Here is a 54132-nt window from a genome sequence, read left to right on the forward strand (position 1 = left end):
CATATTACTGAAAAAGGTGTCCGTGAATTAGTGAAACCCGCATTCCGGACGTGATTATGATCTGAATGGTCGGCCATTTGTTTCGAATACGGATGGCTAGCATGATGCCGTCGATGCCGCCCGGCATGTCCACGTCGGTGAAGACGACCCGGATGTCGCGCCGTTCTTCCAAAGCCACGAGCGCAGCAGAGGCATCTGATGCTTCCAGCACTTCGAAGCCGGCTTCTTCAATCATGTCCGATGCAAAGAGACGGAGAAGTGGCTCATCTTCCACGACAAGCACGACTGGTTTGTTCATTCCACACACGTACTCCATCAAGCCTGGACCAACTGGCGCATAGAGGCATGCAGGTCCGCCGCGAGGCCTTCTGGATCGAAGCGAAGATCGACGCCACCAGTACCGACCAAACCAATGCTGATTAGCTTTGAGCCGAAGCCTTTACGCGTCGGCGGCACAACGGGAGGTCCGCCCCTCTCTCGCCACTCGATCTTCAGCAGATCGCCGTCCTGGCTGTCTTTGACGCCCCAAGACAGCGACACCTTCCCATAGTCATTCGTCAGAGCGCCGTATTTGCAGGCGTTCGTCAGAAGTTCGTGCACGATGAGGGAAAAGGACAGCGCCGCTCTTGGCCCTAGCGCCACGGGCAATCCGGTCATTCTAACCCGATCCGAAAATCCGATCGCGTCTATGACGGTCGCCGCAACAGCTTGGAGATCAGCCTGTGTCCAGCTTGTCTGGAGCAGGGCGTCGTGTGCTGCGCTCAACGCCATCAGCCGGCGCTCGAAGGCATAAACAGCATCGCGGTCGGTGACGGTTCGCAAGGTTTGGCTCGCGATAGCCTGAACCATGGTGAGCGTATTCTTCAGGCGATGCGCGATTTCACCATTTACGATGTGCTGGCGCTGCTCGGCACGATGCCGAGCGACCCCTGCTTCAAGTCGGTCTGCAGCGCTCCGCAAGAATGCAATCTCTTCGGCAGGCCATAGCCGGGGGGTGCCGCAATGCACAAAGAAAACGGCAATTGTCTTGCCCTGATCGCGCACTGGCATGTCGATCACTGCGCGAATACCAATACGCAACGCGCCATCGAGATTGTGCAGCGCGCGCTCGTCAGACAGGGCGTCCCTAACTATCAGAGGGTCGCCATCGACAAGTGGCTTGTGCAAACTCCCAAACTCGTCAAGCCGGTGTCGACCGGCGATGCTCATCACACCCGGTGCGGTCCAGTGTGTTTCAACGTTGATCGTCTCAACGTCATGGTCGACGGTTCCAAACCCGGCTCGGTCCGTGGCGAGGGTCCGACCAACGATGGCAGAGGTGCCAGACGTCATCTCCTCTGTGCCGCTACTGCTGCGGATTACCTCACCGATCTCAACAAGAGCGGTCTGGAGTTCAGTTAGGCGCTCGCTAGCCTTGGCGATTCGACGCAGTTCGAGATTCTCGCTGGCGAGACGGGCAAGCGCCTGGAGCATCGCCCTTTCCATCTCGCTCAGCCCTGCCGGCCGCGGAGCTGTATCGATAACACACAGCCGACCGACTACCGCCCCGGATCGAAGGACAAGCGGCGCGCCAGCATATGCCCTGAAGTGCTTTTCGCCGGTGACAAGTGGATTGCGTTTCGTTCGCGCATCGGCTGTCAAATCGACGATCTCTAGGAGGTCGCCTTTATCGATGTCGATCCGACAGACCGAATGTTCGATATCCGTCTCGCACACGTCGAGCCCGTACTTGGCCTTGAACCATTGTCGGTCTGTGTCGAGAAGCGTAATCAGAGCGATAGGAACGCCACAGGCCTTGGCCGCAACGAACACGAGATCGTCGAAGGACTGCTCGTCCGGTGTGTCGAGAACCATGAGTTCAGCAAGCGCCTTCGCTCGCTGAACCGCCCCCACGTCGGCCGCACTGGCGCTCAGGCTCAGCACGTCAATGTCCTTGCACGCGAGGCGGCCACTGCCGCGCCGATGTCCCAGCCTCACGCGTCACTGCAGCATCGCCACCTTCGACGATGAGGACAATCTTGCCTTGAATATGACCCGCCTCAGCACGCTCGTGGGCGGCAGCCGCTTCCGAGAGGGGGTACGTGCTATCGACCGCGACGCGAACGGTCCCGCTGTCCAGCAATCGGCCTAACTCGGCGAGTTGGGCTCCGTTGGATCGGACCTGTGTTGCAGAGACCGTAACGCCAAGGTTAGCGGCTTCATCGTGTCCCTCGAAGCCAAGCGGAAAGATTGGAAAAAGCGCGCCGCCGCGACGTATCGAACGCAAGAAGCGACTGGCTGTCGGGCCACCTACTGCATCGACGACGAGGTCCACCTCGCGCACCGAGTCTTCCGCCTTGATTTTCGTGTAGTCGATGAATTCGTCGGCGCCGAGATCGCGCAGAAATGTCTCGTGTCGGCTTGACGCGACAGCTATCACGCGCGCGCCCTTGTGTTTTGCTAACTGCAGTGCGAGGTGACCGACACCGCCGCCGGCGCCATTGATCATGACGCTTTTGCCTTCCAACGGGACCGGGTCGTGCCTCCCGGGCTGCAGGGGATTGGGTTCGCTATGACCCAGCTCTATCAGGTACTGCCACGCGGTCAGTCCCGACATCGGCGCTGCAGCGGCATGAACATGGTCGAGGCCGCGAGGTTTTAGCGCCAGATCTGATGCCGGTGCCGAAACGTACTCTGCATATCCCAGGCTTTCGCCAAAACTTGGGAATCGGATCATTCCAAAAACTTCGTCACCCGGCGAAAACGCTGTGACATCTGAGGCGACAGCCTCAACGATCCCAGACACGTCCGAGCCGGGTATGGCCGGCAACTCGATCGACGGTCTCCACTCGGGGGGCAGCGCCTTGTACCCTTCTCTGAGATACCAATCTGGAGGATTGAGGCCAGCCGCATGCACTCGGACGAGAACCTCGCCTGGCCTGACGGCGGGCTTTGGAGCATCCTCGTAGCGGAGTACGCCGGGAGCACCGAATTCGTGGAAGCGGATTGCCTTCATCAATATCCTCCGGTCAAACGCGTTCAAGAAGAGCAACGGTGCCCTGGCCGCCGTCAGCGCAGATGCTGACGATCCCTCGCGACCCAACCGGCAGGGCCCACAGTTCCTTCACCGCTTGGCTAAGATCGCGCGCGCCGGTCGCCCCGAAGGGATGTCCGATGGCTACCGAACCGCCATTGGGGTTGACTCGATTCCAATCGAACTCGCCCATGGCGGCCTCGACGCCGGCCTTTTCGCGTACCCAATCCGGATCGGCGATGGCCGCGACATTGGCCAACACCTGGGCAGCGAACGCTTCGTGGATCTCCCACAGAGCGATGTCGGAGAAGCCGAGGCGATGCCGCGCGAGCAAGCGCGGTATCCCGTAGGAAGGCGCCATCAGGAGCCCTTCCGAATGGAGGTCGACTGCCGACACTTCGTAGTCGACGAGCCGCGCGAAAGGCGTACCGGCAGGGAGTCTCCTCAGACCCGCGTCGTTGGCAACCCAGCAGCCGGCCGCTCCATCGGTGATGGGGGAACTGTTGCCGGCCGTCAGGCTGCCCTGTCCGCTCTCCCGATCAAAGGCTGGCTTTAGGGCGGCGAGGCGCTCGGCAGACGTATCTGCTCGCGGGTTCGCGTCGCGCGCCAACTCCGGCAGAGAGATGACAAGGTCGTCGAAGAAGCCGTTGTCCCAACCGGCGACGGCTCGCTGGTGGCTCTTCAGAGCCCAGTCGTCCTGAGCTTCGCGCGAGACACGCCAAGCTTTGGCGGTCTCTTCCATGTGATCGCCCATCGTCCGACCGGTGATACGGTTGGCCCACCCCTTGGTTGGGAGCACGAAGTCGCGCGGCGTCAGCGATTGCAGCGCCGAAAGTGCCGCGGCCGGATCCTGCCCGAACAGATCGGTCAATCGCTTGGATGCTTCAGCGGTTAAGGCGAGCGACGGCCTGCTCATGACCTCTGCGCCGCCGACCATTGTCAGGTCTGTCCCGCCACCAAGTAGTCCTGCCGCAGCGAAGGTTGCAGTCATGCTGGTCGAGCACGCTAGGACAACGGAGAACGCGGGGATGCTGGGGTTGAGCTTGGCGTCCAGCCAAACTTCCCGAGCGATGTTGCTCCATCCCAGGTTGGGTATGACGGTTCCCCAAACAGCCAGATCGGGCTCGGCTAAATTCGCCATCGCATGAACCACGGGCACGGATAACGAGACCGCGTCGTAGTTCGCCAACGCCCCGCTACCTCGACCGAAGGGTGTCCGCAGCCCAGCCGCGACGAAAACAGGTTCAGCAAAGCGACTCATACTGATCTCCTGGGAATCGGAAAAAGAAGGATGAGCGTGGGCGGTTCGCTGCGTTTAACCACCATAGCGCTCAGTCTTGATGATTGAGGGGTCGAGGCCTGCCGAGAGCGCACCGTCCGTTGCGATGTTGACGAAGCCGTTGGAGCCGCAGACGAACACCTGCGAAGGGTTTCGGCCGAGACGGGAGATTGTCTCCTTGACCATCAAGCCGTCGATGCGCCGATCAAAGTCCGACGCGCGCAAGGGCGCCTCGCGGGTGATCGCCAGCGCCAAGCTGAATGCTGGATCGTCCGTTTCAATTGAGTGCAGTTCCCTGGAGAACAGCACGTCTTGGGCGGTCCGCGCCGACAGGAGCAATGCAACTGGGACCGTCTGCGCTAGGGATCGGCGCTGGCGGATCATCGACATCAGCGGCACCACGCCGGAGCCCGCCCCAATCAGTAGGACTGGCTCGTCGGCAGGCTCCGGCCATAGGAAATGGCCACCGAGCGGCCCACGGAGTTCGATCTCGTCGCCGGTTGCTGCGATATCATGGAAGAACGGTGAGACCTCGCCATCGTGAAGGCGCTCGATGGCAAGTTCAAGGATCGGAGATGAAGTGGGCGACGAGGCGATCGAATAGCTTCGCATCGCGGTGTAGCCGTCGGGCGCGGTCAGACGGACATCGACGTGCTGGCCCGCGACATGAGCGAACGGGTTCCCCAACCGCAGGAAGAAGCTCTTGATACTCGGAGTCTGTTGGACGATTTCTTCGATGAAGCAGGACTGCCAAAACGCGGGTTGCGCGCCGATCTCAGTCATGGGTGTATCTCTGCTCGCGCCAAGGATCGCCGTAGATGTGGTATCCACGCAGCTCCCAGAAGCCGGCTTCATCACGCGTTGTGAATTGCAGCGCGTTCACCCATTTTGCGGACTTCCAGAAGTATAGGTGAGGAACGAGGAGGCGCGCCGGTCCTCCATGATCGCGTGGAAGTGGCTGGCCCTCGTAGTTCAGAGCGATCATCGCCTTCCCCGACAACATGTCGGCCAAAGGAACATTCGTCGAATACCCGTCGTAGCAATGCGCCAAGACGAAGTCGGTTGGCCGCTCAATCCCTGCTGCCGCAAGGATGTCCTCGATGAGCACGCCCTCCCATGCAGTATCGAGCTTGGACCAGGACGTCACACAGTGAATGTCTTTGGTCACCTTCGTTTTAGGCAGGGCGTTGAACTCGCCCCAATTCCAGACCTTAATGGGTCTCGGGCCGATCTTGACCGTGAACTTCCAGTCGGATGTCTCAATGCGCGGCGTCGGTCCCGCTGTCAGAACCGGAAAATTTTCAACGAGGTGCTGACCAGGCGGGATTCGGTTCGAGTGGTCGCCGCCTGAACCGCGGCCGGTAAAACCTCTGGTGACCATGTCGAACCCCCTTGCTTGTCACGACAGACCGGAGCCGGGTTCATTACAGACTATTAGGTACAACAACTTCGCGCAAGCAAAGGTCGAGCTTTCCGATAGGCTGAATCTTGGATCACCGGCGTGTTCTACGATACAACAATAGTTTCGCCCGCTATGAGCTGCGACGATTGCATAGATACTATAGCGGCATATCGCCAAGTTTGACCAATGCCTGTTCGCTATAGTTTCGATAGCTTTTTGCAAGAGTCGCAACTGCGTTCCCCTCGGCAAACTGCCAGGGTATGCTCCCTCGCGCACACGCTTCGCTGCGAGCGTGGATGCGCGCTGCGCGACAATGAAAGATCGAGATGACCATCCAGACCGAGATCATCGGTGCGCTCAACGTCTCCGTTTCATTCGACGCGCGACGTGAGACGGTAGGCCGGACCAGGTTTCTTAGCGACTACCTGGAGAGATCGGGTCTTCGCGCATTCATCCTGGGCATCAGTGGAGGTATCGACTCTCTCACTGCAGGTCTGCTTGCGCAGTCGGCTGTGAGGACACTGCGCGAGCGCGGTTACGACAGTGCATTCGTGGCAGTCCGATTGCCATACGGCACGCAGGCCGACGAAGCCGACGCGCAACTTGCCCTGCAAGCGATCAAGCCCGACCGAACAGTCACGATCGATGTGAAACCGGCGACGGACAATATCTGGCAAGAGGTGTTGAATGCTGGTCTCGCCCCCGCAGATTCGAGCGAACGCGATCTCGTTCTCGGGAACATCAAGGCGCGTCAGCGCATGGTGGCGCAATTCGCACTTGCAGGCAGCTTGCGGGGTTTGGTCATCGGGACGGACCATGCTGCGGAGGCGGTGATGGGATTCTTCACTAAGTTCGGCGATGGAGCAGCCGACCTCTTGCCGCTAGCGGGCCTGAACAAACGGCGCGTGCGCGCGATAGCATCGTACTTAGGCGCACCGGCAAAGCTGATCGGCAAGGTTCCTACCGCAGACTTGGATGATGGCGCGCCGTTGCGACCGGACGAGGATGTCTATGGCGTGACCTACGACCAAATCGACGATTTCCTCGAAGGTAAAGCCGTGAATGAGTCAGTTGCGGGGACGATCGCAAGCGCATACCGCGCGACGGCGCACAAGCGCGCGCTCCCTGTGGCGCACAGCTCGAGAAGTGGCCGTCAAGAGCGCTGAGGGAGAACCGCCCCACCAACGGGGTACGTGGTATGGAAACTATACCGAGCAGCTATTGGTATTGTGGATCGTAACAATTCATAGTTGCTGCTGCGGAAATCTTGGTTTCCTGAGGCAAGGATCGGACGAAAACTCGATCGAATCGATCAAGAGACCTCAAGCCAAAGAGCGCAGATCAGGACAGCAGTTCGCCTGCCGCCGCAATGCTCGGCCAGACATCGGGCTTCTGCATTGAGGTTGGAGAAAGCGGATGAGCGCTACCGGAGCACAAGCGCCCGAGCTTCGTGTGCAACATTGGATCGGCGGAGACGGACACCGCCTTGACGTGCCCCTCAAGCTCTCAGACATCGGTAGCGGACCGAAGATTCTGTTCGCGTTCCAGCACTGGTGCCGTGGTTGCCATTTGCATGGCTTTCCCACGCTTCAAAGATTGCATGGGGCGTTGGAATCCAGAGGCGTCGGGTTTGCGGTCGTCCAAACGGTTTTCGAAGGCGCGCAAGAGAACACATTCGAAAAACTGCGCGTCAATCAGCTCCAGTACGGCTTACCTGTCGCCTTTGGTCACGACGAGCCACCACCAGGTGCACCGTTCCCAACGCTCATGGGGGATTATCATACCCGGGGAACGCCTTGGTTTGTGGTGATCGATGCCGATGGCTACATTGTCTTCTCTGACTTCCATCTAGAAGCAGATCGTCTTGTGGCGGAACTGGAGCGGGCGTGACGCTATGCCGCGTTGGCTGATCCTCACCGGGACTCACATCCTCGTCATGTCCATAGGCTTCGCCGGTGGGATCTATCTGCTGCCGATCCTGACTGCGCCGCCTGCGCCCACTGAAGCCGCGCTCCAGAGTTCTGCTTCGAAAGCGGTCTACGTGGGGCGGTTTGCACGCGATCTTAAGGGCAGTGATCTACTGCACTGGGGTGACGGAGAGGTTCGTGTCGCGCCCGATCGGATCGTGCACCTTGGGCGTCTGTCTCCTGGTCCGGATTACAAAGTCTACCTCGCGCCCCGGTTTGTAGACACCAAACAGGACTTCCTTGAAGCCAAAGGCTCTTCAGTTCTGCTGGGAGATGTGAAGACCTTCGCTGGGTTCATCGTGGCGGTGCCAAGAGGCGTCGACGTTGACGATTACAGCGCAGTTGTCATCTGGTGCGAGGCGTTTGATCAATTCATCAGCGCTGCGGAGTATCGAGTTCCGCGACAGGCTCTGAAATGAGCCAGGCATTGGACAACGTGAAGGCTGCTTGCACGCGTGGTCTCGTCCTCGCGCCAGTAGCCGCCTTGCTGTTGAGCGTCGCCATCTTGCTGCTCGGCAACGGGCTGCTGGGCACGCTCTTGATCGTCAGAGCTGGTCAGGAGGGCTTCTCGGCCGCCGCGATCAGCGCGATGATGTCGTTCTACTTCGCAGGCTTCACGATTGGCGCGCTGGTTTTGCCTCGCATCATTGTGTCGGTGGGGCACGTACGGACCTTCGCCGGCTTTGCGGCGATCGCATCGATGACCGCCCTTCTCCATGTAGCGTTCGTAAATCCGGTAGCTTGGATGCCGCTTCGGCTCGTGACCGGCTTCGCATATGCGGGAATGATCCTCGCAACGGAAAGCTGGCTCAATGCCCACGCGGTTCAATCCACACGCGGTCAGCTTTTGTCGATTTTCGGCGTTGTCTCCATGGGTTCTTGGGCGACCGGACAGGCGCTCCTCAACATCGCTCCACCCGCCGATGTTACACTTTTCCTCATCGTCTCGCTGCTGATATCTGCCGCAGTGGTTCCGATCACTCTACTCCCCAGTCATTCGCCGGCCGACGTACGGCACGAGTCGGTTGCATTCAGGGATCTCTTTTCTGTTTCGCCCTTGGCGTCGATCGGCGTCTTCTTGGCCGGGCTGGCCATAGGCGGCTTCTGGGGCATGGGGCCTAATTTCGCGCAAAGGATTGGTCTCGACGTCGCCGGCATCTCCGCCTTCATGGCCGCGGTTCTCGGAGGAACGCTTGTGTTGCAATGGCCGCTCGGTTGGCTCTCCGACCGGGTGTCCAGGAACCTGGTCATCGCAGGAGCGGCGCTGGCATCCGCCGTGGCAGCCATCGGCGTGTCGGTGGCGGCAGACGCCCCTTTGCCCGTCCTTCTTGCGGCGGGAGCGCTCTTCGGCGGTTTTGGCATCCCGATCTACTCGCTGTGTCTCGCCGCCGCGAACGACGACCTTCCTCCAGGGCGGCTGCTCGGCACCGCGCGAGGGCTTCTGCTGCTCAACGGGATCGGAACGGCGGCCGGACCACTTGTCGGGGGCGTGGTGATGGATCGTGTCGGGCCTGGTGGGCTGTTCGTCTATGCTGCTGTCCTGCTGACCATGCTAGCGGTGTTAGCGGGCCTACGCGGTCGCTCTCGCTCCGCAATCGAGGTAAAGGCGACACGTTGTCCGAGTACGCCGATGATCACCGCCTCTCTCGATGCGATGATACGAACCCAGGACGAGCTGACGTGCCTCTGAGTTTTCATCCAGCGGCGACCAGAGTCCTTGGGTTAGTTACGCCTCGCAGCGTGGGGTGAGCAACAGGCCGAGCCGCGCAGCTTTCATACTGCGCAGCGGATCGGCCTGTTGCGGTCAGACTGGCGGCAAAGGCCTCCGGGGTGAGGTAGCCGATCGACGAGTGCGGTCGGCGGGTATTGTAGTCCAGCGCCCAGGCAGCGACCTTCTGGCGGGCGTGATCCAGACTGAAAAACAGGCTCTCGTTGAGCAGTTCGTCGCGCATGCGGCCGTTGAAGGATTCCACAAACCCGTTCTGGGTCGGCTTGCCGGGCGCGATGTAGTGCCAATCGACGCCATGATCCTGCGCCCAAGCCAGGATGGCCGTGGACGTGAACTCCGTGCCGTAGCACCTACGGAAGGAAGAGTTGGAGCCACCTCAAACGGTGCGCGCAGCTTTTTTGCTGCAAGCGCGCACCGTTTGAGGTGGCCATGGCCAGTCGAAGTAGCTCTAGAATGTGAGTGTTCACAACTCATTCCGGAGAGACCGACCATGACCAGTCAGAATTCTATACCTGCCGATGCCGTGTTGGTAGCCATCGACATCGCCAAGGTTCGCAATGAAGTGTTGATCGAAGCACCCGGCCATAAACGCCGCCGTCGGTTGTCTGTTCTCAATACGCGTGCAGAACATGACCATCTGATCGCGATTTTGCAATCATATGACCGACCGGTGGTCTGCGCCTTTGAGGCAACGGGTAACTATCATCGTCCGATTGCCTGGCGGTTGGTGGAAGCCGGCTTCGAAACGCGGTTAGTGTCGTCGCTAGCGCTTGCCCGCACGCGAGAAGCCTTGCACAACAGTTGGGACAAAAACGATCCCAAGGATGCCCAGGTGATCCTGCACATGTTGAGGATCCACTCGACTCAGGTCTACCATGATCCCTTGCGTGCTGGCATCAACGACGTTCAAGAATTGTCGAAGACACACGAAGCCATTGCTAACGCCAAGACCGAGATCCAACATCGCATCCTGACGCATTACCTGCCGCTGTATTTTCCAGAGATCGAGCGTTTCCGGGGTAACAGTCGGAGCGACTGGTTCTTCGCGTTCCTCGACGCCTTCCCCACACCATCGAGCATCACGACACTGACGAAGGAGAAGTTCGTCGAAGCGGCATGGGATGTTGTCGGCAGGAAAGTGAGCAAGTCACAGATTTTAATGGATATTTATGAGACTGCCCGCACCTCGATTGGCTTGCCATTGCCGCTGGATGCGCCTGCAATTCGCATGTTTCGGATGGTTGTCGCCGAAGCCCGCAGCCTGATCCGCCAACGCAACGAGATCGAAGCACAGGCCGATGATTTGCTGCGAAACAGCCGTGATTATCAGATCCTGCGGCAGATTCCTGGGATCGGTCCGATCAACGCGCTAACGATAATTGCGGAGGCTGGGGACCTGCGCCGCTTTCATCATCACCGTCAGTTTCTCAAATTCTGCGGGCTGGACCTGTCGACACAGCAATCGGGCCAGTATCGCGGCCAGACCCGACTTTCCAAATTCGGCAACGCGCGGCTGCGACGAACCCTGTGGATTGCTGGGCAAGTTGCCATCCGCCAGCGTGAGAACGGCTTCCGACATAAATTCGAACGCTACATCGCGAGAGATCGTGACAATCCTGATCTGCGCCGCAAGGCAATGACCGCTATTACCGCCAAGATGGCGCGTGTCGTACACGCCGTCGTCAAAAGCGGTTCAGACTACCGGCCCTTCGTTGAAGGACGGGTACCAGGTGGAAGAACCTCTGTCAGTTAGAGCCGTGAGGGCATCCTTCGGATGATCCTGTAGACAATGCTTGGGTCTTCCACCTGGATCAGAAGCTCGTGTTAAGGACGGTGAGGGCCAAAAGGATGGACCCTGTGTTTGCTATGGACGAGACCTTTTCCCATGCCAGTGGAAGCCGCCTGGTTCGACGATGTGACTTGACGAGCGTCATGCAGCGTGAGCATGCTGACGAGCAGAGAAACTTTGTCTGCCAAGCCCATTTTCTTCCGCACTTAGGACGTTGTCGCTGACGATCATGGCGGGACGGCCCCGCCGAGCGATCAGCGCTGTCAGTTCGCGTGCGACGCGGCGCCCCGAGATCGAAGTGTCAGGGATCGCCGCCAGGCACTCGCGGGTGACGTCGTCGACCACGTTGAGAATGCGGAAGCGGCGGCCCGTGGCGAACTGGTCGTGCACAAAGTCCAGCGACCAGCGGGCGTTCGGCCTGGCCTCGATCAGGATCGGCGCTCGCGTGCCGATGGCGCGACGACGGGAGCGGCGCTTGCGCACCGTCAGACCTTCCTCGCGGTAGAGCCGGTAGATCCGGTTCTTGCCCGAAGGCTCGCCCTCACGTCGCAGCAGCACGAACAGCCGGCGATAGCCGAACCGTCGCCGCTCCACAGCCAGGGCGCGCAGCCGCTCGCGCAGCGCCGTGTCTGGCTGTCGGCAGGAGCGATAGCGCACCGATTTGCGGTCGGCCTTGATAATAGAGCAGGCCCGCCGTTCGCTGACGCCGAATGTCGCCTTCAGATGGGCGACGGCCTGGCGCATCGCCGCGGGCCCTACCACTTTTTTGACAGCAGATCGTTCAACGCCGCCTTGTCGAGCATGGCGTCGGCCAGAAGACGCTTCAGCCTGCCGTTCTCGTCTTCCAGGGCGCGCAGGCGCTGGGCGTCCGACACGCTCATCCCGCCGAACTTAGCCTTCCAGGCGTAGATCGTGCCCTCCGACACGCCGTGCTTGCGCGCCAGCTCGCCCGCTTTGGCGCCAGCCTCGTTCTCCCGCAGGATCCCGATGATCTGCTCTTCCGTGAATCTCGCTCGTTTCATTCCGTCCGTCCTTTCAAGGGCCGGACTCTAGCTCCGCGTGGAGGAAATTCTCAGGGGCACGTCAGAGCCGCAGAGCGTTCGGAACTAGCGCTGCGGCCCCGGCGACCGTTTGCTATGAGACAGCTTCGACCTTCAGCTCTCGGCCGTTGAATTGAACCGTCTCGCCAGCCTGAGCCCCGTCGATTACCTCGAAGATCGGCGCCATCGTCGATATGCCCATAAGCTCGCGCCCATGGCAGACGAACTTGTCCGTTGACACCGCGACGACGAAGTAGCGACCCGACAACTTGATGACCGCCCCTTCTGTAACCGCCGTCTTCGGTCCGAAGTCGATTGTTCTGAGCTTGTCGAGCTTGTCGGCGTAATCGTCCAGCGTATCGTCGAGCGCCTCGGCGAAGTCGCTCGCGATCTCGGCTTGTGCCTGTTCGTCGTTCTCGATCGACTCGCTCCGATCCAAGCGAGCGGTAGAAACATAATCGAGATACTTGTCGCGAGCGCTCTGCAGAGCAGCGGTCTCCAACGACAGCATCGTTTCCCGAATGTGGTCCTTATTCCAATCCATCTGCACCTCGTTGCATTGCAATTTGAAATGATAAGCCGATCTATCGAAGCAAGCCGTTGAAAGGCCGCGTTCCGCAGCCGGCACCGTTATTCTTCGATGATGACGTCTTCGCCCTGGTAGGGGATTCTGATCAGCCGAGGATCCCGAATGATGCTGGTCACGAGCCAGACATACGTCTGTTCTGCGGTATCGAAGCCGAGAATGCTGAATGCGCCCCCGAACGGGCATGCCGGAAAATCGGGGAAGCCTTCTCGAAGAACGTAACGCTCGGGTTCGCGATCGAATTCGGCCTTATAGACCTTCCGCAGCCCATGCTTGCTCGGAACGCCTTCGTCGCCTGCAGGCGTTATCTCACGATGTTCCAGGAGGCGCTCGGAAAGATCACGGTGGCAAATCTCGTCGAACACGTCGAAGGCATCAATCAGCAAACCTTTTCGCTCGGTCGCGGGATCGGTGATCGCGTAGATGTTCGAAGCATCTTCGGCACCGTCCCCGCTTTCGAGACGCAGCGCTGCGTCGACGCGAATGGAGCATGGATCGAGCATCGATCCCAGTTCGAGATCGACTAGGTTGCCGTCCTTGACGCGGTACTCGCGGTCATAGCCCTTCGCGACGAAGGTCTGCACTGCTTCTAGAACGTCGGTCACTTGGGCGGTCATTGATGCACCTCGAGTTCACGTTGGGACGGAAGGGCGGCTGTGGACGGCGCGCGGCAGCCTGCTGGATCTAGTTGAGGCTCGCGCGCAGCGATCACAGCCACTTGGCCTTCTTGAACCGCACGAACAGGAAGAGGCAGAACATCAGCATGACACCGAGCACGACGAAGTAGCCGTAAGCCGTGTCCAGTTCCGGCATGTTCTTGAAGTTCATGCCGTATATGCCTGCAATCGCTGTCGGCACTGCGAGGATCGCGGCCCATGCCGCAAGTTGGCGTGTGACGACCCCGATTCTTTGCGCTTCGAGAAGGCTGCTGAACTCGAATACAGTGGATAGCACCTGCAGGAGGCCATCGACCATGGACTGGACACGATCAACATGGTCCGCAACGTCGTTGAAGTAGGGTCGCACCTCAGCGCTGATGCAGGGAAAGTGTCCGCGCACGAGCTTGCGCACCAGTTCGGCCATAGCGCCAAGGGTGCGCTGAAAGCGCGTCAGCTCGCATCTCAGGCCGAAGATGCGAGCAACGTCCTCTCGCCCAAGGAAGTCGTCGAGCGACCGCCTCTCCATCGCAAGTACGTCATCCTCGATCATTTCGAAGATGGGCAGATACTGATCCACGATCCGGTGAAGGATCGCGTGGAGGACGTAATCGACGCCCTTTCCGAATTGGGCGGGCGAACGCTCGAGTTGCTCTCGAAGGTTGCCCAATGCCCCGGCGTTGCCGTGGCGAACGGTGATAAGATGGTTATGGCCAGTAAAGATCGCCGTCTTGCCGTAACGTATGCGGTCCCCGACCAGCTCAGCTGTCTGGGCGACGACGTAAAGCTCGCCGTTATAAACTTCGAGCTTGGGCGGGCATATCGGGTGCATCGCGTTGTCTATCGCCAAAGGATGCAGATTATAGGTCGCCTGAAGCGCCCTCAGTTCGTTGACGGAAGGCTCGCTGAGCCCAATCCAGCAGAAGCCCGAACGGTTCTTGTCGAGCTCGACGCGTTCGTCGATAGCCACTTCTCGGATACGCCGACCCTCGTTGTAGTAATATGCAGCGATGACACTCATGCTGATCTCGCCGGCATGAGCAGCCCACGTTGGACTGCTGGGCGCGCAAGGCCGCGATCCAGCCACGCTCGGACATTCGAATGATCGCTAAACCGCAGTAGGTCGCCGGCATCGTAGGCGCCAACCAGGGCGTTCACCCAACCGAGGGTCGCAATGTCAGCAATGGAGTAGTCGTCAACGATCCAGCTGCGCCCGTCCAACTGGCGATCCAAGACGCCTAGAAGACGTCTGGACTCGTCGGCGAACCGCTGCTGAGGCCGCTTATCCTCGTAGTCCTTACCGCCCCAACGCAAGAAAAAGCCGAGTTGACCGAACATTGGGCCAATCGCCGACATCTGGAAGAATACCCAGCTTAGCGCCTCGTAGCGCTTGGCTGATGCTCTCGGGACGAGCTGGTCGGTCTTCTCGGCCAAATAAACGAGGATCGCACCGGATTCCCAAACGCCGAGCGGCTTACCGTCCGGGCCCACTGGGTCGATGATCGCAGGTATGCGGCCATTCGGGTTTAGTGAAACGAAGGCCGGATCTTTGCTTTCGTTTTTAGAGATGTCGATAAAGTGCGGCTCGTACGGCAGGCCGATCTCCTCGAGCATGATCGAGACCTTGACGCCGTTGGGCGTGGGCGCGGCGTAGAGCTGCAGAAGGTCGGGGTTGGATGCCGGCCAGCGTTGTGTGATCGGAAACGAAGAAAGGTCTGGCATGATGTGGCGATCCTAACAACTCGATGGCTGAGGAGCGGTCTGACCGCTTGATTAGCTGGGTTTCAGACCCGCACCATCAGTGGATGCGGGTCCGATGGTGCGACCCAGGGGCTCAGCCGCAATTGTCGCTGCAGTTATTCCGCTGCCGCGCCGGCCTCAGCCTGGGTGTCGCCAGCGTCTTTACGCTTCGGGAGCACCCAGTTAGCGCGCGGGAAATGGCAGGTATATCCGCCCGGCCTCTTCTCCAGATAATCCTGGTGCTCCGGCTCCGCTTCCCAGAAGTCACCCACGGGCTCGACTTCGGTGACGACCTTGCCGTCCCACAGCCCGGACGCATCGACGTCGGCTATCGTATCTTCGGCGATGCGCTTCTGCTCCTCGTCGACGTAATAGATGCCAGACCGATAGGAGAGGCCGCGGTCGTTGCCTTGGCGGTTCTTTGTCGTCGGATCATGGATCTGGAAGAAGTATTCCAGGATATTACGGTAGCTCGTCACTGTCGGGTCGAAGGTGATCTCGATCCCCTCTGCATGAGTGCCATGGTTGCGGTACGTGGCATTCGGCACGTCGCCACCGGTGTAGCCGACGCGGGTCGAAACGATGCCGGGCTGCTTGCGGATCAGATCCTGCATTCCCCAAAAGCATCCGCCAGCGAGAACAGCGCGCTGTTGCATGTTAGGCCTCCTCTACTTGGTCGAGATATTCGCCATAGCCCGCGGCTTCCATCTCATCGCGCGGGATGAATCGAAGTGATGCCGAGTTGATGCAGTAGCGCAGGCCGCCGCGGTCAGACGGCCCGTCCGGAAACACGTGGCCAAGATGGCTGTCGCCGTGCACCGAGCGAACCTCCGTCCGAACCATGCCATGCGAGCTGTCTCGCACTTCGTTCACGTGAGCCGCGACGATCGGCTTGGTAAAGCTCGGCCAGCCAGTGCCCGACTCGAACTTGTCCGTCGACGCGAACAACGGCTCGCCGGATACGACGTCAACGTAGATGCCCGCCTCCTTGTTGTCGTTATACTCGCCGGTAAAGGGCCTCTCGGTGCCGTCCTGCTGGGTGATCCGGCGTTGTTCCGGGGTCAGGCGTTCGATTGCTGCCTGCCACTTTTCAAACTTCATGGTGAATCTCCATTACTTAGTTAGAGGGTCAGGCACACTACGTTCAATTTATCACGTCGATACTCACATCAACTATCGCAGTGGCCCCAACATTAATCCAATACGTCGTGCGTATAGTTTCTATACCGCACATGCCTCTTGCTTGGCGGGTCAACTCCATTCGTATCGGGCTGCAAGCTGAGCGATTTTTCGTATCTCGACCGGTGCCGTAGATCCGGACACGGTGGCAATCACGATCTCACGCTCGATAGCGAAGCCCTCGATCGGCCTGGTGATCAAGCCGTGGGTGGTGGCCGAGCGTTCGGGCAGAATGCATACCCCCCGACCTTCGGCGACGATGCGCTGCACCCAATCATCTCGATCTGAGCGAAAGCGAGGACGTATCCGCACCTCTCGACGCGCGAAGTGATCGAGGATTTGATCGCGGCATTCGCATTTCAGTCGATCTACAAACGGGAAAGAGAGCAGGTCTTCGCCACGAACGACTTCGCACGCCGCTAAGGGGTGATCTGCAGCGCAGCCGAGCACGAAACGCTCCCGGAAGAGAGGACGCACATCAAGTTTACGATCCGGCCTGGATTCGCGAGGCAGGATGCACGCGTGATATTTGCCTGAGAGCACCTCCGACGTGTCCTCGCCCGACTGGAGCGAGTGCAGTTTGATCTCGATGGACGGCACCTCTTCCAGAGCGCTCTCGAAAAAGGCTGTGAAGGCCCTCGGGCCGACGCTGGAGGCGACAGCAACATCGAGAACGCGATGCCGCCCCATCGCCCAGTTTTCCGAGTGATGTCTTACGCTCTTCATCGCAACCAGCATTCGGCGGAATTCCAGCTCGACGTCCTGACCCAGGCTCGTTAGCCGGCTGTTCTTCCCGTCACGATAGATAAGCGGTCCACCGAGTTCCTCCTCCAGGCGGCGGATCGCTCGGGTCAGGCTTGGTTGTGACACACCACTGAGGCGAGCAGCCGCAGTGAAATTCAGCGTCTCGGCCAAGTTGATGAAATAGCTGACCTGATTGAGTTCCATAGCCCTTTGGCCTGCGCCTGACGAATGCCACCCCAGTGGACCAATCTGACTATGGCCACAGAAGTATGCGCGACGCATATAATAGTGGTTTAGGGGCTTGTCTATATGCGCCACGCATATAAAAAGAATGCCTTGGCGGTTATCTCGGGTCGATGGTGCTCCGGGTCAGGTTCGAAGGGTTTCGGTGCACCTGCCAAGCCGCCGTTGGAGGCTCGAAGCATATGGCAGGAACACGGTTCAAGTTTGCCGGGGGAGCGGCGTCGGAGCTAACCGGGCACCTAGAGGCGCCGGAAGGGACTCCTCGCGGCTGGGCGATTTTCGCCCATTGTTTCACTTGCGGGAAGGACAGTCGCGCCGCCGTCCACATCGCACGCGCGCTCTCGCGGGCTGGTATCGGCGTCTTGCGGTTCGACTTCGCCGGCACAGGGCTCGCGAGTGCCGCGGAAGAAGAGGTAAGCTTCGCTTCTGACGTCGACGATCTGAGGGCAGCCGCGAAGGCCATGGCGGCTGCCGGTATGCCACCCGCCCTCCTTGTCGGGCACAGCCTGGGTGGCACGGCAGCGATCGTAGCCGCCGCCGAGCTGCCGGATGTCGCAGCGGTGGTGACGATCGGTGCGCCGGCCGACCTTCAGCATATCTTGCGCGTGTTCCGGCCTGGCGACCTCGACGCGATAGCGAGCAAGGGCGAGGCCTCTGTGGAGATCGCTGGCAGGCCGTTCCTCATCCGCCGCACCTTCCTGGAAACGGTAGAGCGAGCCGACATCGAGAAGTCCATCGCCGCGCTTCGACGTCCGGTGCTGGTCATGCATTCGCCGGTGGACCAAGTCGTGGGCATCGAGCATGCCTCGCGAATCTTCGTCGCGTCACGACATCCTAAGAGCTTTGTCTCGCTCGACACGGCGGATCACCTTCTCACCGACGTCGAAGATGCGAACTACGCCTCAGCTATGGTCGCCGCGTGGGCCAGCCGCTTTCTTCCGCCGCTTGCGGCGGATCTTCCGCAGGTCGAGGCGGCGAAAGGTGTCGTTGCATCGGAGACGCTCGCGGGAAAGTTCCAGCTCACGGTGCGCAGTGGCGAGCACACTCTGTTCGCCGACGAGCCGGAATCGGTCGGAGGTCTTGGGAGCGGCTTGTCTCCCTACGAACTGGTGTCAGCCGGGCTAGCTGCCTGCACGGTGATGACGATGCGCCTTTACGCCGACCGCAAGGGCTTCCCGCTCGAAAGAGCGACGACGACCGTGCGGCACGAGAAGGTGGCGGACATGATGCCGCCTGACCGCTTCACACGCACCATCGTTCTCGATGGGCCGCTCAGCGATGATCAACGCGCGCGCATTCTTGAGATCGCGGATCGGTGTCCCGTCGATCTGACGCTCGTCCGGGGTTCTGATGTGCAGACCGAGCTTTCGAGCGGCGGTCAGCCTGCCGGTGCGGCGTCGTCGAGTTGATTTGGTATACAGAGCTAAGGGTAAACGGATGGAGAGCCTGCCCGCTACAGACCAGGCGCCGGCGCGAACCGATCGAGCGATACTCGCGGGTGGGTGTTTCTGGGGTCTCGAAGATTTGCTGCGCCGCGCGAATGGCGTCGTGTCCACGCGTGTTGGCTATATCGGCGGCGAGATGCCAGATCCGACTTATGCGCGGCATTATGGCCATGCGGAAGCCGTCGAGGTAACTTTCGACCCGTCGATCCTGACGTACAGAGCGCTTCTTGAACTGTTCTTCCAGATTCACGACCCAACAACGTATGAACAACAGGGCAGCGATGTAGGCCCGAGCTATCGATCGGCCATTTTTTATACTTCCGCAGCGCAGATGGACATCGCGTTAGCGACGATCGCCGAGATCGAAGCGTCGGGTCGCTGGCCTGGGCCAGTCGTGTCCGAGATCAACCCGGAAGAATCTTTCTGGGAGGCTGAGCCCGAGCATCAGAAATATCTCATGCGTGAACCCGGTGGCTATAGCTGCCACTTCGCGCGACCGACCTGGCGATTGGACCGAGCGAAGCGATGAGCGAGCTTCGACTATCATCGACAACACTGCTGCAAGGGTGCTCGCGCTTTGACGTGCTGGCAGCCGGGTCACCGCCATGATGCCGGAATACGTGATCGCCGGCTTGTGGGGCCTTTTATCGGGTAGTGGACTGCTGGTGGGGGCGGTGCTGGCGGACGTGCTTTTCGGGCGACTTACTCACCGCATGATCTCCGCAGTTATGGGCTTTGGTGGCGGCGTGTTGATTGCCGTTGTCGCTACCGAACTCATCGGCGATCGCGTTTCGGCCGGGATGGGCCCAATTGCGATCTTCGCGCTGCTCGCCGGAGCTGCGATCTTCAGCGGCACAAACTGGTTTCTGTCTCGCCAAGGCGCGAAGCATCGAAAGCGATGCGGTGAATGCACGGAGCAGGCCACTGAACAGGAGCACCGTGGTAGTGGTGCCGCAATTGCGCTCGGCAGCGTTCTCGACGGAATTCCAGAGGCCCTTGTGATCGGGATGTCGGTGGCTGATGGCGGCAGAATCAGCCTGGCCGTCGTGGCAGGCTTCTTTCTCGCTAATGTGCCGCAGGGCCTATCGAGCACTTCAGGGATGAAGGTTGCGGGCCGACCTCGAAGCTATATCTACGCGGTCTGGGTCGGCATTCCCCTACTCGTTTGCGTTGCCGCCGGTGTAGGAAATCTTCTCCTCGTTTCGGCATCAACTCAGGCGCCAGCCATTCTTTCTTTCGCGGCCGGCGCCGTCATAGCGATGCTGGCAGAAGCCATGATACCCGAAGCTTTCGAAAAGGCGCCGCCGTTCATAGGGCTCATCACGGTCGTGGGATTTCTGGCGGCATATCTCATTGCTCAACACTGAGTGATGCGATTGCGATAGTCCTACGCCTCGCCGCTGTTTTCGCGATCTACGCCACGCTCATGCAACTCGGCATCGATCGGGCAGTTCGTGCAACCCTCATAGCAACACAAGCGGCAGATACGATAAGAATGCTCAAGATTTTCCAGGCGATTGCGTAAGACGCGTTCCGCTATGGCGCCGAGAACTTTCAGTTCGTCTGGGCTTAGGATGGATAACCCCTCTGCGATCACCTCGTCGCGCGAGGAAAGGACTTCGTCGCTCGCTATCTTGCCCGCCGCAGTGAGATAGAGGGACCGGGTGCGACCATCCGTGAAATGCTCACGGCGTTCGACCAATCCCTCAGCCGCTAACCGATCCACCAAACGGACTATCGCTGCATGGGAGAGGCCGACGCCGATAGAGAGCATGCGAATCGAGAGCCCAGGCATGTGCGCAATCAACGCCAGGGCCGATGCTGCGGGTCCAGCTTCCGGCGCCCGCGATGAACTAGCGCGAACGATGTCGTCGCTGATCATGAGTGCGAACGCCCCAAAGATATTTCGATCGCGAGGTTCATCCATTGCCACATCTATATGTGCGCGAAGCATAGACAGCAAGCCATACCCGTGTGGTGCCGGTCGGCAAGCGAGAGGAGAAAAAGCCGGATTCACAGAGGCTTACGACACCCCAGCGATGACACTGGATATCGAAAGTCCGCTATTTAGATCATGGCGGCGTACGGAATGCCGATACCTGGCGGCTATAGATCGGTGTCGCTTGCCGTGGTTCCGGCTGCCTTGAGGCCGAATCACATCTTTGCAGCGCCACTTCGCGTTGTGGTCCAAAGTCCGCGCCGACATTGCCACGTTGACCCCAAGCACCCACGCAGATAGGTCTATGCGTGACGCATACATAAATGTGTCGGCACGAACATGCTGCCAGAGGCGAGTTCATGCGCCATGCGTCACTGAGTGAATGGCGTATGCTCTAGTCAGTAGGGCAAGCCAGGGGAGACAGGCATGACGGTTAAGGTCGCAATCAATGGTTTCGGTCGGATCGGGCGACTAGCCTTACGGTCGATCGTCGAACTACGTCGAGAGGACGTCGAAGTGGTTGCGATCAACGACCTCGGGCCGGTCGCTACCTTGGCACACCTCCTGAGGTACGACTCAGTTCATGGTCCCTTTCGCGGTTCGATCGACCTCGGCGAAGACTGGATCGACGTCGGGTCCGGTAAAATCAGGGTGTCGTCGGAACACGATCCAGCAAACCTGCCCCATGATGAGCTTGGTGTTGACGTGGCGCTCGAATGCACGGGCTTCTTCACATCCAAGGAGAAGGCCGAGTCGCACATTCGTGCGGGAGCAAAACGCGTGCTCATCTCCGCGCCGAGCGATGGGGCAGACAAGACGATCGTCTTCAAGGTCAATCACGACACGCTGACCGCTGACGACGTCGTCGTATCTAATGGCTCATGCACGACCAATGTCCTCGCGCCTGTCGCGAAGGTACTGAACGACCTCTGCGGCATAGAGCGAGGCTATATGACCACGGTTCACGCTTATACCGGTGACCAGCCGACGCAGGATACCGTCCACAAGGATCTCTACCGCGCCCGCGCAGCCGCACTCTCAATGATTCCGACTTCCACCGGGGCTGCGAACGCGATTGGCCGCGTGCTGCCGGAACTAAAAGGTAAGCTTCACGGCTCGTCCATCCGCGTCCCAACGCCGAACGTGTCGGTCATAGATTTGGCTGTTTCGACGTCGCGTGAGGTTTCGATAGACGAGGTGAACGACGCCATCCGTCAGACTGCCGCCGGTGCGATGAGTGGGGTGCTCGCCTTCACGACAGAGCCCTTGGTGTCGGTCGATCTGAACCATCGGACGGAATCCTCAATCGTGGCACTTCCCCAAACAGATGTTGTCGATGGCAGGATGGTTCGCGTGCTTGCTTGGTACGACAATGAATGGAGCTTTGCGACGCGCATGGCGGATACCGCGGTCGCAATGGCGAAGCTCATTTAGCCGATCGAGTGCCCGCAAAGTCGTCACTTTGCGAAAAGGTGGGTTTTCCAAAGAAGGAAGCATCGATGAGCATGACTGGACCATTGGCGCGCGCAGCGAGAGCCCTGATTCAGTGGCCGCGATCGCACGTCGCCAAGATCGCTGAGTTGGACGAGGAGACGTTAGCCCGGTTCGAGGCCGGCGGTAGCGTGCTTGCAGCTTCGGAACTGACGCGGTTGCGTGACGCGCTCGAACGGGGCGGCGCCGTCTTCATCGATGAGGATCATCGCGCGGGATCAGGCGTGAGGCTTAAGTTCAACGCTAAGGACGTGCGTGCCATTAATCGGATGGAGGGCGAAGGCGGGCCGGTAGGCACCGACGATGTCTGAAACCTCAGATTCTCGCGCCGGAGCTGGGGTATGCGGCGACAGACACTCATTCCTGCCGTGACCACGCCTACATGCACACAACCGTATGCTCGACGCACTATCCTTCGAGACGGCAATTAGGGGGATGGGGCAACGCAGGCGTATGACCTAATATGTCGATATTCACGGGTCTCATGATCGGCCCAAGACCATCTACACTCTCCCGTGGCCTGATGGACCTTTCTTGAAAAGCCTGTCACGCGCTTCAAATCCAAAAACGATCGTCGTCGTCATCACGAGGTAGGCAACTATGCCGCCCGGAGAGAGTGTAGGCACTGCGGCGAGGATCAAAGCGTCGTTGCCACCGGGTATGAGGCCGATACCTATTCCCATCAACGCTCCACCGACAATCGATCGCAGAATGCCGGCAACCGTCGGCCGTTGAAAACGCAAACGTCCCTGACGCACGGATGCCGTGATTGCTCCCGCAACAGAGGCAATGACCGCAACGAGTGCGACCTCGCCTGTTGGCGTCATTCGAAGAGGAAGGCCGCGTTGGATCAGGTCAGCGAACGTCCAAGCCGGTGACAGGGCGTAGAGAAGTCCACCAGCGATACCGAGGCCAATCATTGAGGCGCCAAACGCCCACCCCGGTCTTTTTCGCGATGCACCCTTCGTCGATACGAACATCATCGCCAGCGCGAGTACAACCGCAAGGGCGAGAACCATAGCGGCCCCAGGAATGCTTGGGCTCCCGATAACACTTGTCCATGTCACGAGAGAGCCGGGCCGACCATGATCGGCAATCAAGATCCCGACTGCTAGTCCCACAGGAAGAGCCAGCAGTCGCATTTCGCCATCGCCTAACCGTGCCAACGATCCAAGCAGACAGGCGTCATTGATGAGCGCCCCAAAGCCGAAGGCGATGGCGCCGATTAGGAGAAAGGCGTTGACGTTCGTCGAGGGTGCCAGGGTCGCGTTCAGCGACCCAGACCAAGCGAGCGGAATAGCAACAAGGCCCGCCGCTGCAGACGCCGCAAGAAATCCGACGAACATTCTTGGTCGGCGTCGTTTCTGCAACTCGTGAGCAGCCACGACCAGGCATGTCCCACCTCGGTTTGCGGAATACCCAAACCAGAATGCCAGCATGCATATGAGAAGGTCGAACGCGATGGATTCCAAAGTATCAAGCCTGATTTAAATTCTGGTCAGTCGTTCTTCGAAGGGCGCCGGGGTGGCGAGCGGGCTGGCGTTGCGTTTTCAGTAGGTCGTCGCCTCGGGTCGCCGCCCAGATGCTGGAGGCTTGCGAGCTCACTTTTGTTCAACCCGCTTTCGAGAAGAAGCCGCTCGGACAACGTGCCTAGGTCGTTCAGGTCGATGGGCGATAGGGGCGAGACCCACGCCGCGATCACCTGCTCGTGCGCTCTGAGCAAGGCTTTAGTCATCTGTTCACCGGAATTGGTGAGGTGGATGAAACGCGCCCGTTTGTCGACGGTGTGTCGCCGCCGTTCGACCAGATGACCGGTTTCAAGCCTGTCGATCAATCGCACGGTCCCAGCATGGGAAAGACGAAGCCGGCTAGCTAGGACGCTGATAGGGACCCCAGGCTCAACACTAAGAAAGATCATCAGCGCAGCCGCTGGTCCGCTCGGCGAAAGCGAGGCTGAGGCACTCGCGATGCTGTCAGCCACCGCGAGCGCAAGTGCACCAAAATGATACTTGGCTGCCTCCGGCTCCATCCATCAACGATATATGCGTGACGCATAGACATCAAGTGGCTGGAGATGTATGACTGCCGCATACATTTCTGGGATTCGGAGATGGTCATGCTCATCGAAGGACTCGGCTCACATTCCTCGTCTGAGATCGAAAGAGACGCGCCGTCCGCTGGCGGATCAGAATTTGGCGCGCTGCTCGTGCGCTCAAATGGCGGCAGTCACGGAGGGGCGTCATGCCTGATCTGACGCTTGATCTGCGATACCTCAAATACGCGATCCAGGTCGCCGAGGCAGGTAGCTTTCGCCGGGCGGCCGACCGCATTGCGATCTCCCAATCTACCGTCAGCCGTCGCGTGCAGATGCTAGAGCGTCAGCTTGGCGTTTCGCTGTTCGAGCGCACAAGAACAGGTGCCGCGCTAACGCCCGAAGGAGCACGCTTTCTTCAGCACGCGGCGGCAGGAGCGCGATACCTTCGCGAGGCTGCGACAGAGATCCGGTCTACCCGAAACCTCAAGACCGGGCTTATCAGATTCGGCATGCTCGAAGCATTTCCAGCGGGCCCAATCATCGACCTTCTCGCGGACTTCCGACATCAATATCCGACTATCGAGGTGAAGCTCGAGGAAGGCACTTCAGAAGAGAATACAGCGCGGGTGCGGCGTGGATTACTGGACGCCGCAATTTGCCTTCGCACGAACAGCAACCGCCAGTTTAAAATTCGGCGCTTCTGCGATCCCACTTTGTTCGTGGCATTGTCCCAGCGTCACCAGTTGGCGTCGCGAATGCAATTGGCTTGGGAAGACATCTGCGAGGAGGTATTTCTCGTTCGTTCCGACGGTGCCGGACGTGAACTCTCCGACTTGCTCAAGCGCATGGTAGGAGCCGTGGAAGGAGAGGTTCAACTATCCATTCAACAGGTCAGCCGGGAGACACTCCTCACCATGGTCGAACAGGGCTTCGGTTTAACCATCACGACGTTGGTTAGCCGCACTGATATCGCGTTGGTTCCGCTTTCATCGGTCCGAGCGCCCACGGCTGCTACGATTTCATGTTGCGACAACGACAATCCCGCCCTGCCACTGCTGCTGAAATGTCTCGACACCCTTTCAGGGCTGAAGGGGAGAAGTGTGGGCTAATCGTCGGTTTCTTGCGTCGTAGCTCGCCTAGCTTTTGCAAAACCGCGATCGGTTGCGATGAACCTCTCCAGCATCGGCACGATCAATCGCATTGGGTCAGCAATCACCTCGCCCTGTTCCCGGCCTAGCGCTTCGGCATATGCCCGCAAATCCCGGTGGAGAGCTGCGGGCATTTCTACCGTGACCTTGATCGGCTTGTCGTCGACGATCGGACCCAACTTAAGCTTCGCCATCATGATCCTCCGTAGGATTCGAGCACCAGGTCCCGCGTAACGATCACACGAACAGGGAAGCCAGGGCGGATCGTCAGCGTCGGCGCAATGTTGAGCTGTCGCCGCACAATCTGCTGTCCTGCATCATTGATGGTGTCCTCGCCGCCATTGCGGATCGCCTGGATCAAGCGATCATCATTGTCCACGGCGAGTTCGGCGCCGACGCTGAGCAGTGTGGAAAGTCCGGCCGCCTTGGCGAGATCCCACCAGTGGTAATCGACGCCGTCCTGCAGGCCGGCGAAACCTTCGGCGTCGGCACCTGGCTGGCGTTCGAGAACGATCGACCGGCCGTTCGGAAAGATCAGCCGGTTCCAGACCAGCAGCACGCGGCTTTGGCCGAACTGCACGTTGTTGTCGTATTGGCCGATAACCCGCGTGCCCTGTGGGACGAGCAGGATGCGGCCCGTCGGGCTGTCGTAGATGTTTTCGGTCACCTGGGCGGTGATCTGTCCCGGAAGGTCGGACCGGATGCCAGTTATGAGCGCCGCCGAGATGACTGCGCCGGCCTGAAGGATGTTCGGCGACGCCGGAGCAACGACGCGATCGGGGGACACCGTCCGTCGATCGGCCGCCGCGCTGAGGAAGGCGTTCTGGCGATCCTGCGCAGAGGGAGTGGTCGGCGGTGGCGCAAGGCCAAGGCTCGCCAAATCCGGCGAGGGCGGGAGTGCTGGGGCAATTCCCGCCGCGGCGGGCGCGCCCCGGCTTTCGGATCCGGAAAACAGACGGCTGGTCCGCGCGGTCTCGATCTCCTGAAGGCGGCGCTGCTCTTCCGGGCTGATGCCGGGATTGGGCGTGGCGATTCCGGGTGTCGGCACCGGCTGTCCGCGATCCTGGGTGCTGAGGATCGGCCGCCCGAGGTCACCGGGAAGTGGCGGACCGAGCCGCGGCACGCCACTGTAATCTCGTGGAAGGCCAGCCAGGCCGTCCGCGGTCGAGCGGTTCTCGGTCGAATAGAGCTCGTCGGTCGGCCGACCGGCGTCGCGGGTCTGAAGCGCGTAGATCAGTGCTCCTCCGAGTCCGACGCTGGCGACAAGACCGAGGCCGGCGAGAACCTTCCGCGATAATCGGGTGACGCGGGGCGGTTCGGCGCGCAGACGCATCGGCGCAGGCCCGACCGACTCGCCGGTCAGGGGCTGCGCATCGTCGTCCGGCATTTCCTCGCTCCGGGGCGGGTTCTCGCTCACGAGGTCGGCCTCCCGTCGGTTCGGACGATTCTGACGCGCTTTTGCTCCCGACCGGAGCCGAAGCGCAGTTCGGCGGCAGCGAACAGCCGGTCGACGATCATGTGGTGGCCGCGAACGCGGTAATTCACCAGCTCTGAGGTGTTGCCCTCGGGACCAACGACGAAGAGCGGCGGCATCTCGCCCTGGCCGATGCCGCGAGGAAACTCGATGAAGACCTGGCGACCGTCGTCGAAGGCGCGCAGCGGCCGCCACGGCGCGCGATCACCCTCGATCGCATAGCGGAAGTTGACGTTGGCGAGGTCGACCCCGCTGGCCACGGGGTGCGCGGCTTGTGCCTCGGCATTCTGCCGGCGCAGCGCGATGAGTTGGTCCTGCGGATACTGCCAGGAGACAGAGGCCATGTAGGTCCGCTCGGTCGAGCGCAGCTCCATGTGATAGGTGCGCATGTTGGTGTTGATGACGAGGTTCGTCATCAGGTCGGCCCGCGTCGGCTTCACGAGGATGTGGATTTGGCGCGTCGCGCCCGATCCGCTCTCGGTGTCTCCGATGATCCAGCGGACCGTGTCCCCGGCCGCCACCGGACCGGCGCCGACGAGCTGCTCGCCGGGCTGAAGCGCGATGTCGGTGATCTGACCGACAGCGGTGTAGACCTGATAGAGCGCCCCTTGCGTCCAGGGATAGACCTGCATGGAGTTGATGAAGCCGTCGCGCACCGGCTGGACGCGGGCCGCCTCATTGGCCTGATTGACGCGCGCCGTCGGGTTGGCCGGCTCGGGCGCGCGTCGTGTCTCCGGCACACGCTGCAACTGGCCGGGTAGCGGCAACGGCCGCGGTAACTCAACCACGGTGACGGGCGCAGGCGGATCGACGGTCTGCACGGCAGGAGCCGCGTTGTCGTAGGAAATTTCGGGCGGTGGGTTCGTGGTGGCGCAGCCGGCGAGCGCGGTTGTCGCCAGCAGGACCATAGGGATTGCGGCTCTGCGGAGAGCCGGGAATACAAGTGTGTGTGAAGCCGGATTTCCAGCTTTACGGAAAGACGGCTTCATTGCCCAAGCTCCCGTGACCAGTTGATGGCGTTGACGTAGATGCCGAGCGGGTTGGCCCTGAGCCGGTCGGCATTGCGGGGGATCTGCACGACGATCGTCAGGATCGCGGTCCAGCGCGTGGTCTCGGCGAGTTGGCCGTTCTCGTAGTGGCGCTCGACCCAGGCCACGCGAAAGCTGTCCGGAGAGGCGCGGATGACGCTGGAGACGTCGACGGCGACCTGCTGGCGACCGACACGCGTGAACGGGTCGTTCGAGCGCGCATAGTCGTTCAGCGCCATAGCGCCGCGATCGGTCGTGAAGTCGTAGGCACGGAGCCAGTTCTGTCGCACGATGATCGCGTCGGCCGGAATCGAGCGGACCTGTTCGACAAAGCGCGCCAGGTGGAAGGCGATTTGCGGATCGGTCGGGCGGTAGTCGGCTTCGGCCGGCGCCACGGCTTGAGCCTGACCGACGCGATCGACCTGCACCACCCACGGCACGATCGTTCCGCGTGCCGATTGCACGACTAGTGCGGTAGCGAACCCGGCCGACAGGATCAGGGAGCCGAAGGCCATGAGCCGCCAGTTCTTGGCCTGGATGCGAGAGGCGCCAATGCGCTCATCCCAGACTTGCGCGGCGCGCTGATACGGCGTCTCGGGCTCGGCGGCTTTGCCGTAATGGGTGGAGGGGCGTTTGAACATCAGCGATCGCCTTCGGAGAGATTGACGGAGGAGCCGCCGCCGTGGGCGTCGCCGGAGCGGACGGCATGGGCCGTGGCTTGCACGGCATGGGTCATTCGCTGGGAGCGGCGCATCCGCTGCGCCCAAGCGGGCGGTCCGCCGGCAATGGCGACACCGGAGGACGCGGCGCTGTCGCCGGCGGCATCACCGCCGACCGAGCCCATGGTGGAAGAGCCGCCCGTCGCCTCGAACGCGGCCTTGCCACCGGCGTCGAAGCTGGAGCGCATGCTCTCGGCGGCGCGGGAGGCAGCGCGGCGCAGTGGCGAGACCGCGGCGCTGCCGCTCGCACGGGCGACCCCACCAAGTCCAGAGACCACACCCGTCGCGCCGGACTGCCCAGCAGAGCCAAGGCTGTAAGCAGTCGAAGCACCGCCTGCGACCGCAGCACCGCCACGGGCGGCGGCGGCTGCGCCACCGGCGAGCGCCGCGCCGCCAGACGCGGCTGCACCGACCGCGCCGACGCCTGCCGCCACCATGCCGCCTGCGGCGAGGCCTGTGCCGACGGCTGCGCCTGCGCTGAGTTGGGGGCCGCCCGAGACGATGCCGCTTGCGATACCGGGACCGAAGATGCCGAGGCCGAGCAGCGACAGCGCGGCGAGCACGATAGCCATGGCTTCGTCGATCGAAGGGTTCTGCCCGCCGAAGCCGGATGTGAACTCGGAGAACAGCGTCGAGCCGATGCCGATGATGACAGCGAGCACCAGGACCTTGATGCCGGAGGAGATGACGTTGCCGAGAACACGTTCGGCCATGAAGGCGGATTTGCCGAAGAGGCCGAACGGGATCAGCACGAAGCCGGCGAGCGTCGTCAGCTTGAATTCAATCAGCGTGACGAAGAGCTGGATGGCGAGGATGAAGAAAGCGAGCAACACCAGCGCCCAGGCCAGGAACATGCAGGCGATCTGGATGAAGTTCTCGAAAAACGACCAATAGCCCATGAGGTTGGAGATGGAGTCGAGCAGCGGCCGTCCGGCGTCGAGCCCGGTCTGCGCGACCTTGCCCGGGCGCAGGAGGTCGGCTGTCGTGAAGCCCGTGCCGCTGGCCTTCAGTCCGAGGCCGGCGAAGCTCTCGAAGATGATCCGGGCGAGGTTGTTCCAGTTGCCGATGATGTAGGCGAACACGCCGACGAACAGCGTCTTCTTCACCAGGCGGGCGATGATGTCGTCATCGGCGCCCCAGCTCCAGAACAGCGCCGCCAGCGTCACGTCGATGACGATCAGCGTGGTGGCGATGAAGGCGACTTCGCCGCTCAGCAGGCCGAAGCCGCTGTCGATGTAGCGGGTGAAGACCTCGAGGAAGTGGTCGATGACGCCGGTGCCGCCCATGATACTACCGTGCCTCGTCGGGCTGGGGCGCGCTCTCGCGGCGGATCGGATTCTCGGGGATTTCGCGCGGCATCGCATTCGGCGGAGGCGGTTCGGGAAGACGCTCCATCGGACGGGCGCCGGGCGCGAGGAAGCGATGACGGTTCTCCGCCCAGGCTCGGAGACACCCCGGATCGCGTGGCCCCGCTTCACCGAGGGACTGGCAGCGGATCAGCTCATCGCGCAGCAGATCGGCCTGCGCCTCGGTCGAGCGGCCGGATGGCCAGGCGGGCGGCGCTTCTTCCTTCCGGGTCATCTCGATGGCGGTCGCGGTTACCGCGACCGCGACGAACACGACGGCGCCAAGCCGGGCGAGCATCTTGCCGTCCATGACCATGTCCTCAGTTGCCGTTCGGGAACATGCGCGCGTTGCCGGGCTCGTAGCCGGTACCCGGGGTCAGGAACCGGCGGCGCTGTTCGCGGCCCTGTTCGGCCGCTGCCGCCCGCTCGGCCTCGGAGAGGCTCTGTGCGCGGCCATTGGCGGCGACGACGGCGGTGAGGTCGGCGAGCTGCTGTGCTTGCAGAGCGAGAAGCTGATTCCCCGCTTGCGTCGCCTGCAGCGCGCCGGTCGCGCCCTGGCTTTGACCGACGAGCGCCGTCATCTCACTGCGATTGGTATCGATGTTGCCGACGACGCCCGCCTGCACCCGCATGGCGTCCTGCAAACCGCCGACCGTATTCTGCCAGCGTTCCCGCGCCTGGGAGACGAGCGCCTGATCGGAAGCCGACATCGACGCGTTGCCGTAGGTGGTCTGGAACGCGCGGTCGATCTGCTGGACGTTGAGGGCGATGCCCTGCGCCTCCGCGAGAAGTTGCTGGGTGCGCTGCATCGACTGCTGAAGCTGCTGGAGCGAGGAGTATGGCAAGCTCGCGAGATTGCGGGCCTGATTGATCAGCATCGTCGCTTCATTCTGAAGCTGGGTGATCTGCTGATTGACCTGCTGGAGCGTGCGCGCCGCCGTCAGGACGTTTTGCGCATAGTTGGTCGGATCATAGACGATCCACTGCGCGGCTGCGGGCGGCGCAAGGATCGGCGACAGCGCGAGCGGCGCGGCGAGGAGCGCGGCGCCGATGCCCAGCGCGCGCGAGCGGGAAGAATGAGAGCGGGTCATGAGCGTGCCTCCGGATCGGTTTGGGGGGTGACATTGGTGAGGTCGGGGATGAGGTCGGAGGCCCAGCCAAGCCGGTTCTCGCCAAGCCATTCGGCAAGGAAACCATCCGTGCCGCTGCGGGCGTGAACCGCGGCGATCAGCGCCTGATGCTGCTTCGACGAGGCTGCGCACAGCGCCAGGGCTACGTCCGACAGGCCTAGCTCGAACAAGCGATTCCCCCGCCGCGACTGGCAGTAGTAGTCGCGCTTGGGCATCGCCCGGGCGAGGATCTCAATTTGGCGATCGTTGAGGCCGAAACGCCGATAGATGGCGGTGATCTGCGGCTCGATCGCGCGTTCGTTCGGTAGCAGAATACGGGTCTGGCAGCTCTCGATGATCGCGGGCGCGATTGCAGACCCATCGATGTCGGAGAGCGACTGGGTGGCGAAGATGACGCTGGCGTTCTTCTTGCGCAGCGTCTTCAGCCATTCGCGGAGCTGACCGGCGAAGCCGTCGTCGTCCAGCGCGAGCCAGCCTTCGTCGACGATTAGCAGCGTCGGACGACCGTCTAGGCGGTCCTCTATGCGATGGAAGAGATAGGCGAGCACAGCGGCGGCAGCACCGGTGCCGATCAATCCCTCGGTTTCGAAGACCTGAACATTGGCTTCGCCCAGATGCTCGGCCTCGGCATCGAGCAGCCGGCCATAGGGGCCGCCAACACAGTATGGTCGGAGCGCCTGTTTCAGATCGTTGGATTGGAGGAGAACCGAGAGACCCGTTAGGGTGCGTTCGCTGATAGGCGCGGAGGCCAGCGACGACAGCGCCGACCACAGATGCTCCTTGACCTCGGGCGTGACCGGGACTCTTTCGCGCCCCAGGATCGCGATCAGCCAGTCGGAGGCCCATGCCCGCTCGGCGACATCGTCGATCCGCGCCAACGGTTGCAGTGACACGCTGTCGTCAGCGCCTTCGGTAAGCCCACCGCCGAGATCGTGCCAGTCGCCGCGCATGGCGAGGGCTGCGGCCCGGATCGAGCCGCCGAAGTCGAAGGAGAAGACCTGGGATCGCGGATAGCGCCGGAACTGAAGCGCCATGAGGGCGAGCAGCACGGATTTGCCGGCGCCGGTCGGGCCGACGATCAGAGTATGGCCGACGTCGCCTGCATGGATGGAAAGCCGGAACGGGGTCGAGCCTTCGGTTCTGCCGTAAAGCAGTGGGGGTGCATTGAAGTGCTCGTCCCGTTCCGGTCCAGCCCACACCGCCGACAGCGGGATCATGTGGGCGAGATTCAGTGTCGAGATCGGCGGCTGCCGGACATTGGCGTAGACATGGCCAGGCAGCGAGCCGAGCCAAGCATCCACGGCGTTGATGGTCTCGGGCATTGCCGTAAAGTCGCGGCCCTGGATTACCTTCTCGACGAGACGGAGTTTTTCGGCGGCGATGCGGGGATCGTCATCCCAAACCGCGATCGTCGCCGTCACATATGCCTGGCCGGCGTAGTCGGCGCCCAGCTCCTGCAGCGCCATGTCGGCGTCGGCCGCCTTGTTGGCCGCGTCGGTGTCGACCAGCGCCGAAGCCTCGTTGGTCATCACCTCTTTCAAGATCGCCGCAATGCTTTTGCGCTTGGCGAACCATTGCCGCCTGATCTTGGTCAGCAGCTTGGTCGCGTCAGTCTTGTCGAGGAGGACGGCGCGCGTCGACCAGCGATAGGGAAAGGCCAGGCGGTTCAGCTCGTCGAGGATGCCGGGCGTGGTCGCTGTCGGGAAGCCGACGATAGTGAGGATGCGCAGATGCGCATCGCCCAGGCGGGGCTCCAGCCCGCCGGTCAGCGGCTGATCGGCGAGAAGCGCATCGAGATACATTGGTGTCTCGGGGACGCGGACGCGGTGCCGCTTCGTCGAGACGGTCGAATGCAGATAAGTCAGCGTCTCGCCGTCATCGAGCCAAGCGCATTCCGGCATGAAAGCGTCGATGAGCTGGAGGATGCGATCGGTGCGGTCTGCAAAGCCGCGCAGGATCTCGTGCGCATCGACGCCGGCATGATCACGGCCCTCGTAGAGCCAGGTCTCGGCGCGGGCGGCGTCCTCGACCGGCGGCAAATAGAGGAAGGTCAGGAAATAACTGGACTCGAAGTGCGCCCCGGCTTCCTCGAAATCGGCCTTGCGCTCGGCATCGACCAGGGCCGAAGCGCTGTCGGCGAACATGCTGGCCGGATAGGTGACGGCGCCGTGCCGCTGCGCCTCGACGAAGATGGCCCAACCGGAGCCGAGACGGCGGAAGGCATTGTTGAGGCGGCCGGCGACGGCCACCAGCTCGGCCGGGACGGCGCTGTCGAGGTCGGGCCCGCGGAAGCGTGCGGTGCGCTGAAGGCTGCCGTCCTTGTTCAGCACGACGCCTTCGCCGACCAACGCCACCCAAGGGAGGTAGTCGGCGAGCCGAGTGTTGCGGTTGCGATATTCGGCGAGGTTCATCATCAGCGTCGCTCCTCAGACCGACAGGTGGCCGGGGATGCGCAGATGCTTGCGCACGACGTCGACGAACTGCGGATCGCGCTTGGCGGCCCAGACCGCCGCGAAATGCCCGATGGCCCAAAGCCCCAGGCCGACCAGCCACAGGCGAAGGCCGAGGCCGAGCGCGGCGGCCAGCGTCCCGTTGAGGATGGCAAGCGAGCGCGGCGCGCCGCCGAGCAGGATGTGCTCGGTCAGCGCCCGGTGGACCGGGACGGAGAAGCCCGGCAGTTCGCCGCCATGATCCGCGCCATCGGCCATCAGACGAGCGCCCCACCGCCGAACGAGAAGAAGGACAGGAAGAAGCTGGACGCGGCGAAGGCGATCGACAGGCCGAAGACGATCTGGATCAGTTTGCGGGCGCCGCCCGACGTGTCGCCGAAGGCCAGCGTCAGGCCGGTGATGATGATGATCATCACCGCGATGATCTTGGCGACAGGCCCCTCGATCGATTCGAGGATCGACTGAAGTGGCGCCTCCCAAGGCATCGACGAACCCGACGCATGGGCGGCCGGCGCCAGGGCGAGTGTGAGGAAGGTGACCGACACCGCCGTGGCGATGTGGCGGCGGATGCGCAAAGCATGCTTGATCATGACGGTTCTCCTGTGAGCGGCGGGCTTGCGGGGGTGACGCGGTAGTCGCCGTCGGGGCCGAGGCCCTCGATGCGGGCGAGTTCGGCCAGGCGGCGGGACGCGCCGCGGCCAGAGAGGACGGCGACCAGATCGATCGTCTCGGCGATGAGCGCGCGCGGAACGGTGACGACCGCTTCCTGGATGAGCTGCTCCATGCGGCGCAGCGCGCCGATGGCGGTGCCGGCGTGGATGGTCCCGACGCCGCCGGGGTGGCCGGTGCCCCAGGCCTTTAGGAGGTCGAGCGCCTCGGAGCCGCGCACCTCCCCGATAGGAATGCGGTCGGGCCGCAGGCGGAGCGAGGAGCGGACGAGGTCAGAAAGCGATGCGACGCCGTCCTTCGTTCGCATGGCGACGAGGTTTGGAGCGGCGCATTGCAGCTCGCGCGTGTCCTCGATCAGGACGACGCGGTCGGACGTCTTGGAGACTTCGGCAAGGAGCGCGTTGGTGAGAGTGGTCTTGCCGGTCGAGGTCCCGCCGGCAACGAGGATGTTACGCCGATCGGCGACGGCCTGGCGCAGCGTTTCGGCCTGATCCGCCGCCATGATTCCGGCTGCCACGTAGTCGTCGAGCGTGAAGACAGCGACAGCGGGCTTGCGGATCGCGAATGCCGGCGCGGACACCACGGGCGGCAACAGGCCCTCGAACCGTTCCCCCGTCTCGGGTAGCTCGGCCGAGACGCGGGGGGCGCCAGGATGAACCTCGGCGCCGACATGGTGAGCGACGAGGCGGATGATCCGCTCGCCATCTGACGCCGTCAGCAACTCACCCGTATCGGAAAGCCCCTCGGACAGCCGGTCGACCCAGAGCCGCCCATCGGGATTGAGCATCACCTCGACGATCGCGGGGTCTTCCAGAAAGCGGGCGATGGCGGGGCCGAGCGCGGTGCGCAGCATGCGCGCGCCGCGTAGGATCGCTTCCGATTTCTGGTGATTTGCCGCCACGTCGTCCCCGTTCTCTTGCGGGACCGCGACATGCGGCCCTGGATCGGGGATGAGTAGAAGAGGCAGAAATCATGGCCTGACAACAACCATAATGTGGTCGTCGTACTGTGGCGTACAAAGACAGGGAAGCGGCGGAACGCAGCAATACTTGCGATGCGTCGATCAGTGATTATTCCGCGTCGTGCGCGGGAATGTCTTCCGCGATTTCCTGCCTGAGCTTCGGTCCCTGCGCGAGTCGTCGGCCAAGGGCGGTGACGAAAGCTTCGTAGCGCTCGGCGGCCTTCGCACGCGCCGCGATCTGCGCCGGCTCGGGCAGTGGCGGGTTGGACGTCAGCCAGAAGCGGATAAACACGGCGAGCGTCTCGACTGAAATGCCAAGGTCGCGCTCCATCCGCGCGATGCGACGATCGAGCTGGTCGAGCCGCTTGGTGGTGGCCGCCTCTTGCCGTTCCGCGGCATCAGGCGACAAGAAGGAGGCGATGCCTGCTTCTGCGACTAGCGACAGGGATAGGTCTCGCCGCGCGGCGTGCGCGGTGAGCGCCTTCATCACATCGGGATCGAGATAGACCGACAGCCGCTGTTTCTTGAGAGGTTTCGTCACGACCGCCCCTACAACTCGATGCCATCGCCCGGGTCGAGCGATGCCTGACGGGCGACCTGGCGCATGGTCTGGTTCATGCGGCTTAGGCGCGCGGCATCCTCATCGACGTCATCCCGAGGATCGATTTCGAACTCGTTCTCGATGACCGCCTTGCGCTCGACGGTCTTCGTTCGGCTGAGTTCTGGCTGGTGACGACGCTCCGACTCGGTCGGATCATCGTCCGATGCCTCCTGCGCAGCGATCGGTGCGTGGAGGTCGGGCGCCGCCGGCAGCGCCAGTGTGCTCCAGTCGTCGGCCTGACCTGTTCGCGGTTTCGTCAGGGTCGGCGGGGTCAGGATGCGCTCCTGAAGCCGCCGATCCTCGTAGTATCGTGCCTTCTTCGCCCGGATTGGGGAGATGCCGGCGACCATGACGATCTCATCCGAAGGGGGAAGCTGCATGATCTCGCCCGGCGTCAGTAGCTGCCGGGCCGTCTCAGAGCGTGAGACCATCAGATGCCCCAACCACGGCGACAGCCGGTGTCCGGCATAGTTCTTCATCGCCTTCATCTCGGTCGCGGTGCCGAGCGCGTCCGAAACGCGTTTGGCGGTTCGCTCGTCATTGGTCGCGAAGCTGACCCGGACATGGCAGTTGTCGAGGATCGAGTTGTTAGGCCCGTAGGCCTTCTCGATCTGGTTCAGCGACTGGGCGATGAGGAAGGCCTTCAGGCCGTAACCCGCCATGAACGCCAGTGCGCTCTCAAAGAAGTCCAGGCGCCCGAGGGCGGGAAACTCATCGAGCATGAGCAGCAGACGGTGTCGGTTGCCCTTCGCCTGCAAGTCCTCGGTCAACCGGCGCCCGACCTGGTTGAGGATCAGGCGGATCAAGGGTTTGGTGCGGTTGATGTCGGATGGCGGGACCACGAGGTAGAGCGTGGTCGGATGCTTGCCTTCGACCATATCGGCGATGCGCCAGTCGCAGCGGCGGGTGACCTCGGCCACGACGGGATCGCGATAAAGCCCGAGGAACGACATCGCAGTCGACAGCACGCCCGACCGCTCATTGTCGGATTTGTTGAGCAGCTCGCGGGCCGCGCTGGCGATCACCGGATGCGGGCCGGCCTCGCCGAGATGCGCGGTCTTCATCATCGCCGCGAGCGTCGACTCGATCGGGCGCTTCGGATCGGACAGGAAGGCGGCGACGCCGGCCAACGTCTTGTCGGGCTCTGCATAGAGGACGTGGAGGATGGCCCCGACCAAAAGTGCGTGCGACGTCTTCTCCCAGTGGTTCCGCTTTTCGAGCGAGCCTTCCGGGTCGACCAGGATGTCGGCGATGTTCTGCACGTCGCGCACTTCCCATTCGCCGCGCCGCACCTCGAGCAGCGGATTGTAGGCCGCCGACTTCGCATTCGTCGGATCGAACAGCAGCACGCGGCCGTGGCGGGCGCGGTAGCCGGCGGTCAGCGTCCAGTTCTCGCCTTTGATATCGTGGACGATCGCCGACCCCGGCCAGGTCAAGAGCGAGGGCACGACCAGACCCACGCCCTTGCCGGAACGCGTTGGCGCGAAGCACAGCACATGCTCGGGGCCGTCATGTCGGAGATAGTCGCGCTCGTGTTTGCCGAGCACGACGCCATCTGGACCGAGCAAGCCTGCGGCTTTCACCTCCTCCGGCCGCGCCCAGCGGGCCGAGCCATAGGTCTCGACGTTTTTCGCTTCGCGTGCCCGCCACACCGACATGCCGATCGCGACGGCGATGGAGATGAAGCCACCCGATGCGGCGATATAGGCGCCCTCGACGAAGATCGGCGGCGCATAGGCGTCGTAGAAATACCACCACCAGAAGAAGGCGGGCGGGTAGTAGATCGGCCAGCCCGCCAATTCGAACCAGGGCAGTCCGAGCTGAGGCTGGAAGCCGAGACGATAGGCCGTCCATTGTGTCGCGCCCCAGGTCGTCATCAACACGATCAGGAAGACGGTGAGGATCTGACCCCAGAGGATTTTAGTCGCCGACATGGGCGTACTCCTTTCTTGGTTGGGCTACATGCCGAGGCCTCGATTGCGGCCGAAGCTCCAGTCGACGCCGCCGCCGCCGCGCGAGACGCCGGAGACGTGCTGGCCGAGTTGACGTTCGAGGGAGGGCGACCAGGGCACGAGCTGGAAGCCGAGGCCGTCGTCGATCATGGCGAAGCGGCCGGAGGCGAGCGCGAAGCGCTGCCGATAGGTGCCCGCGACATACTCGCCCGTTCCGGCCTTCAAGAATGACCGGCCGGTCTCGGCCGCGAGCTTCTCCCCGAGCGCTTCGACCTCGCGCTGGCGCAAGGTTTCGATCAGCCCCGGAGAGAAGCTGACGCCGCGCGTTTGCCGCTCGGCGAGCCCCTGGGCGATGAGATGGTCGGCGCGTCGGTCCATCGCCTGGCGAACCTCCGCGCCGAAGCCGCCACCGCCGAGCGCTGCCGGCTCGCGGGCGATCGCCTGCCGGTCGAGCCAGGTGGCGCCGGTTGCATGAACTTGCCGCTCAATATCGAGATCGGACCGTACCGCGAGCGCGACACGCCGGCGGCCCTGCGCGTCGTCGAACTTGCGCAGTTCGACGATCGAACCAGGCGCACTGTCCCCGGCGGCATCGAGATCGGCGAGCTTGATATGGTGGGTGCGCCCGTCGGTGCCGTCGACCACGGCGTAGGCTGTACCCTTCAACTCATCGTCGAGACCGCGGTCGACCAGCCGTCCGATGACCGGATCGTCAATGCTCTCGCCGGCGAGCACATAGCTCGTCGTGCCGCGCTCGATGCCGCGTTCGGTCAGTCCGCGGTGGATGCGCTTGATGATGTCGCCGCGCTCGCCAAGCGCGCGCAGCGTCTTTTCGGCATCGTCCGATACGACCCACTGGCTGAGACCGACCTGATCGGCGAGGCCGAGTGTCTCCAGCTTGCGCAGCCGACCGACCTTCAGCGCGTGGAATTCGTCTGGCTGCTGATCGGGATGTGGGGCGAGGTCGGCGACGCCCGTGCGATAGCTGTCGCGGGCGATCTGGCGATCGAGATCGGTCCAGCGTTCCGCCTCGACCTGACGCCCGAGGTTGCGCCGGATCTCCTGCTCGGTGCGCGGCCCAAGCTCCTGGGTGACGAGATCCTGCGCGCGGGCGCGCATGCCTTCCTTGATGTAGTCGCGCGAGATCACGAGGTCTTGGCCGTCGTCGGTCCGACCCCGCAGGATGATATGGACGTGCGGATTGTCGGTGTTCCAGTGATCGACGCCCACCCAGTCCAGCTTTGTGCCGAGGTCCTTCTCCATCTGGTCCATCAGCTCGCGCGCGAAGCCCTTGAGGTCGCTGATCTCGGTCGCGTCCTCGGGTGAGACGATGAACCGGAAGTGATGCCGGTCGTCCTGGGTGCGCTTGGCGAAGGCCCTCGGATCGGCGTCCTCGGTTTCGGGACCGAACAGGTGCGCCTTCTCCCCATCCCGGGTGACGCCCTCGCGGCGGAGATAGCTGAGGTGGGCGGAGAGCGGCGCGGCCTGCGCGCTATGACGGACGACGCGCGTCTTGATGACGGTGTTCCGCGATCGGCCCGAGAGCAGCCGATTGGCCTGCACGGTCGCGCGCAGTCCGCGTCCGAACCGCGAGCGATTGCCCTTGCTGATCTGGCCGGAGCGCGAGACGCGTCCACCGGCCCGCTGAGCGGCGGCGAGCGCCTGGGCAATGAAGGGCCGCGCCTGCTGCGCACGGGTCGAGCGGATGCGGCCAGGCCGGATGCGGAAATCGTCCTCGCCGCTCATGGTCGAGGCCCCGCACATCGCGCAAACGCGCGGAAAGCCTTGGCGAAATGGCAAATGCGCAGGCTGCGCCGATGAGGCGCACCTCGCGCAAATGCGCCACAAGTCCCTGAAAACACACCACCGCACCAAGCCGCACCTCGCCGGCTTTTATCTCGCCATCGTGCGGTTGTGCTGTCGGCTCCTCCTCTCCGGACCGCCATTTGCCCGCCAGACCGCGCCACAATGCGAACCGGTGCGAAAGCGGTCATCGCGGGCCACCAGGGACATTGCGCGCGACGAAAAGGCCATCGGTGCGCGAAGCCACCGGGCCTTGATCGCGCTCCGGGGCAACCGCTGCGGGGGCGTCCGGAGCGCCCGCAGACTGCACCGGCGCGGCAGGTTCGCTGCCGGCCGACTGCGGGGCAAAGAGCGGCGCCCGGGTCCAAGCCAGGGGATCGGCGGCCGCCACCGTGACGGGGCCGGCGAGTTCACCGCCGCCGAGAACGGGGGCGAGCGCCGCGACGTAGGCGCGGGTTTCAGCCGGCAATGGGCGGCCTGCGAGATACTCTTCGTAGCGGCCCGGGCCGGCGTTGTAGGCCGCCAGAAAGCCGGGCGAACCGTAGCGGCCGTGCATCTCGCGCAGATACGCAGCGCCCGCCAGAATGTTGTCGCGCGGATCGTAGGGATCGCCGCCGAGCCGATGCCGGACGCGGAGTTCGGCCCAGGTGGCCGGCATGATCTGCATCAGTCCAATGGCGCCGGCCGACGAGATGGCGCGCACATCGCCTGCGCTTTCGACGCGCATGACGGCGCGTATCCACGCTTCTGGAACGCCGAACCGCTGCGCCGCCTCCGCGATGTAAGCGCCATAGGGATCGCTGCGTGAGGGCCGCTCCACCTGCGCTTGCTGAGCGTAGGCAGTGCTTGCGGCCGGCGCGGCGAGGATTAGGCCGGAAAGGAGAAGGAGGGCTGTACGTCGGAGGGCGATCCTCCCTCCGACGGCAGGCTGATGGCGCGCGACGGTCATCGATCAATCCCGCTCGCCGCGCTTCGGCGGGCGATTCCAATGCAGGCTCCAGGCGGACTTGTCGTCGGCCGATTGGAACAGATTGGCGCGGATCGGGTGGTCGAAGGTCGGATCGTCGAGTTGCAGCGAGACGTATTCGCCGGCCTTCTCGCCGGTGCGCTTCCAGCCCGCGCCGATCTCCGCGCCAGTCTCGTTGCTCATGGTGTCGAGCACATGGACGCGGTAGTCCGGCGCGTTCTCGGCATCGGACGGCTCGGCCGCGACGATGATGATGTCCTGATGCAATGACAGCGTCGTCAGGTCGCCGATGAAGCCATCATTCTCGCGCACGAATTGACCGATCACGGGCATGGGTCGTCTCCTTCAGATTGCGGTGAACAGGGTCATGGGCGCGCCGTCACCGCGTCGGCGCACGCCAAACGAAGCGGCCATCGCCGTCCTCGTCGGTGTAGAGAGGGGTTGCCCGGCCGATCACGGCGGTGGCCGGAAGCGGGCCGAAATAGCGTCCGTCCAGGCTGTCTCGGACCTGCCAATTCATCAGGAACAGCTCGCCGTTCGCGACCAACTGGCAGCCGCGCCAGATCGGGAGCAGACGGCCGCGACGATCGCGATCGAGGGCGTCTCCCATCGGCACGCCGTCGACGGTGATGACGAGCCCGGTCCGACAGACCCGCTGTCCCGGGAGCGCGGCGACACGCTTCAGGAGCGGTACGCCGCGCGGCAGGTAGCCGCCATCGGACAGGAAGGTTGCGAGCGGCTCGGGCGCGTCGACGGCCACCAGATCGGTCACTTCGAGGTTGCCCACTTCGCCGATCGTGTAGAAGCCGACCGGCGTGCTGGCGGACGCGTTCCAGATCAGGCGCGGCGCGAAGGAAGCGATCGAGGCGACGCCGAGAAGCGACACGGACGCGGCCATGACGACGCCATAGGAGAGCCGGGTCATGCGCCGATCTCCCGACGCAGGAGAAAGGCGCGATGCTGCCGAAAGCCATAAGCGCGCGGCGTTTCGCCGATGGTCATCCGGTTATGGACGTGGTGCCAATGATCGGGCGAAACCTCGATCGGATCGATGCCGCGCGCCTCGATGGCGTTGATGAGCTGGAGCACGCGCTCAACCTTCGGCCAGCCATCGACATGCAGCAGGACCTCTGCGCCGGGCGTGACCGTCGGAACGGTCTGGCACGCTGCGCCGCGTTCAACCGTGCGCAGGATGTCGAGCCGCGAGAGAACGGTGCCGTGCTCGTTCGCCGCCCAGCGCACGAGCGCGAGGACGCTGCCGGGAGGGAAGAAGAGGATGCGACGGCGACGATCGAGGATCTGCTCGCGCCGTTCGCGGCCGAAGCGGATCCAGTGCTCGGTCTGCTTCTCGATCCAGATGAGTTCGACCTGGGTGAACGCCTCGGGCGGCGGCTCGGCGGTAGCGCCAAGGACGCGCATTGGCGCGGCGACAAGGCCGGTCATCATCCTTCTCCTGAGGGGGGTGGGAATTCGCGTTCGAACAGCGCGCGCAGCATGTCGGCGACGGTCTGGCCGCGCTGGAAGGCAGCGATCTTGATGCGGCCCCGCATGTCGGTGGTGACGTCAATCGTCAGCCGCGCAGAGAAATCCTCAGCGGGCTGGGTGCGGGTTGCGTGGCGATCGGGCACCTTGATCCAGTCTTCGGGATCGGCCGGACGCGCCGCAAAGCTGCGCTTCGGGGACCGCGCGCTCATGCGCCAATCCTCGCGACTTCCGCCGCGAGCGCCTCGATCTCGCGCGCGCCGGGGCAATCCTCGTCCTGCTCGGCGGCGAGCCGGCCGGTCTGCACAACGTCAGCAAAGACGATGCGCTGTCCGATCGTGGTCGAGAGCAAGGGCGGGTCGTGATCCGCCAGCGTCTCGGCGGTCTCGCGCGCCAGGACCGTGCGGGCGGCGCACCGGTTCAGCACGAAGCGAGCGGCGAGCTGCGGGCGATAGATGCGCGCCTCGCCGAGCAGGCTGAGCATCTCGGCCGAGGCCCAGCCATCGAGCGGTGACGGCTGCACCGGGATCAGAACGAGATCGGCGGCGAGAAGCGCCGAGCGCATCAGGCCGGCGACGCGCGGCGGGCCATCGATGACGACATGGTCGGCGTCGCGCGCCAGCTCCGGCGCTTCACGGTGGAGCGTGTCGCGCGCCAGGCCGACAACACCGAACAGCCGCTCCAGCCCCTCGCGACTGCGCTGCTGGGACCAGTCGAGTGCCGAGCCTTGCGGGTCGGCGTCAATCAGCGTGACGCGCTGTCCACGGCGAGCCCATTCGCCAGCGAGGTGAAGGGCGAGCGTCGTCTTGCCGACGCCGCCTTTTTGGTTGAGCAGCGCGACGATCATGACGGTCTCCCGGCGATCGGGCACTCGTCCACAGCGGCCGAAAAAGGCGGTCGCGTTAGAAAGATTCCGTAGGAATCTAGGTTAGATAAGTTACGGGGCTCGCAAGCTGCTGATTTGGCGCGAGGAATCGACGATTCCGGTCCCCGATAGCACGAGTGTCCGGTCCCCGATGGCACGATAGTGCCGGTCCCTGATAGCACGAGACGATTCACAGCTTATCCCCAGGGTGAGGTTTGGTCCGGCGACGACGTCGCGGGATGCCGAGGGCATCCGGATCGGTCGGCACGAAGGAGAGAATTTCCGGCCCGCCGACGCATTGCTCTATGGTCAGGCGGTAGCCTGGAAGCGGCTGTCGTTTGACGATGTCACGCAGGTCGTAGGCGAAGTGCTTGAGCGGCGAGAGGCTGCCGGACTTCGAATGGAGATGTGGAAAGTCGAAGCTCCAGCCGAACTCCTGCTTGCCGCCGTGCTTGCGCACGAGGCGGTAAAGCCAGCGTTCGAGCCCGCCGGTCAGACCGAAATAGTTGCGGTCGATTGTCAGCACGAGCGCGTCGTCCAGCACGGCGCCGTAGAACCAGTCAGGCAAGATCAGTTCGAGCCCGAGCGGGCGGCCTCGGTGATCGGCGCGTTCCTTCCACTCGTTGATCCAGGAGAAGCGGTGCATTCGCCGCTCGGTCGGCTGGCGGATCGAGGTCGCCACCGTGGTCGACTGAAGCCGGTCGAGCGCGGCCTTCAGGCGGTCGTAGTCGCGCAGCGACACGCCGCGGCCGATGAACTGCAGAATCTCGTATGGCGTGGTCGCCATCAGACGCGACGGCCGCAGGCCGAGGTCGCGCGCCTCGACGATCTGTGAGGCGGCCCAGATCAGGACGTCGGCGTCCCAGATCGTGGCCATACCGTGCTCGGCGACCGCTTCGACGCGGATCTTTACAGAGCCTGCCTTGAAATCGATCGGCGCCAGGCGCTTCGACTTGGCGAGCGAGAAGAACGGATAGGCCATGAGGTCCTGCGCATCGCGGGGCGCAAGATCGCCGGGCAGCGCCCGGAACAGATCGAGCTGCGCACGCTCATCGCGATGTTGGTGGCGGGACGACATGGCGCGCCGTCTCAGCGAGGAAAGCGCCCGCCGGCCGTGGCGGGAGATTTCGGCTGACGCTTGGCGGGCAGAACGGTGCCTGCGCGTGGATCGGAGGTGGAGGTTACGAGACCCCGGTCCGCCCAGGCTTGGAGGTCTTCCACCGCATAGACGACGCGACCGCCGAGCTTGCGATAGGTTGGGCCGGTTCCGTAGGTACGGTGCTTTTCGAGCGTGCGCTCGGAAAGGCCGAGGAACCGCGCGGCTTCCTGTGTTCTGAGATAGCGCTGCGGAATACTGGCGGCTGTTTCGGCCATGATCGCACCTCCGTGGTCTCACTGATGGCCGCTGCGAACGAGCGGCGGGTTGCGAGCACGGTGGCGGGAGGACGGCGCTTCCGACAGGAACGGAATTAGGAAGTTATTTTCGACACCGAGGATGTGTCATCGCGAGCGACGTGGAAGCCGAAGGATTCTGCGGTAGCCACCACCGACGAACGCCAAGCCGTCCCGGGCAAGGCGGACTGTCGTCTCGCGGACGGGGTTCTCGACCCAGGTTTCCGAGTCGCTTTTAAGATTTGGGAAGAGCTGCGCGGCGATCTGGCGGTAGGTCGCTCCTGCGACCCGGGCATCGACGACGCGTAGCATCAAGCGAGCGCGCCGCTGGCGCTGCGGTGTGACTCGGGGGTCGGCGGGCGCACGCCGGTTCTTGATGGCGGCCCAGAAGCGCGCCAAAGCGGTGAGGCGGTCCGGCAGCAGATCATCGATAATGAGAAGCGCGGCGAGCGCCTGGCGGCTAGACAATGCGGTCAGAGCGACGTCAAAGCTTTCGCGTCGCATCTCAAGCCGGACGAGCGCCTCGTCATACTGAAGGATTACATGGGCATGAACATCTTCAGCGGTGAACGGGGGGCCATCGGTCTCTGGGCCTGTCGTCAGGATGATCGCAGCCGGATCGACTTGCGGGGTCCAGAAGATCGGCTGGATTAGCGCCGAGTGGCTTGGGTCGGCGACGAAATCGCAACCCCCATTGGGCGGCAAACTCGCGCGCGGCGCTCTCGCTCAAACGCCCGACGGCTATCAGCTCCCGATAGGATTTTCTGTAGTCTGGGTTGCGCCGCAGAAACTCCCAGGCCAGATCGCCGGGCGTTAGCGCATCGATGTAATCGTAAGCGGCCTCAGACCGCCAGCTTTCGTCCTCGGACATCCTCCACCGCCTCCGCGCAATAAGACGCAACGCGAGTTATGCATGGGGTACGATTCCAAGTTGAATGAGGCTTGGGAATAACGAAGGTGGATCAAGGTGATGCGCGTTCCGCATCACCTCAGTGCGCGCGCGAGCCAAGGAACTCGCAGTAGCCGCCCTGCGTCATCCATCTGGCGCGTTCAAGATGTGCGTCGTAGACCTGCCGAGCGCGGGGCTCGTCCCAATCGGCCTCAAGGTCGAAGAGGACTTTAGCCACTTCTCGCCAATCCGCCCCTTGCGCCTCGGCATCGAGCAGACGGGCATAGAGCTTCAGATGCGCCCGATCGTAGGCCGTCAGCGCCGCGCCGCCCGGTGGCTGGTCGAGAAAATCCGACTTGGTCACAACATCCCCCGAAGACGCGGTTTATCCATTCTGGGAAACATTATTAGCCCTGATTTGATCGCAATGATGAAGCGGGCAACACCTGCGCGAAGTCGTGGCGTTGCCGCGACAATCGGAAAATCAGGCGTCCTTCTTGGCATCGACCAACAGCACTCCCTTGCCCTGGTCGGAGTTCAGGAAGACGATGCCGGCGCGTTCGAAAGCTCGTCTCACCTCATCGCGAGTCGTCTCGTACACCTCCAGCCCGCTATGGGATTCGAGGCGCTTGAGAGCGGTCAATGAGACCCGGGCCTTGTCCGCGAGCGTCTCCTGTGTCCAACCCAGCAACGCGCGTGCGGCCCGAAATTGTCGGGCGGTGATCATGCATGATCACCTCCCACACGGTCCTACGCGCACGCCAAAACTACGACTATAATAGTCGTTCTGGCCTCGGAGTTCCAGCGATTTCGCCTTCGGCGAGCGGATTGCCGGTGTCGAAGCCGCTGACTGATTCGGTCGTTCGAGAATGCGAGGGCCCCGGCCTTCCGGCCGGGGCCTTGCGCCGGCCCTCAGTCGCTGCGCCGCCCGTTGGGACGGGACCAGATCAGCGAGAAGGTGTCCGCGTCCTCGTCGTCGAAGAGGTTGGCGTAGATGGGGCTGTTGAACGAAGGGTCGTCCAGCTTGAGGCCCAGGTAGTCGCGGCCCTCGTTGGAGCGCTTGGACCAGGCGGCCCCGATCTCGGCGCGGCCGACCAGAACCCGGTGGCTCGGCGCGTTTTCGCCAGTGGCGCGGGTGTCGGGGACGATACGCACGCCCTTGGCCTGGACGCTGAGGGTGACGATTTCGCCGGTGAACTCGTTCGAACCGGTCTTCTTGAAGGTGCCGATGGTCGCCATTGTAAGTCTCCGTCTTTCCGTATTCGAGCCCGCACCATTGCGGCCTCGATGGCGATCGGTTGGCCGGAGGCGATCGACGGCGCACCCCGAAGGGGCTGGACAGCTAAGGAGGACTTTGTTGTCCCGCGAGGAATGGCGGCGTAGCCGGCAGGGGAAGAAAGTCTGACGCGGCTGTTGCGTCATAGGCGATCGAGGCGCAGCCGGCCTTCGGCCAGATCAGGCCATTGAAGAGGCCGTTTGGAGCGGTTGAGACACGGGCCAGGAAACGGAGAAGATGGCGGCCACCCTGCATCGGCATACCGGCGCCGATACGGGACCTTCTGGCGATTGCTCCCTCGTACAGGCTAGTCGTGCTGCCTCCTCGTTGTCGCCGCTATTGGAGGGTCGTGACGAGCGGTCGCACGTTGCCCGCGCAGATGCAGCCGCCTCGAAGCGCGCCAGCGGGGGTCGTGCCCAAGGTCTAGCGTCGAGTCTTGCTCCACGCTCCAGCCACACCCGCCTCAGACGACGGAGGCGTTCGCGCCAACGCGATTTTGGTCCGTCGCATTGGCGCTGGATCAAGTCAGGCCCGCGCTAAGCCCTGACCGGAAGGGCCCGGAGCCGTCGCCATCCCTGCGACCCGCACGAGGGCGGTGATGCCGACCGCGATGGCGCCGATGACGGAGAAGGTCATCTGCCATGCCTCGGATGGCATGAGATGCTTGACGATGCCGTGCGTGGCATGGAATCCGGCGATCGCCGCCGGGGCAACGAAGGCGATGGCGACGATCAGCTTCAGCCATACGGGCCGCACGAACATCATCACGAGCTGGCCGACCGCTAGGGTGGCGGCCGCGGCGACCAGGCCGATGAGAATTGCGCCAGGCACACCGGCGCCAGTGCCGTAAGCCCAGGCGCCAACGGTTGCGCCGACGAAGGCCGGCAGTGCGAAGACGGCTAGAGTGAATAACAGCCAGCATAGCGCGCCGATGGCGGCGAGCGAGGCGAGGATTGCAAGAATGATCATGGTGGTAGCCTCCGTGACGATAGGTCTGACGGTCGCGCCTGCCACCACCACCACGGCGCGCTCGGATAATAGCGGAAAAGGGCCTTGCCCGGGAGCGGAAACCGCAAGCGACTTCCGCCCGGCGCAGTCCGATGAGCCTGATCAGGGCGCGAACGGGTCGATTTCATGGACGATCTCCGAGGCGTCGCCGTCGTACTCACTGGCGGTTGTCACCGAGAGGGTGCCGTCGCCGGCCTGGAAAATGACGATGGCGGCCATCAGGGTGGTGGCGAGGCTGAAGGCGAAGGCGTGAGCGTCGTTGAGGGACATTTGCTGGGCTCCTGCTGGAGCGGAGGACCATCCCCCGCCGACAGGCGCCCGAAGTGTTCGGCCGTGGACTGCAATCACCGCGCAGGCGCAGCCGCAGCGGCGGCATGCTCGCATAGCCGACCCTTTACGGGTTGATGGCGACAAGTCCGCGGGTGGACCAAGGATCAGCGCTTAAAGGCGGGGGTGGTTCTTCGCGTCAGGAGATCCACAATCCTGGCCTCGACGCTTGCTCTGCTTTGCTCGTGCCATGTGCCGCTGGACGAGGATCTAGGCTATGCTGTGGGCCGCAAGCTTGGAGTCGCGAAGGACCGGCAATGGCGGAGTTCACAGGTAGAGATCTGCATCTCGTGAAGAAGGCCCTCGCGATCGCCGCGTTGGCCATCGAACGTCAGCCGGGTCCCTTTCAGTCTTCCTCCGACCGGACGGATATGAAGACGCTGCTCGACGCGTTGATCGAGAATGATACTGAGCTAGCGCACTATGCGCGGTCCGCCCGGATAGCCGTGATTGGCGAGCCAGACTGAGACGAGGCGGAGAATGACCGAGACACTCCCTTTCGAGAAGAAGCACAGGGACGGCAGCTTGTGGGTCGTCGGCCAAACGCTCGAGGGTCAGCCCACTGGATATTGGGAATGGTTTCGCCGTGACGGCTCAAAATTGCGGTCCGGCTATTTCGAGAATGGTGAGCAGGTCGGCGACTGGACCACCTACGATAGCGCTGGGCGCGTCTACAAATTCACGAAGATGAAGCGGTAGCCGGGGTTGCAAAGGTGGCGGCGCTCACGCGCCGCCATGCTTCCAGACCGGGATGCCGAGCTTCTTGGCCTTGTCGGCGAGGTTGTCCTGAATGCCACTGCCGGGAAAGTGCATGACCCCGATCGGCAGGACGTCGAGGATCTGATCGTTGCGCTTGAACGGAGCGGCCTTGGCATGTTTCGTCCAGTCGGGAGCAAATCCGACCTGCGGCACCTTGCGGTGATCGGCCCAACGTGAAGCGATCTTTTCGGCACCCTTCGGTGACTTGCCGTGGATCAGCACCATGTCGGGGTGCTTGGCGTGGACCTGATCGAGCTTGGCCCAGATCAGCGTGTGATCGTTGAAGTCGAGCCCACCGGTGATGGCGATCTTCGGTCCGGCCGGCAGCAGCACCTCGGTATCGGCCCGCCTCTTGGCGGCGAGGAAGTCGCGGCTGTCGATCATTGCCGAGGTGAGGTTGCGATGGCTCACCATCGATCCGCTGCGGGGACGCCAGGCTGAGCCGGTGTGCCGTTCGTAGTGCTCGGCCGCTTGGTCGCGCATCAGTTCGAAGGCGTTGCGTCGCTCGATCATCGTCTGGCCTTCGGCCGTGAGGCGTTCCAGCTCGACGGCTTTCACCTCAGAGCCATCCTGTTCGCGTTGACCGCGGCGCTGCGCCTGCTCATTGTCGTCCAGCTCGCGCTCGATCCGGTCGGTCGCGCGGTGGAAGACGTTGACCGTCGACCAGAGGAGATCGTCGAGGTCGGGCTCGAGGCGGGTGTCTTCCAGGGTTGCGATCAGGGCGTCGAAGATATCGGCGATGGCGCCGGCGACGTGGTTTCCTTCGGGCAGCGGCCTTCCGTCGGGTTCGTCCGCGAAGGGACGGTAGCCATAAAGTTGAAGCTCGTGGAGGACGTGGTCGGTGGGGGATGATGCGTGATGCGGCTCGTAGCTGTCGTCCTGCTCGCTCATCGGGATGCTCCTTCGTCGGTGTGACCGCGACCCTCGCGGCCTTCTGGCGACGAAAGCCGGCAGGCGGGCCGGACCTGCACCCGGAGCGAAGCGAGAGGGCCGCAGCACAGCGGAGGACGCCGAAGGCCGGCTATTTTGTTTCGCGATGGAAAGGCCCGACGGGCCGCCGGAAAATAGTCGGGCGCCGACGTTGTCGGTCCGGGCCGTTTGCCGGCCGATCGCCCTCTCGAAGGCCGGGTTGCGGCTCTCCCTGACACCTGGGAGCATCCGAGCGAGTGCCAAGCGAGGGCGTTGCGGTCACCAGCATACCCTTCCGGCTATGCCGCCATTGCCATGAAGCGTGCGACGTCCTGGGGAGCGATTTGTACCCGCGTCGTTGCCCGCAGGCTTTCCAGTCCAGCCCTTCGGAGGTCCTCGTTGAAGTCGCCCAGCCTCGGAGACACGACGATCGCCTCGATGCCGGCCGCGTTCGCCCGTTCGACGAGACTGTCGCGCGCACCGTCACCGGCCGGATCGTCGTCGCGCAGGATGTAGAGCCGCCGCAGCGTGTCCGGGAACAAGATGGCGGCGAGATGGGCTGCTGAGAGCGCCGCCAGCATCGGCATGTCGGACAAGACTTGCCTGACCGACAGGACGGTCTCGATGCCTTCGCCGGCCGCCATGACTTCGCCGCCCGTTCCGAAGCGGACCGCGTTGCCGAGAAGATCGCCCATCGCCCGCCTCGGCGTGTCGAGCGGCGCCTTGTCGCGGCGTCGCGGGTCGAGCCAGGTCCGATGCGCCCCGGTGATCCTGTCGCGGAGATCGGTGACGGCGGCGATCATGGCGGGCCAGGTCTCGGTCGGAGAATGCTCGTCGGGTCGATAGTAGCAGCGCGGGTGGAAGCGCAGATTTCCGGTTCCGCGTAAATCAGTAATGCCGCGTTCCCGTAGATACGACTGTACGAGCGTGCCCGTAATCGGCTGCGACATGCCGAACAGGCGGCGGGCCGCCTCGGGCGACCCGTGTGGTGCGGGTGCCTGACGCGGATGTGCTGGCGCTGGTTCGGGCTGCGGCATGCTGAGGAAGGTCCGTGCCTCGTCCGCGACGTCCTTGAAGTCGATGAGGCCGCAGCTATCCCGGATCACGTCGAGGAGATCGCCATGCTCGCCGGTCGCGGCATCGGTCCATTTGCCGGCCGGACCCTTGGGCGAGTCCTTGAGCCGCACATACATCGATCGGCCGGGCGTGTTGCGCACGTCGCCAACCAGCCAGTAGCGGCCCTCGCGCCGCCCGCTGGAGAGGTAGTGTCGGCACACCGCCTCGGCCTGCCGGCGGAGACGTTGCGCAAGATCGGAAGCATCGTGACGAGACATCACGCGGCCTCCCGCTCGGAGATGCGCGCCACCGGATAGGTGTCGAGCAGCTTGGTGAGGATGCTTACGCCATTGGTGTCGGCTGGCACGAAAAAGTGCAGCTTCCAGGAGATGATCTCGCTGAACAGGCCATAGGCTCGCAGTCGCTCGCGCATCGCCTCGGTGAAGCCGGTCAGCTCCAGGCGATAGGCGCTCATGACACGGGCGCGGCGAAGCTGGAGGCCTTCGGCCAAGTCGAGGATCGTGCGGCCTTCCATCAGCGCGGCGAAGGCGTGTTCCGGTGTCAGCGTGCTCGCCCCCTGCGAGGCAGCGTTGGCGGCCCAGGCCGGCGACACGCGGCGGCCAATGATGCGCTCGCCCGCGTCGGTCTGGAGTCGATACACCCGCGTCGACTCGTCCGGCAGGCGCTTCCAGATCGGCAGCAGCAAGCCCGCGACGATGTGGATCGTGCTGTCGGAGAATTCCGGGATGTCGGCAAGCTCGGCGTCCCATGCGGCGGCGAAGCGGTCGCGTTCGGCTTCCTCCCAATGGCTCTCTTCCATCATGCGCAGCGGCGCATAGTGCTGCTCCATCGGCCGGATCAGACACACGCGGCGTTCGATCTCGCCGTCATCGAGCATCATCGACGGGGCCGGCATCTGCACCGCGGCGCGACCGGAGCGACCATTGACGAGCAGCTGCGCACGCGGATCGGCGCGATGATCGAGCGCATCGAGCAGCGTGATCGGTCGATTGCGCTCCCGGCGCGTGATGGTCAGCAGCCGAGTCTCCGCGCCGGTGCCGGGATGCACATGGATCACCTTACTGTCGGTGACCACGAAGCTCTCGGCCTGCAGCGTCTCAAGCCCGACGTCATAGTGGCCGCTGCGGATCGCGCCCTCGATCTTCGCCATCAGGAGTTGCTCAAAGGCGGTGAACAGGACGCCCTGCAACTCGATGGTGAGCGCCAGCAGCCGGTTGAGGAAAGTGGTGATCGGCGGCAGCTCGTCCTTAATGCCGTTGTCGTCCATCAGCTTGAGGCCGGTGGCGGTTTCGAAGCGATCGAGCGAGCATCCCTCGACCTTGCCGCGCACGAGCAGCAGGTAAAGCTGGCGCAGCGCATCGCGCGCGTAGTGGGATTCGAGATTGTCCTCGGGTCGGAACAGGCCCTGGCCGCCGGTCTGGCGCTGGCCGCGCGTAATGGCGCCGAGCGTGTCGAGCCGTCGCGCGATGGTCGAGAGGAAGCGCTTCTCGGCCTTCACGTCGGTGGCGATCGGCCGGAAGAGCGGTGGCTGCGCCTGGTTGGTGCGGTTGGTGCGGCCGAGCCCCTGGATCGCCGCGTCGGCCTTCCAGCCCGGCTCCAGGAGATAGTGGATGCGCAGGCGCTGGTTGCGGACAGCGAGATCCGCATGATAGCTGCGGCCAGTGCCGCCGGCGTCGGAGAAGACGAGGACGCGCTTGTCATCGTCCATGAATGAGGCTGCTTCGGCGAGATTGGCCGATCCCGCCCGGTTCTCGACAGCAAGCCGCTCGCCCTTGCGCACGACGCGGCGCGACCGGCCCGTCACTTCGGCGACGATGTCCGTGCCGAAGCGCTGGACGATCTGGTCGAGCGCGCCCGGGACCGGCGGCAGCGATGCGAGCCGTTCGATCAGCTCGTCGCGGCGGGCGACGGCCTCGCGGCTTTCGACGGGTTGGCCGTCGCGATAGACCGGCCGCGACGACAGATTGCCCTCGCTGTCCGAGAACGGTTCATAAAGCTGCACCGGGAAGGAATGGGCGAGGTAGTCCAGAACGTATTCGCGCGGCGTGATGTCGACGCGGACGTCGTGCCATTCCTCGGTCGGTATTTCAGCCAGGCGACGCTCCATCAGGGCTTCGCCGGTCGAAACGATCTGGATGACGGCGGAATGGCCAGCCGCCAGGTCCTGCTCGATCGAGCGGACCAGCGTCGGCGTCTTCATGCTGGTCAGGAGATGCCCGAAAAAGCGCTGCTTGGCGCTCTCGAAGGCCGAGCGCGCGGCAGACTTCGCCTGTCGGTTCAGCGTGCCGCTGTCGCCGGTGATGTTGGCGGCCTGCATCGCCGCGTCGAGATGATTATGGATGATGGCGAAGGCGCCGGCATAGGTGTCATAGATGCGGGTCTGTTCGGGGGTGAGCTGGTGCTCGACCAGTTCGTATTCGACGCCGTCATAGGAGAGCGATCGCGCTGTGTAGAGGCCGAGCGCGCGCAGGTCGCGGGCGAGCACCTCCATGGCGGCGACGCCGCCATTGTCGACGGCCTCGACGAATTCGGCACGGTTGGCGAAGGGGAAATCCTCGCCGCCCCACAGGCCGAGCCGCTGGGCATAGGTGAGGTTATGAACCGTGGTGGCGCCGGTCGCAGAAACATAGACGATGCGGGCGTTCGGGAGCATGTGCTGGAGCCGGAGCCCCGCACGGCCTTGCTGCGAGGGTGCGACATCGCCCCGTTCTCCTTTGCCGCCGCCGGCATTCTGCATTGCATGGGACTCGTCGAAAATGATCACTCCGTCGAAATCGGAGCCCAACCATTCGACGATCTGCTTGACGCGCGAAAGCTTCTCTCCACGGTCGTCGGACCGTAGCGTGGCGTAGGTGGTGAATAGGACGCCCTCGGGGAGCCGGATCGCCGTGCCCTGCGGGTAGCGCGAGAGCGGCGTGACCAGCAGCCGCTCCATGCCGAGCGCCGACCAGTCGCGTTGTGCGTCCTCGAGCAGCTTGTCGGATTTGGAGATCCAGACGGCCTTGCGGCGCCCCTGCAGCCAGTTGTCGAGGATGATGCCGGCCGACTGGCGACCCTTGCCGGCGCCTGTGCCGTCGCCGAGCATGAAGCCTCGGCGAAAACGGACCGCGTTCGGGGCATCGTCCGGCGCGGCGGTGACGAGATCGCCGGTCTCGTCGACGGTCCAGGCCCCTGCGAGATATTCGCCATGAGCCTCGCCGGCATAGATCACCGTCTCGAGCTGGGCGTCCGAGAGGACGCCGTCGGCGACGATCGCTCCCGGCAGGGTCGGGCGATAGCTCGGCTTCGGCGGCGCGACCGAGGCCATGGCTGCGGACTGCACCAGCTTGGTCGGGTGCGGCTGCGCGCCGTCGATGCGGATCGACTGGAGGACGTAGGCCTCATAGATCGAGTCCGATAGGCGGCCGCTCTCCGGCGGCGTCCAATCGATGGTCTCATAGGCGAGCGGCACGCCTTCGATCTGGGTGATCCGGCGGTCGGGCTGGGCCGTCGCCGCGCGAGCGAGATAACCTCGCACCGTTCGCGGCGTGGCGGCCGACATCGCGTTTGGACGCGCGATCGTGACCGGCAGGCGCGCTGGGAGCTGCGCATCGATCCAGGCGAGCAGCGTCGCGACGTCGGGC

60 protein-coding genes and 3 pseudogenes (1 of these 63 only partly in view) are annotated in these 54132 nt (G+C 63.2%); 13 read left to right on the forward strand and 50 right to left on the reverse strand.

What is annotated here, in order from left to right; all coding sequences use genetic code 11:
- Nucleotides 1–4: 4 nt before the first annotated feature.
- From CES86_RS09540 to CES86_RS09565, 6 genes are read right to left on the reverse strand one after another with little or no spacing between them, the layout of a single operon-like run.
- The gene (locus CES86_RS09540; RefSeq protein ID WP_192802350.1) at nt 5–298 is read right to left on the reverse strand and encodes a response regulator; all 294 of its coding nucleotides are present in this window, start codon (nt 296–298) and stop codon (nt 5–7) included.
- 17 nt (nt 299–315) lie between these two features.
- Nucleotides 316–1923 (reverse strand): sensor histidine kinase, encoded by a 1608-nt coding sequence (locus CES86_RS09545; RefSeq protein WP_088217420.1) that lies wholly within the window; start codon nt 1921–1923, stop codon nt 316–318.
- A 1-nt stretch (nt 1924) separates the two neighbouring features.
- Nucleotides 1925–2995: an NADP-dependent oxidoreductase gene (locus CES86_RS09550; protein WP_088217419.1), complete on the reverse strand. Its 1071-nt coding sequence runs from the start codon at nt 2993–2995 to the stop codon at nt 1925–1927.
- A 13-nt stretch (nt 2996–3008) separates the two neighbouring features.
- Nucleotides 3009–4274, reverse strand: coding sequence for an acetyl-CoA C-acyltransferase (locus CES86_RS09555; RefSeq protein WP_088217418.1), 1266 nt, complete (start codon nt 4272–4274; stop codon nt 3009–3011).
- A 54-nt stretch (nt 4275–4328) separates the two neighbouring features.
- Nucleotides 4329–5075: a ferredoxin reductase gene (locus CES86_RS09560; protein WP_088217417.1), complete on the reverse strand. Its 747-nt coding sequence runs from the start codon at nt 5073–5075 to the stop codon at nt 4329–4331.
- Nucleotides 5068–5673 carry a sulfite oxidase-like oxidoreductase gene (locus CES86_RS09565; protein ID WP_088217416.1) on the reverse strand — a complete coding sequence of 202 codons (606 nt, stop codon included), beginning with the start codon at nt 5671–5673 and terminating at the stop codon, nt 5068–5070. Before CES86_RS09565 ends, CES86_RS09560 begins: the two co-directional genes overlap by 8 nt.
- A 347-nt stretch (nt 5674–6020) precedes the next feature.
- Here CES86_RS09565 and nadE point away from each other — a divergent pair, with 347 nt between their 5' ends.
- The 4 genes from nadE (at nt 6021) to CES86_RS09585 (ending at nt 9351) form a co-directional block, all read left to right on the forward strand.
- Entirely contained in the window at nt 6021–6860 is an 840-nt protein-coding gene (gene nadE, locus CES86_RS09570; protein ID WP_094514268.1) for an ammonia-dependent NAD(+) synthetase, read from the forward strand.
- A gap of 250 nt (nt 6861–7110) precedes the next feature.
- Nucleotides 7111–7584, forward strand: a complete 474-nt coding sequence (locus CES86_RS27895; RefSeq protein WP_088217329.1) for a TlpA family protein disulfide reductase — start codon at nt 7111–7113, stop codon at nt 7582–7584.
- Nucleotides 7585–7588: 4 nt separating this feature from the next.
- On the forward strand, nt 7589–8080 hold the full coding sequence (locus tag CES86_RS09580) for a DM13 domain-containing protein (RefSeq protein WP_088217330.1): 492 nt from the start codon (nt 7589–7591) through the stop codon (nt 8078–8080).
- Nucleotides 8077–9351, forward strand: a complete 1275-nt coding sequence (locus tag CES86_RS09585) for an MFS transporter (RefSeq protein ID WP_235819897.1) — start codon at nt 8077–8079, stop codon at nt 9349–9351. The genes CES86_RS09580 and CES86_RS09585 overlap by 4 nt, the downstream gene beginning before the upstream one ends.
- A gap of 4 nt (nt 9352–9355) precedes the next feature.
- Here CES86_RS09585 and CES86_RS09590 read toward each other — a convergent pair.
- Nucleotides 9356–9733: pseudogene (locus CES86_RS09590) on the reverse strand (integrase core domain-containing protein); the annotation flags it as partial.
- Nucleotides 9734–9880: 147 nt separating this feature from the next.
- Between CES86_RS09590 and CES86_RS09595 the strand changes: the two are divergent.
- A pseudogene (locus tag CES86_RS09595) lies at nt 9881–11168 on the forward strand (IS110 family RNA-guided transposase).
- 197 nt (nt 11169–11365) lie between these two features.
- Here CES86_RS09595 and CES86_RS09600 read toward each other — a convergent pair.
- The 8 genes and pseudogenes from CES86_RS09600 to CES86_RS09635 all read right to left on the reverse strand — a co-directional run.
- Nucleotides 11366–12201 (reverse strand): annotated as a pseudogene (locus tag CES86_RS09600) (IS3 family transposase); the annotation flags it as partial.
- Between the two features lie 112 nt (nt 12202–12313).
- Nucleotides 12314–12763: a hypothetical protein gene (locus CES86_RS09605; protein ID WP_088217331.1), complete on the reverse strand. Its 450-nt coding sequence runs from the start codon at nt 12761–12763 to the stop codon at nt 12314–12316.
- Between the two features lie 86 nt (nt 12764–12849).
- Nucleotides 12850–13422 carry a hypothetical protein gene (locus tag CES86_RS09610; protein WP_088217332.1) on the reverse strand — a complete coding sequence of 191 codons (573 nt, stop codon included), beginning with the start codon at nt 13420–13422 and terminating at the stop codon, nt 12850–12852.
- Between the two features lie 91 nt (nt 13423–13513).
- Nucleotides 13514–14482 carry a magnesium and cobalt transport protein CorA gene (locus CES86_RS09615; protein ID WP_088217333.1) on the reverse strand — a complete coding sequence of 323 codons (969 nt, stop codon included), beginning with the start codon at nt 14480–14482 and terminating at the stop codon, nt 13514–13516.
- On the reverse strand, nt 14479–15183 hold the full coding sequence (locus tag CES86_RS09620) for a glutathione S-transferase N-terminal domain-containing protein (RefSeq protein ID WP_088217334.1): 705 nt from the start codon (nt 15181–15183) through the stop codon (nt 14479–14481). Before CES86_RS09620 ends, CES86_RS09615 begins: the two co-directional genes overlap by 4 nt.
- 134 nt (nt 15184–15317) lie before the next feature.
- Nucleotides 15318–15857 (reverse strand): peptide-methionine (S)-S-oxide reductase MsrA, encoded by a 540-nt coding sequence (gene msrA / locus CES86_RS09625; RefSeq protein WP_088217335.1) that lies wholly within the window; start codon nt 15855–15857, stop codon nt 15318–15320.
- Between the two features lies 1 nt (nt 15858).
- Complete coding sequence (gene msrB, locus CES86_RS09630; protein ID WP_094514270.1) at nt 15859–16302, reverse strand: peptide-methionine (R)-S-oxide reductase MsrB; 444 nt, start codon at nt 16300–16302, stop codon at nt 15859–15861.
- A 150-nt stretch (nt 16303–16452) separates the two neighbouring features.
- The gene (locus tag CES86_RS09635) at nt 16453–17328 is read right to left on the reverse strand and encodes a LysR family transcriptional regulator (protein ID WP_167387108.1); all 876 of its coding nucleotides are present in this window, start codon (nt 17326–17328) and stop codon (nt 16453–16455) included.
- A gap of 221 nt (nt 17329–17549) precedes the next feature.
- Here CES86_RS09635 and CES86_RS09640 point away from each other — a divergent pair, with 221 nt between their 5' ends.
- From CES86_RS09640 to CES86_RS09650, 3 genes are all read left to right on the forward strand, one after another.
- Nucleotides 17550–18776: a bifunctional alpha/beta hydrolase/OsmC family protein gene (locus CES86_RS09640; RefSeq protein WP_088217337.1), complete on the forward strand. Its 1227-nt coding sequence runs from the start codon at nt 17550–17552 to the stop codon at nt 18774–18776.
- A 28-nt stretch (nt 18777–18804) separates the two neighbouring features.
- Nucleotides 18805–19341 carry a peptide-methionine (S)-S-oxide reductase MsrA gene (msrA, locus tag CES86_RS09645; RefSeq protein ID WP_088217338.1) on the forward strand — a complete coding sequence of 179 codons (537 nt, stop codon included), beginning with the start codon at nt 18805–18807 and terminating at the stop codon, nt 19339–19341.
- Nucleotides 19342–19417: 76 nt separating this feature from the next.
- Nucleotides 19418–20179: a ZIP family metal transporter gene (locus CES86_RS09650; protein ID WP_198650687.1), complete on the forward strand. Its 762-nt coding sequence runs from the start codon at nt 19418–19420 to the stop codon at nt 20177–20179.
- Between the two features lie 20 nt (nt 20180–20199).
- On the opposite strand, the gene CES86_RS09655 is transcribed toward CES86_RS09650, so the two are convergent.
- Nucleotides 20200–20739: a MarR family winged helix-turn-helix transcriptional regulator gene (locus tag CES86_RS09655; RefSeq protein ID WP_235819898.1), complete on the reverse strand. Its 540-nt coding sequence runs from the start codon at nt 20737–20739 to the stop codon at nt 20200–20202.
- A 438-nt stretch (nt 20740–21177) separates the two neighbouring features.
- On the opposite strand from CES86_RS09655, the gene gap reads away from it, so the two are divergent.
- Both gap and CES86_RS09665 read left to right on the forward strand, forming a co-directional pair.
- Nucleotides 21178–22185 carry a type I glyceraldehyde-3-phosphate dehydrogenase gene (gene gap, locus CES86_RS09660; protein WP_088217340.1) on the forward strand — a complete coding sequence of 336 codons (1008 nt, stop codon included), beginning with the start codon at nt 21178–21180 and terminating at the stop codon, nt 22183–22185.
- Between the two features lie 71 nt (nt 22186–22256).
- Nucleotides 22257–22553, forward strand: a complete 297-nt coding sequence (locus tag CES86_RS09665; protein ID WP_208617819.1) for an XRE family transcriptional regulator — start codon at nt 22257–22259, stop codon at nt 22551–22553.
- A 192-nt stretch (nt 22554–22745) separates the two neighbouring features.
- Here CES86_RS09665 and CES86_RS09670 read toward each other — a convergent pair whose 3' ends face one another.
- Both CES86_RS09670 and CES86_RS09675 read right to left on the reverse strand, forming a co-directional pair.
- The gene (locus tag CES86_RS09670) at nt 22746–23681 is read right to left on the reverse strand and encodes a YeeE/YedE thiosulfate transporter family protein (RefSeq protein WP_223850409.1); all 936 of its coding nucleotides are present in this window, start codon (nt 23679–23681) and stop codon (nt 22746–22748) included.
- 59 nt (nt 23682–23740) lie between these two features.
- Nucleotides 23741–24271: a MarR family winged helix-turn-helix transcriptional regulator gene (locus CES86_RS09675; protein WP_088217343.1), complete on the reverse strand. Its 531-nt coding sequence runs from the start codon at nt 24269–24271 to the stop codon at nt 23741–23743.
- A 212-nt stretch (nt 24272–24483) separates the two neighbouring features.
- Here CES86_RS09675 and CES86_RS09680 point away from each other — a divergent pair, with 212 nt between their 5' ends.
- Nucleotides 24484–25386: a LysR family transcriptional regulator gene (locus tag CES86_RS09680; RefSeq protein ID WP_088217344.1), complete on the forward strand. Its 903-nt coding sequence runs from the start codon at nt 24484–24486 to the stop codon at nt 25384–25386.
- Here the strand turns inward: CES86_RS09680 and CES86_RS09685 are convergent.
- The 29 genes from CES86_RS09685 to CES86_RS27500 form a co-directional block, all read right to left on the reverse strand.
- A complete protein-coding gene (locus CES86_RS09685; protein ID WP_088217345.1) occupies nt 25383–25619 on the reverse strand; it encodes a DUF2274 domain-containing protein in 237 nt (78 codons plus the stop codon). The two genes, CES86_RS09680 and CES86_RS09685, sit on opposite strands and share 4 nt — an antisense overlap.
- Complete coding sequence (locus CES86_RS09690) at nt 25619–26842, reverse strand: TrbI/VirB10 family protein (protein ID WP_088217346.1); 1224 nt, start codon at nt 26840–26842, stop codon at nt 25619–25621. The genes CES86_RS09685 and CES86_RS09690 overlap by 1 nt, the downstream gene beginning before the upstream one ends.
- On the reverse strand, nt 26839–27888 hold the full coding sequence (gene trbG, locus CES86_RS09695; RefSeq protein WP_088217347.1) for a P-type conjugative transfer protein TrbG: 1050 nt from the start codon (nt 27886–27888) through the stop codon (nt 26839–26841). Before trbG ends, CES86_RS09690 begins: the two co-directional genes overlap by 4 nt.
- Entirely contained in the window at nt 27885–28568 is a 684-nt protein-coding gene (gene trbF / locus CES86_RS09700; RefSeq protein WP_088217348.1) for a conjugal transfer protein TrbF, read from the reverse strand. The genes trbG and trbF overlap by 4 nt, the downstream gene beginning before the upstream one ends.
- The gene (trbL, locus tag CES86_RS09705) at nt 28568–29932 is read right to left on the reverse strand and encodes a P-type conjugative transfer protein TrbL (RefSeq protein WP_088217349.1); all 1365 of its coding nucleotides are present in this window, start codon (nt 29930–29932) and stop codon (nt 28568–28570) included. Before trbL ends, trbF begins: the two co-directional genes overlap by 1 nt.
- A 4-nt stretch (nt 29933–29936) precedes the next feature.
- A complete protein-coding gene (gene trbK-alt / locus CES86_RS09710; RefSeq protein ID WP_088217350.1) occupies nt 29937–30302 on the reverse strand; it encodes a putative entry exclusion protein TrbK-alt in 366 nt (121 codons plus the stop codon).
- Nucleotides 30303–30312: 10 nt separating this feature from the next.
- Nucleotides 30313–31083, reverse strand: coding sequence for a P-type conjugative transfer protein TrbJ (gene trbJ, locus CES86_RS09715; protein ID WP_088217351.1), 771 nt, complete (start codon nt 31081–31083; stop codon nt 30313–30315).
- A complete protein-coding gene (gene trbE, locus CES86_RS09720) occupies nt 31080–33536 on the reverse strand; it encodes a conjugal transfer protein TrbE (protein ID WP_088217352.1) in 2457 nt (818 codons plus the stop codon). The genes trbJ and trbE overlap by 4 nt, the downstream gene beginning before the upstream one ends.
- A 12-nt stretch (nt 33537–33548) precedes the next feature.
- Nucleotides 33549–33830 carry a VirB3 family type IV secretion system protein gene (locus tag CES86_RS09725; RefSeq protein ID WP_039187889.1) on the reverse strand — a complete coding sequence of 94 codons (282 nt, stop codon included), beginning with the start codon at nt 33828–33830 and terminating at the stop codon, nt 33549–33551.
- The gene (locus tag CES86_RS09730) at nt 33830–34162 is read right to left on the reverse strand and encodes a TrbC/VirB2 family protein (RefSeq protein WP_037455233.1); all 333 of its coding nucleotides are present in this window, start codon (nt 34160–34162) and stop codon (nt 33830–33832) included. The genes CES86_RS09725 and CES86_RS09730 overlap by 1 nt, the downstream gene beginning before the upstream one ends.
- A complete protein-coding gene (trbB, locus tag CES86_RS09735) occupies nt 34159–35142 on the reverse strand; it encodes a P-type conjugative transfer ATPase TrbB (RefSeq protein ID WP_088217353.1) in 984 nt (327 codons plus the stop codon). Before trbB ends, CES86_RS09730 begins: the two co-directional genes overlap by 4 nt.
- Before the next feature lie 169 nt (nt 35143–35311).
- On the reverse strand, nt 35312–35743 hold the full coding sequence (locus CES86_RS09740; RefSeq protein WP_039187904.1) for a hypothetical protein: 432 nt from the start codon (nt 35741–35743) through the stop codon (nt 35312–35314).
- Nucleotides 35744–35751: 8 nt separating this feature from the next.
- Nucleotides 35752–37737, reverse strand: a complete 1986-nt coding sequence (locus tag CES86_RS09745; RefSeq protein ID WP_088217354.1) for a conjugal transfer protein TraG — start codon at nt 37735–37737, stop codon at nt 35752–35754.
- A gap of 24 nt (nt 37738–37761) precedes the next feature.
- Nucleotides 37762–39501, reverse strand: coding sequence for a relaxase/mobilization nuclease domain-containing protein (locus CES86_RS09750; RefSeq protein ID WP_088217355.1), 1740 nt, complete (start codon nt 39499–39501; stop codon nt 37762–37764).
- 244 nt (nt 39502–39745) lie between these two features.
- Nucleotides 39746–40507: a lytic transglycosylase domain-containing protein gene (locus CES86_RS09755; protein WP_088217356.1), complete on the reverse strand. Its 762-nt coding sequence runs from the start codon at nt 40505–40507 to the stop codon at nt 39746–39748.
- A 3-nt stretch (nt 40508–40510) separates the two neighbouring features.
- Nucleotides 40511–40858: a DUF736 domain-containing protein gene (locus CES86_RS09760; RefSeq protein ID WP_088217357.1), complete on the reverse strand. Its 348-nt coding sequence runs from the start codon at nt 40856–40858 to the stop codon at nt 40511–40513.
- A 46-nt stretch (nt 40859–40904) separates the two neighbouring features.
- On the reverse strand, nt 40905–41450 hold the full coding sequence (locus tag CES86_RS09765) for a S26 family signal peptidase (RefSeq protein WP_088217358.1): 546 nt from the start codon (nt 41448–41450) through the stop codon (nt 40905–40907).
- A complete protein-coding gene (locus CES86_RS09770; RefSeq protein ID WP_088217359.1) occupies nt 41447–41968 on the reverse strand; it encodes a DUF2840 domain-containing protein in 522 nt (173 codons plus the stop codon). Before CES86_RS09770 ends, CES86_RS09765 begins: the two co-directional genes overlap by 4 nt.
- A complete protein-coding gene (locus CES86_RS09775; protein WP_088217360.1) occupies nt 41968–42219 on the reverse strand; it encodes a hypothetical protein in 252 nt (83 codons plus the stop codon). Before CES86_RS09775 ends, CES86_RS09770 begins: the two co-directional genes overlap by 1 nt.
- Nucleotides 42216–42854 (reverse strand): ParA family partition ATPase, encoded by a 639-nt coding sequence (gene parA, locus CES86_RS09780; protein WP_088217361.1) that lies wholly within the window; start codon nt 42852–42854, stop codon nt 42216–42218. The genes CES86_RS09775 and parA overlap by 4 nt, the downstream gene beginning before the upstream one ends.
- A 208-nt stretch (nt 42855–43062) precedes the next feature.
- Nucleotides 43063–43950 carry a replication initiator protein A gene (locus CES86_RS09785; protein ID WP_088217362.1) on the reverse strand — a complete coding sequence of 296 codons (888 nt, stop codon included), beginning with the start codon at nt 43948–43950 and terminating at the stop codon, nt 43063–43065.
- An 11-nt stretch (nt 43951–43961) separates the two neighbouring features.
- Complete coding sequence (locus CES86_RS09790) at nt 43962–44246, reverse strand: helix-turn-helix transcriptional regulator (RefSeq protein WP_039187922.1); 285 nt, start codon at nt 44244–44246, stop codon at nt 43962–43964.
- Nucleotides 44247–44372: 126 nt separating this feature from the next.
- Nucleotides 44373–44915 carry a DUF2285 domain-containing protein gene (locus tag CES86_RS09795; RefSeq protein ID WP_235819899.1) on the reverse strand — a complete coding sequence of 181 codons (543 nt, stop codon included), beginning with the start codon at nt 44913–44915 and terminating at the stop codon, nt 44373–44375.
- Nucleotides 44824–45135: a transcriptional regulator domain-containing protein gene (locus CES86_RS27900; RefSeq protein ID WP_231771187.1), complete on the reverse strand. Its 312-nt coding sequence runs from the start codon at nt 45133–45135 to the stop codon at nt 44824–44826. The genes CES86_RS09795 and CES86_RS27900 overlap by 92 nt, the downstream gene beginning before the upstream one ends.
- 118 nt (nt 45136–45253) lie before the next feature.
- Nucleotides 45254–45517: a DNA -binding domain-containing protein gene (locus tag CES86_RS09800; protein WP_088217363.1), complete on the reverse strand. Its 264-nt coding sequence runs from the start codon at nt 45515–45517 to the stop codon at nt 45254–45256.
- 120 nt (nt 45518–45637) lie between these two features.
- Nucleotides 45638–45880, reverse strand: coding sequence for a helix-turn-helix domain-containing protein (locus CES86_RS09805; RefSeq protein ID WP_037520532.1), 243 nt, complete (start codon nt 45878–45880; stop codon nt 45638–45640).
- Between the two features lie 185 nt (nt 45881–46065).
- A complete protein-coding gene (locus CES86_RS09810; RefSeq protein ID WP_094514272.1) occupies nt 46066–46392 on the reverse strand; it encodes a DUF736 domain-containing protein in 327 nt (108 codons plus the stop codon).
- A 562-nt stretch (nt 46393–46954) separates the two neighbouring features.
- Nucleotides 46955–47398 (reverse strand): hypothetical protein, encoded by a 444-nt coding sequence (locus tag CES86_RS09815; RefSeq protein WP_088217365.1) that lies wholly within the window; start codon nt 47396–47398, stop codon nt 46955–46957.
- A gap of 141 nt (nt 47399–47539) precedes the next feature.
- Entirely contained in the window at nt 47540–47707 is a 168-nt protein-coding gene (locus tag CES86_RS27500; RefSeq protein ID WP_167387110.1) for a hypothetical protein, read from the reverse strand.
- A gap of 314 nt (nt 47708–48021) precedes the next feature.
- On the opposite strand from CES86_RS27500, the gene CES86_RS09825 reads away from it, so the two are divergent.
- Together CES86_RS09825 and CES86_RS09830 are read left to right on the forward strand one after the other, a co-directional pair.
- Nucleotides 48022–48231, forward strand: coding sequence for a hypothetical protein (locus tag CES86_RS09825; protein ID WP_088217367.1), 210 nt, complete (start codon nt 48022–48024; stop codon nt 48229–48231).
- Nucleotides 48232–48244: 13 nt separating this feature from the next.
- Complete coding sequence (locus CES86_RS09830; RefSeq protein WP_088217368.1) at nt 48245–48463, forward strand: toxin-antitoxin system YwqK family antitoxin; 219 nt, start codon at nt 48245–48247, stop codon at nt 48461–48463.
- A 24-nt stretch (nt 48464–48487) separates the two neighbouring features.
- On the opposite strand, the gene CES86_RS09835 is transcribed toward CES86_RS09830, so the two are convergent.
- The 3 genes from CES86_RS09835 to CES86_RS09845 all read right to left on the reverse strand — a co-directional run.
- Nucleotides 48488–49414 (reverse strand): DUF2493 domain-containing protein, encoded by a 927-nt coding sequence (locus tag CES86_RS09835; protein WP_088217369.1) that lies wholly within the window; start codon nt 49412–49414, stop codon nt 48488–48490.
- Nucleotides 49415–49731: 317 nt separating this feature from the next.
- Entirely contained in the window at nt 49732–50766 is a 1035-nt protein-coding gene (locus CES86_RS09840; RefSeq protein WP_088217370.1) for a DUF7146 domain-containing protein, read from the reverse strand.
- Nucleotides 50766–54132 carry the 3' portion of a strawberry notch family protein gene (locus tag CES86_RS09845; protein ID WP_094514274.1) on the reverse strand. Its footprint extends 959 nt past the window's final position, so the window shows 3367 of its 4326 coding nt (coding positions 960–4326); its start codon lies beyond the right edge, outside the window — the gene reads right to left on this strand; it ends in the stop codon at nt 50766–50768. Before CES86_RS09845 ends, CES86_RS09840 begins: the two co-directional genes overlap by 1 nt.

The sequence above is a fragment of the Brucella lupini genome, from assembly GCF_002252535.1.
GTDB lineage: Bacteria > Pseudomonadota > Alphaproteobacteria > Rhizobiales > Rhizobiaceae > Brucella > Brucella anthropi.

Excerpts from the sequence above, each read along its gene's own strand:
- CES86_RS09540 (WP_192802350.1), bottom strand. The coding sequence starts at position 298 with ATGAACAAACCAGTCGTGCTTGTCGTGGAAGATGAGCCACTTCTCCGT.
- CES86_RS09550 (WP_088217419.1), bottom strand. The coding sequence starts at position 2,995 with ATGAAGGCAATCCGCTTCCACGAATTCGGTGCTCCCGGCGTACTCCGC.
- CES86_RS09555 (WP_088217418.1), bottom strand. The coding sequence starts at position 4,274 with ATGAGTCGCTTTGCTGAACCTGTTTTCGTCGCGGCTGGGCTGCGGACA.
- CES86_RS09560 (WP_088217417.1), bottom strand. The coding sequence starts at position 5,075 with ATGACTGAGATCGGCGCGCAACCCGCGTTTTGGCAGTCCTGCTTCATC.
- CES86_RS09565 (WP_088217416.1), bottom strand. The coding sequence starts at position 5,673 with ATGGTCACCAGAGGTTTTACCGGCCGCGGTTCAGGCGGCGACCACTCG.
- nadE (WP_094514268.1), top strand. The coding sequence starts at position 6,021 with ATGACCATCCAGACCGAGATCATCGGTGCGCTCAACGTCTCCGTTTCA.
- CES86_RS27895 (WP_088217329.1), top strand. The coding sequence starts at position 7,111 with ATGAGCGCTACCGGAGCACAAGCGCCCGAGCTTCGTGTGCAACATTGG.
- CES86_RS09580 (WP_088217330.1), top strand. The coding sequence starts at position 7,589 with ATGCCGCGTTGGCTGATCCTCACCGGGACTCACATCCTCGTCATGTCC.
- CES86_RS09585 (WP_235819897.1), top strand. The coding sequence starts at position 8,077 with ATGAGCCAGGCATTGGACAACGTGAAGGCTGCTTGCACGCGTGGTCTC.
- CES86_RS09605 (WP_088217331.1), bottom strand. The coding sequence starts at position 12,763 with ATGGATTGGAATAAGGACCACATTCGGGAAACGATGCTGTCGTTGGAG.
- CES86_RS09610 (WP_088217332.1), bottom strand. The coding sequence starts at position 13,422 with ATGACCGCCCAAGTGACCGACGTTCTAGAAGCAGTGCAGACCTTCGTC.
- CES86_RS09615 (WP_088217333.1), bottom strand. The coding sequence starts at position 14,482 with ATGAGTGTCATCGCTGCATATTACTACAACGAGGGTCGGCGTATCCGA.
- CES86_RS09620 (WP_088217334.1), bottom strand. The coding sequence starts at position 15,183 with ATGCCAGACCTTTCTTCGTTTCCGATCACACAACGCTGGCCGGCATCC.
- msrA (WP_088217335.1), bottom strand. The coding sequence starts at position 15,857 with ATGCAACAGCGCGCTGTTCTCGCTGGCGGATGCTTTTGGGGAATGCAG.
- msrB (WP_094514270.1), bottom strand. The coding sequence starts at position 16,302 with ATGAAGTTTGAAAAGTGGCAGGCAGCAATCGAACGCCTGACCCCGGAA.
- CES86_RS09635 (WP_167387108.1), bottom strand. The coding sequence starts at position 17,328 with ATGGAACTCAATCAGGTCAGCTATTTCATCAACTTGGCCGAGACGCTG.
- CES86_RS09640 (WP_088217337.1), top strand. The coding sequence starts at position 17,550 with ATGGCAGGAACACGGTTCAAGTTTGCCGGGGGAGCGGCGTCGGAGCTA.
- msrA (WP_088217338.1), top strand. The coding sequence starts at position 18,805 with ATGGAGAGCCTGCCCGCTACAGACCAGGCGCCGGCGCGAACCGATCGA.
- CES86_RS09650 (WP_198650687.1), top strand. The coding sequence starts at position 19,418 with ATGATGCCGGAATACGTGATCGCCGGCTTGTGGGGCCTTTTATCGGGT.
- CES86_RS09655 (WP_235819898.1), bottom strand. The coding sequence starts at position 20,739 with ATGGATGAACCTCGCGATCGAAATATCTTTGGGGCGTTCGCACTCATG.
- gap (WP_088217340.1), top strand. The coding sequence starts at position 21,178 with ATGACGGTTAAGGTCGCAATCAATGGTTTCGGTCGGATCGGGCGACTA.
- CES86_RS09665 (WP_208617819.1), top strand. The coding sequence starts at position 22,257 with ATGACTGGACCATTGGCGCGCGCAGCGAGAGCCCTGATTCAGTGGCCG.
- CES86_RS09670 (WP_223850409.1), bottom strand. The coding sequence starts at position 23,681 with ATGCTGGCATTCTGGTTTGGGTATTCCGCAAACCGAGGTGGGACATGC.
- CES86_RS09675 (WP_088217343.1), bottom strand. The coding sequence starts at position 24,271 with ATGGAGCCGGAGGCAGCCAAGTATCATTTTGGTGCACTTGCGCTCGCG.
- CES86_RS09680 (WP_088217344.1), top strand. The coding sequence starts at position 24,484 with ATGCCTGATCTGACGCTTGATCTGCGATACCTCAAATACGCGATCCAG.
- CES86_RS09685 (WP_088217345.1), bottom strand. The coding sequence starts at position 25,619 with ATGGCGAAGCTTAAGTTGGGTCCGATCGTCGACGACAAGCCGATCAAG.
- trbG (WP_088217347.1), bottom strand. The coding sequence starts at position 27,888 with ATGAAGCCGTCTTTCCGTAAAGCTGGAAATCCGGCTTCACACACACTT.
- trbF (WP_088217348.1), bottom strand. The coding sequence starts at position 28,568 with ATGTTCAAACGCCCCTCCACCCATTACGGCAAAGCCGCCGAGCCCGAG.
- trbL (WP_088217349.1), bottom strand. The coding sequence starts at position 29,932 with ATGGGCGGCACCGGCGTCATCGACCACTTCCTCGAGGTCTTCACCCGC.
- trbK-alt (WP_088217350.1), bottom strand. The coding sequence starts at position 30,302 with ATGGACGGCAAGATGCTCGCCCGGCTTGGCGCCGTCGTGTTCGTCGCG.
- trbJ (WP_088217351.1), bottom strand. The coding sequence starts at position 31,083 with ATGACCCGCTCTCATTCTTCCCGCTCGCGCGCGCTGGGCATCGGCGCC.
- trbE (WP_088217352.1), bottom strand. The coding sequence starts at position 33,536 with ATGATGAACCTCGCCGAATATCGCAACCGCAACACTCGGCTCGCCGAC.
- CES86_RS09725 (WP_039187889.1), bottom strand. The coding sequence starts at position 33,830 with ATGGCCGATGGCGCGGATCATGGCGGCGAACTGCCGGGCTTCTCCGTC.
- CES86_RS09730 (WP_037455233.1), bottom strand. The coding sequence starts at position 34,162 with ATGATCAAGCATGCTTTGCGCATCCGCCGCCACATCGCCACGGCGGTG.
- CES86_RS09745 (WP_088217354.1), bottom strand. The coding sequence starts at position 37,737 with ATGTCGGCGACTAAAATCCTCTGGGGTCAGATCCTCACCGTCTTCCTG.
- CES86_RS09750 (WP_088217355.1), bottom strand. The coding sequence starts at position 39,501 with ATGAGCGGCGAGGACGATTTCCGCATCCGGCCTGGCCGCATCCGCTCG.
- CES86_RS09755 (WP_088217356.1), bottom strand. The coding sequence starts at position 40,507 with ATGACCGTCGCGCGCCATCAGCCTGCCGTCGGAGGGAGGATCGCCCTC.
- CES86_RS09760 (WP_088217357.1), bottom strand. The coding sequence starts at position 40,858 with ATGCCCGTGATCGGTCAATTCGTGCGCGAGAATGATGGCTTCATCGGC.
- CES86_RS09765 (WP_088217358.1), bottom strand. The coding sequence starts at position 41,450 with ATGACCCGGCTCTCCTATGGCGTCGTCATGGCCGCGTCCGTGTCGCTT.
- CES86_RS09770 (WP_088217359.1), bottom strand. The coding sequence starts at position 41,968 with ATGACCGGCCTTGTCGCCGCGCCAATGCGCGTCCTTGGCGCTACCGCC.
- CES86_RS09775 (WP_088217360.1), bottom strand. The coding sequence starts at position 42,219 with ATGAGCGCGCGGTCCCCGAAGCGCAGCTTTGCGGCGCGTCCGGCCGAT.
- parA (WP_088217361.1), bottom strand. The coding sequence starts at position 42,854 with ATGATCGTCGCGCTGCTCAACCAAAAAGGCGGCGTCGGCAAGACGACG.
- CES86_RS09785 (WP_088217362.1), bottom strand. The coding sequence starts at position 43,950 with ATGTCGTCCCGCCACCAACATCGCGATGAGCGTGCGCAGCTCGATCTG.
- CES86_RS09790 (WP_039187922.1), bottom strand. The coding sequence starts at position 44,246 with ATGGCCGAAACAGCCGCCAGTATTCCGCAGCGCTATCTCAGAACACAG.
- CES86_RS27900 (WP_231771187.1), bottom strand. The coding sequence starts at position 45,135 with ATGTCCGAGGACGAAAGCTGGCGGTCTGAGGCCGCTTACGATTACATC.
- CES86_RS09805 (WP_037520532.1), bottom strand. The coding sequence starts at position 45,880 with ATGATCACCGCCCGACAATTTCGGGCCGCACGCGCGTTGCTGGGTTGG.
- CES86_RS09810 (WP_094514272.1), bottom strand. The coding sequence starts at position 46,392 with ATGGCGACCATCGGCACCTTCAAGAAGACCGGTTCGAACGAGTTCACC.
- CES86_RS09815 (WP_088217365.1), bottom strand. The coding sequence starts at position 47,398 with ATGATCATTCTTGCAATCCTCGCCTCGCTCGCCGCCATCGGCGCGCTA.
- CES86_RS27500 (WP_167387110.1), bottom strand. The coding sequence starts at position 47,707 with ATGTCCCTCAACGACGCTCACGCCTTCGCCTTCAGCCTCGCCACCACC.
- CES86_RS09825 (WP_088217367.1), top strand. The coding sequence starts at position 48,022 with ATGGCGGAGTTCACAGGTAGAGATCTGCATCTCGTGAAGAAGGCCCTC.
- CES86_RS09830 (WP_088217368.1), top strand. The coding sequence starts at position 48,245 with ATGACCGAGACACTCCCTTTCGAGAAGAAGCACAGGGACGGCAGCTTG.
- CES86_RS09835 (WP_088217369.1), bottom strand. The coding sequence starts at position 49,414 with ATGAGCGAGCAGGACGACAGCTACGAGCCGCATCACGCATCATCCCCC.
- CES86_RS09840 (WP_088217370.1), bottom strand. The coding sequence starts at position 50,766 with ATGTCTCGTCACGATGCTTCCGATCTTGCGCAACGTCTCCGCCGGCAG.